Below are 42,759 nucleotides of genomic sequence, written 5' to 3' on the forward strand. Positions count from 1 at the left end.
GCCTGCATTTCCGAACGCCGCGCCATCGAGATCATCGCCGACGGCAAACCCACCACGCCCTTCATGCATTTTGGCGACACCATCCGCATGGAGGCCATCACCTCCACAGGCGCAAAACCCTTCGGCGCCATCGATCAGGGGGTTGTGCAGGCCTAAGCGATAATCAGCCGCACCCCCGCGCCGCGCACCATATCGGCCTGCGCGGGGGTGATGCCGGCATCGGTAATCAGCACATCCACCTCATCCAGCCCGCAGACGATCACGCCCGAGGATGAGGCGAATTTGCTGGAATCGACCAGCAGGATCACCTGTTCAGCCCGGTCCACCAACCTGCGCTCGGCGGCGACAAGGATGATGTCATGCTGCATCACGCCTTGTTGGCCCACGGCGGCGGCCCCCATGAACAATTTGGGCGCATGGAAGCGCGGCATTGAATCCTCGCCCGCAGGCGCAAGGATGATGTTCTGTTCGCGAAACACGCTGCCCGAGGGGACGAGAATACGCGTGCCTTTCTGCGGCAGCAGGCCGTTGACGATATGGAGCGAATTGGTCAGCACCTGAAGGTCGAGCCCGTCGAGATGCGGACACATCTGGACCGTGGTGCTGCCCCCGTCGATCATGATGCCCTCGCCCGGTTCGCACAGGGCGGCGGCGGCCCGGCCAATCGCCTGCTTGGCGGCAAGGTTGATCGTGATCGACTGATCAAACGGCGTGCCCAGCAAGGCCGCGCCCGAAGGCTCGGCCTCGTCAGCCTCACTCAGCTTGGCCCCGCCATGGACGCGCTGCAACAGGCCCTCGGCCTCCATCCGCGTCAGATCGCGGCGGATCGTGGCGGGCGAGGCGTCGAGGCGGCTTTCCAGATCGCGATAAGACACGAAGCCGGATGGGGCCAGCGCTTCGAGAATCAGCCTTTCGCGTTCGGTTGCATGCATGAATTGTGTCGCCCCATCCCCATAGACTCTCGCCCGAACCGACAGTCTATGCCGTCAAATTCGCGCAAAAGCCATCATACTATCAACCGGCGGCCAACATATTGCCGCCGCCGATCACCACGGTCGCCCCGATCAACAGGCCGATCCCGCCCCACACCAGCGAGCGCGTGCGACGCGATGTGCCCAGCCATTCCTTGAGCGCAAAGCCCCAGAGCGTGGAAAACAGGATGATGCTGGCCATATGCAGCGTCCAACTGGAAAAGCCATACTTACCCATCTGGCTCTCGCCCATGGTGTAGAAGAAGAACTGGCCATACCACAGCGTGCCGCCCAGCGCCGCCAGCAGCCAGTTGCGCAGCAAAGGCGCGCGCGGCTGGGCCACATCATTGGACGCGCCGAAGAATTGCCCAAGGCTGCGGTTCTTCACGATCAGCCAGGCGCACCACAAAGCATTGGTGGTCAGCCCGCCCAGCAGCACGACGCACAGCACCGGCAAGCCTTGCGAGAGCGGATCGGTGCCGGCCGCCAGCGTCAGGTCGCGGATTGGCTGCCCGGCGTCCAGCCCCCATGCGAAACAGCCCGACATCACGCCCGAGAAGGTCGCGATCGCCAGACCCTTTTTCAGGTCGAATTCGGCCACCGCCTCGCCGCTGGCCACTTCGCGCGATTTGGCCGCGCCGCCGCGCGCCACTATGACAATGCCCACCAGCGTGATGACAATGCCCAAGAGCGTCAATTGCCCGCTGGTCTTGGCTGCGATTTCGCCCATCGTGCCGTGAAAGATCGGCGGCCCCAAAGTGCCGATCACCGTGGTCAGGCCCAGCGCCACCGCCATGCCCAGCGACAGGCCCAGATAGCGCATGGTCAGGCCAAAGGTCAGCCCGCCAAAGCCCCACATCACGCCCCAGAACCAGCACCACGCCAGCGTCTCACGCGGGGCAGCGGCCAGCACGCCCAGCAGGTCATTGGTGCGCAGCGAGGCGAACAGCCATGGCGCGATCAGCCAACTGAACAGCCCGCCCGCCAGCCAGAACACTTCCCAGTTCCACGAACGGATGCGCCGATAGGGCACATAGAAACTGGCCGAGGAAAAACCCCCGATCCAGTGAAACACCACGCCCAGCGCCGGATTAGGCACCATGAAACTCTCCCTCTTATATCGTTATGCGAGGATTTCTCGCGTGATCTGGTCAATGCTGGTGCAGCCCGTCAGCGCCATGGCGACGCGCATTTCGGCGGTGATGATGTCGAGCATTTTCGACACGCCCGCCTCACCCTTTGCCGCCAAGGCATAGGACCACGCCCGGCCCAGCAGCACTCCCCGCGCGCCCAGCGCCAGCATCCGCACCACGTCCAGCCCCGAACGCACCCCGCCATCGGCCAGCACGGTCAGATCATCGCCCACCGCATCGGCAATCGGCGGCAGCGCGCGCGCGCTGGACAGCACGCCATCCAATTGCCGCCCGCCATGGTTGGACACGACGATGCCGTCGGCGCCCAGCTTGGACGCTTCCCTGGCGTCTTCGGGGTCAAGGATGCCCTTGATGATCAAAGGCCCCTTCCATTCGCTGCGGATGAAATCGAGGTCGCGCCAGTTGATGCTGGGGTCGAAATTGTTGCGCATCCAGGCGAAGAAATCCTCGATGCCGGTATTGCCTTTCAGCACCGGGGCGACATTGCCCAGATGATGCGGGCGGCCCATGACGCCCACGTCCCATGCCCATTCGGGCCGCACCATGGCCTGACCCACGCGCCATGCCGCGCCCTTCATGCCGCCGCTGCCCGCCAAACCGGTGTGGTAATCGCGGTAGCGGCTGCCGGGCACGGGCATGTCCACGGTGAAGACCAGCGCGCTGCATTGCGCCTCGACGGCCTGGGCCAGCAGGTCCTTCATGAACGCGCGGTCGCGGATCATGTAGAGCTGGAACCAGAACGGCTTGGTCGCCGCCGCCGACACTTCGGGCAGCGCGCAGGCCGAGACGGTGGAAAGCGTGAAGGGAATGTCCGCCTTATTCGCCGCGCGCACTGCTTGGGCCTCGCCCCGCCGTGCATTGAGGCCCGCAAGGCCCACCGGGGCCAGCGCCACCGGCAAAGCCTGCTTCACCCCGAACAGCGTGGTCGACATGTCGATCTTCGACACATCGCGCAAAACCCGCTGACGCAGCGCCAGATGGGCCAGATCCTCGGCATTCTTGCGCAAGGTCACTTCGCCATAGCTTCCCCCGTCCATATATTCGAACAGGAAGCGCGGCAGGCGGCGGCGGGCGGCCTCGCGGAAATCAGCGACAGAAGCGATAATCATGCGTTGCTTTCCTTGGGCATCTCCAGCCGGGCCAGCCAGCGGTTGCGATAGGTGTCGAGATCGGCGTCCAGCGGCTCGATCCTGCGCAACTCCCCTTCGGGCATCAGCGCGGGATCGATCAGGCGGATCGCGCCGAAACTGACATCATTATGCGCGCTGCCAACAAAAACCTGCGTCTTGGGGCGCAGCGCGGCCAGCGCGCGGACAAAGACCTCTGCCTCGGCAAAGCGGCCCTCGACCAGCAGGCGCTCGTCCGATCCGATCAGATCGAGCGCCTGATCCGCCACCAGCGCGGCATAGAGGCAGGCACCGGCGCGGCGCTCGTACCAATCCTCGGGCTGGTTGACCCAGCCGCCTTGCCCATCGGGATAAGGCCCGCATCCCGGCGCCAGCGTCGGCATATGCATCGCGCCCGATGCCAGCACAGCGGGCACAGCGGCCAGCAGCAAAGGCTGATCGGGCTTGATGTCCACCCGACGGGTGTCGATCTCGATCAGCGCCTCGATCTCGCGCCCGCCCATGAAGCGCGCCGAGGGAACCGGGCGCCCATAGGCATCGACATTGACGAGGCAATCACGCGCCTCGGGCAGATCGGCCGTGGCGATGGGCGTGGCGGGCAGACGCATGGCGATGAACCATGTGCCGGTGGACAGGACGGTCGCCTCGTTGCGGGCGATTTCCGTGAAACCACGCGCCGCCATCAGCGCTGCATTGGAATCATGCAGACCCGCCAAGACGCGCACCGTCTCAGGCAATCCCGTGGCCGCGGCCAGCGCCGGGCTGATCGTGCCCAGCACATCGCCGGCCTTCACAACGGGCGCAAAACGCTGATCCCAGCCCTGCCCCTTGGCCAGATCGGACCAGTCGCCCGCATCCGGATTCCACAGGTCGGAATGACAACCCAGCGAAGTGACCTCACTGGCGGCAACGCCCGAAAGCCACCATGCCCAATATTGTGCCCAAGGCACCAGCGTGGCGCGCGCCATCGCATCGGGATACAACTCGCCAGCCCACCAGACATGGGCGCCGAAATTCAGCCCCTGCGGCAGGGCGGGCGATCCGGTTTGCGCGAAAGGCGAGCGGGCCGCGCGATAGGCCTCCATCGTGGACTGCGGCGGGGCGGCCTCGTAATCAATGGGGGCAAAGGCGAGCGCGCCATCGAGGATCGCCGCAAAGCCCGCACCATGCCCGACCGGCACGATATATTCCACGCCGCTGTCTGCATGGCCGCGCAGGACACCGGTGGCCCAATCGGCAATGCCCGCCGCATCAAGGCGCGCAATGCCGCCTTCCTCGCATTTGGCATTGGGGCGCACCTGCCGGTCCAGCAATTGCCCCTCGCGCGACCACAGGGTGATCTTCGACATCGTCTTGCCGATGTCGATCACGACAGCCCAACCTTTAGGTGCCCAACCCTGTTGCTCAGAAACCTGTGTCAGAACGCTCTCCCTGTCGCGCCCGATAGCGCCTTATTCCGGTTCGCGCCGCAAGCGCGAAATCATGCTGCATGTGCGAAATTGATCGTTTGATTGATCGTTTATGATTGTTGAATATCGAATCTGATTGCCAAAGGGAAGCAGATTCGTTAGGAGGCCGATCAAACAGACCCCATGGGAGCAAATTTCCGTGACAAACTCAGCGATTCCCGCCCCTGCCATTCCTTTCGCCGTCCCCACCAGCCGCTGGGACGACGCCCACGCTGCAACCCTCAGCCCCGAAGAACTGCTGCTCTATCGTTCCAACCTGCTGGGCAGCGATCTGACCGTCACCAATTTCGGCGGCGGCAACACTTCGGCCAAGCTGACGGGCACCGATCCTCTCACCGGTGAAACTGTCGACGTGCTGTGGGTCAAGGGTTCGGGCGGCGACATCGGCTCGATGAAGCTCGATGGCTTTTCCACGCTCTATCAGGAAAAGCTGCTGGGCCTGGAAGCGCATTACAATGGCCCGGAAGATGACGACAAGATGGTCGGCTATCTGCCCCATTGCACGTTCAACCTGAACGGTCGCGCCGCCTCGATCGACACGCCGCTGCACTCGCTGCTGCCTTTTGCCCATGTCGATCACGTTCACCCCGATGCGATCATCGCGCTGGCAGCCTCCTCGGGCGGCGAAGCAGCGACCAAGGAAATCTGGGGCGGCAAGATCGGTTGGCTGCCCTGGAAGCGTCCCGGCTATACGCTGGGCACGATGCTGCGCGATTTCCAGCGCGCCAACCCCGGCGTGCAGGGCGTGATGATGGCCAGCCACGGCATCATCTGCTGGGCCGACAGCGCCAAGGAATGCTATGAGCACACCGTCAGCCTGATTGCGGATGCGGCCAAGTATTTGAACGCCAAGATGGAAGGCAAGGCCGCTTTCGGTGGTCAGGTCGTCGCCCCCAACCCTGATCGCGCCGCGATCGCCGCCGATCTGATGCCGCGTCTGCGTGGTTTCATGACGGGCAGCCGCCGCAAGCTGGGCCATTATTCGGACGATGCCGAAGCGCTGGAATTCGTGGGTTCGGCCAAGTTTGAAGAGCTGGCCGCGCTGGGTACTTCCTGCCCCGACCACTTTCTGCGCACCAAGATCGCGCCGCTGACGCTCGATCCCGCCCGTCTGCAGGACGACGCCTATCTGGCCGAAAAGATCAGCGCCTACCGCGATTTTTACGCCGCCTATTACGAGCGCTGCAAGCGCTCCAACAGCCCCGCCATGCGCGACCCCAACCCGGTCGTCGTGCTGGTGCCCGGCGTTGGCCGCATCACCTTCGCCACCGACAAGACCACCGCGCGTCTGGCCGGTGAATTCTACGGCAATGCCATCAACGTGATGCGCGGCGCCGAGGCGATTGGCGACTACATTGCTCTTGACGAGCAGGAAGCCTTCGACATCGAATACTGGCTGCTCGAAGAAGCCAAGCTGCAGCGCATGCCCGCCCCCAAGCCGCAGGTCGGCCGCGTGGCCTTCGTCACCGGCGGCGCCGGCGGCATCGGTGCGGCGACCGCTGCGCGCTTCCTCAAGGAAGGCGCCTGCGTGGTGCTGGCCGACCGTGACGCCAATGCGGTTGAGGAAGTCCGCGCCGGTTTCGCCAAGCAGTTCGGCAAGGACGTTGTCCGCGCCGTCACCTGCGACGTGACCGACGAAGCACAGGTGAAGGCCGGTTTCGACACCGCCGCGCGCGAATTTGGCGGTCTGGACGTGGTGGTCGCCAATGCGGGCATCGCTTCCTCGGCGCCCATCGAGCAGACCACGGTGGAACTGTGGGATCGCAACTTCGACGTGCTGGCGCAGGGTTATTTCCTCACCGCCAAGCATGCCTGGGGCCTGCTCAAGCGCATGAAGGATCTGGGCGGCACCAGCCTCGTGTTCATCGGTTCGAAGAATGCCGTGGCCGCCGCTGCTGGCGCCAGCGCCTATGCCAGCGCCAAGGCCGCCGCGAACCATCTGGGCCGCTGCCTCGCGCTGGAAGGCGCGCCCGAAGGCATCCGCGTCAACATCGTCAACCCCGACGCCGTCATCAAGGGCAGCAAGATCTGGGACGGCGACTGGCGCAAGGAGCGCGCCGCCTCGAACAAGATTGATGCTGGCGAAGAGCTGGAAGCGCATTACCGCAACCGCTCGATGCTCAAGCGCGACGTGCTGCCCGATGACATCGCCGAAGCGGCCTATTTCCTTGGCTCGGAAGCCTCGGCAAAGTCGACCGGCAACATGATCAACGTGGACGCAGGCAACGTGCAGGCCTTCACGCGCTGATGCGGATAATGCGGGGGCCGGGCCGACCGGCTCCCGTTTCCGGGGAGAGAAAGATGCAAAAGACACAAAAGTGCGCATCTGCTTTGACGTTTCTGGGCCTTGCCCTTTGCGCCCCTGCGGCCATGGCGCAAATGCCCGCGATGGTGCCTGCCGCAGCGCCCGCGGACGCCCATGCCATTCCGCTTTACGGGCGCGACAATCCCGGCGCGCTTTCCTCCGAAGTGTGGAGCAAGGCGGGCGGCGTGGATTACACCGTCCGCAATGTCACCTTCCCCACGCTGACCCCGGTTCTGCCCGCCAAGGGCAAGGGTAATGGCGCGGCCGTGGTGGTGGCGCCGGGCGGAGCCTTCATGCTGCTGGCGATGGATCATGAAGGCTGGAAGGTCGCCCGCGCTCTGGCGGCTAAGGGCATCACCGCCTTTATGCTGAAATACCGTCTGACACCCACGCCCAAGGATGAGAAGGAAGCCGCCCCCTTCATGGGCGCGATGCTGGGCCGCGAACTGGCGCATCCGATGAATGGCGAACTGCTGGGCAAGAGCGACGCGCCCAAGGATGGCGCGGCTGCGATTGCCTATGTGCGCCAACATGCCGCGCAATATGGCATCGACCCCAGGCGCATCGGCATGATCGGCTTTTCCGCAGGCGCAATGACCGCGCGGCGCGTGGCGATTGATGCGCCCGCCGCCGCCCGGCCCGATTTCCTGGGCTATATCTATGGCCCGCAGGACGCCGAAACCGTGCCCGCCGATGCGCCGCCCATGTTCAATGCCATTGCACTCGACGATGGATTGTTTCCGTCGAAGGGTTTCCCCATCGCCTCGGCATGGATGGAGGCCAAGCGCCCCGTTGAAATCCACGCCTATCAAAAGGGCAATCATGGCTTTGGCCTTGGCATGCCCGGCACCACGACCACTCTGGTTCTCGATCAATTTACCGCATGGCTCGATATGAACGGCTTTTTGAAGCCGAGCCACTCTGCGCGAAAGGACAGCCAATGACTCTTCCCATTTCCGCCGATCTGATCGCGGAGCACAATGCCAAGGGGCTTGAGGCCCTGCATGAGGATTACGAAGCGCTGGGCCGCAAGCTGGCCCGCACCGGCATTGACATTGACGCGATCAAGAAGCGCGTCGCCGGTTTCTCGGTGGCCGTTCCTTCGTGGGGCGCGGGGCGCGGCGGCACGCGTTTCGCCAAGTTCCCGATTGCGGGCGAACCCACCAACATCCATGAAAAGCTGGAAGACTGCTCGGTCATCAACCAGCTTTCCACCGTGACGCCGCGCGTCTCGCCGCATTTCCCGTGGGACAAGGTTTCCGATTTCAAGGCCCTGCGCGAGGAAGCCTCGGAGCTGGGTCTGGGCTGGGACGCGGTCAATTCGAACACGTTTCAGGATCAGGTGGGTCAGGCCCACACCTATGCCAATGGTTCGCTCTCGTCGCAGGACGCAGGCGCGCGCCAGCAGGCCGTGGACCACAACATCGAATGCATCGAAATCGGCCAGCAACTGGGCAGCACCGACCTGACAGTCTGGGTTGGCGACGGCACCAATTTTCCGGGCCAGCAGGATTTCGCTCGCAGCCTCGACCGTTATCTCGACGCCGCATCGCAGATCTATGCCGCGCTGCCCGGTGACTGGCGGATGCTGCTCGAACACAAGATGTTTGAACCGGCCTTCTACTCGACCGTCATTTCCGACTGGGGCAGCTCGATCCTTGCCGCCCAAACGATTGGCGAGCGCTGCAAGTGCCTTGTCGACCTTGGCCACCATGCGCCCAACGTCAACATCGAACAGATCGTGGCCCGCCTCCACCGCTTCGGCAAGCTGGGCGGTTTCCACTTCAACGACAGCAAGTATGGCGACGACGATCTGGACAGCGGCTCGATCAACCCGCACCAGCTCTTCCTCGTGTTCAACGAACTGGCCGAGGCCGAAGCCAATCCGCGCGATGGTTTCAACCCGTCCTATATGATCGACCAGTCGCACAATGTGACCGATCCGATTGAATCCATGCTCTCGTCGGCCGAAGCCATCGCCGCCTGCTTTGCCAAGGCGTCGCTGGTGGACCGCGCCGCGCTGCATGGCGCGCAGGAGGCCAATGACACGATGATGGCGTTCCAGGCCCTGCGCCGCGCCTATAATGTCGATGTGGCCCCGATCCTGGCCATGGCCCGCGTGGAAGCGGGCGGCGCGATTGACGTTCTGGCCGCCTATCGCGCCAGCGGCTATCGCGCGCGCAAGGCGCAGGAACGCAAAGCGGTCGGCCTTGGCGCCGGCATCGTATGATGCGATCCTTGCGATCATAATCTGATGGCAACGCCCGCGGACTGTCTCCTATAGAGAGATGGCTGCGGGCGTTTTGCCTTGAACTACAAAACCTTGCCTCATTATCACACCACTCCTCGGGGGAGATGTAAAATCATGGCCACCAAGCCTTCTGTCCGCGCGCTGCGCCTTGCGCTGATTGCTGCCTGCGCGCCGATGGCGCTGCCTGTTTACGCGCAAACCGCGCCTGATCTTGAAACCCAGTTCCGCGATCCGCCCTCGGAAGCGCGCCCCCGCGTGTGGTGGCATTGGATGAACGGCAACATCACCAAGGACGGCATCGCCAAGGACATCGCTTGGATGAAGGCGGTCGGCATCGGCGGCCTCCAGAATTTCGACGTCAATCTCAACACGCCGCAGGTGGTGGACAAGCGCCTCGTCTATATGACGCCCGAGTGGAAGGATGCCTTCCGCTTTGCCGCGCAAGAGGCCGAGCGCAACGGGCTGGAACTGGCCATCGCCGCCTCGCCGGGGTGGAGCGAGACGGGCGGCCCCTGGGTCAAGCCTGAGGATGGGCTGAAGAAACTGGTGTGGAGCGAAACAACCGTCGCGCCGGGCAAGCTGTTCAAGGGCAAGATCGCCGCCCCGCCTTCGGTCACCGGCCCCTATCAGGGCATGGCCAAGGGTCTGGGCTTTGACGATATCGCCAGCGGTCACAAGCCCGAAGCCGCGCCCGCCTATTATGGCGATGTGGCCGTGGTGGCCATGCCGGTGGCCATCGCCGCCGCCCCCGCGCCCAAGGCCAGCGTCGACGGCAAGCCGGTCGATGCCGCCGCCCTCTACGACAGCAACCCCAATGTCGGGGTCGCCGTGCCGCGCGGCAAGGCTGACGCGCCCGGCTCGGTCGTCTATGCCTATGACGCCCCCCAGACGATGCGCAGCGCCACGGTCTTTGTGCCCGGCGCCAAGATCATGTTCCGCGGCCCCACGGTCGATCCCGTGCTGGAGGCAAGCGACGATGGCCGGAGCTGGCGCGAAGTCACCCGCTTTACCGTGGCCGATGTGCCCACCACGATCAGCTTTACCCCTGTCACGGCCAAGTTCTTCCGCCTCGTGCTCAACCCGCTGACGTCTTCGTCCTCCAACATGGGCGCGCCTGCCGAGGGCGTGGAAATCCCCGGTCTGTTCGCCACGCTGGGCGGCGAGGACAAGCCGTGGGCGCTGGGCCAGTTCAGCCTGTCGGGCGAGGCCAAGGTCAATCTGTCGGAAACCAAGTCGGGCTTTGCGCTGGCGCATGATTATTATGCGCTGACCAATCCGGCCGATGGCGCATCGGGCGCTCCGGCGGCGCAGGTGGTCAATCTGACCAGCCTGATGCAGGCCGACGGTTCGCTGGAATGGAAGGCCCCCGCCCTGCCCAAGGGTCAGCAATGGCGGATCATCCGTCTGGGCTCCTCCTTGCTTGGCACCACCAACCATCCCGCCCCGCCCGAGGCCACGGGCCTTGAAGTGGACAAGTTCGATGGCGATGCCGTGGGCCGCTATATGGACCACTACCTTGGCATGTACCGCGATGCGGCGGGCGCCGACATGATGGGCGCGCATGGCGTGCGCGCGATCCTGACCGATTCCATCGAGGTGGGCGCGGCCAACTGGACGCCCAAGATGCTGGCCCAGTTCAAGGCCCTGCGCGGTTATGACGCCACGCCCTGGCTGCCTGCGCTGACCGGCGCTCTGGTGGGCAGCCGCGAGGACAGCGACAAGTTCCTCTATGACTGGCGCCGCACGCTGGGCGATCTGATGGCCTCCGAGCATTATGGCACGGTGGCCGCCAAGGCGCATGGCGCGGGCCTGAAGGTTTACGGCGAAGCGCTCGAAGATCACCGTCCCAGCCTTGGCGACGATATGTCGATGCGCACCCATGCCGATATTCCGATGGCCGCGCTCTGGACCTTTACGCAAAAGGACGGGCCCAACCCCTCCTATCTGGCCGATATGAAGGGCGCGGCGAGCGTCGCGCATATCTATGGGCAAAATCTGGTGGCGGCCGAGAGCATGACCTCGGCGCTCAACTACTGGGCGGATTCGCCGCGCACGTTGAAGCACGTAATCGACACCGAATTTGTCTCCGGCGTCAACCGCCCGGTGGTCCACACCAGCGTCCACCAGCCGGTCGATGACAAGGTGCCCGGCCTCTCGCTGATGATCTTTGGCCAGTTCTTCAACCGGCACGAGGCATGGGCGCCGCTGGCCAAGACTTGGGTCGATTACCTGTCGCGCAACTCGCTGATGCTGCAAAACGGGCGCGATGTGGCCGATGTCGGCTATTTCTATGGCGAGGAAGCGCCGCTGACGGGCCTGTATGGCGACAAGCGCGTGGGTGATGCGCCCAGCACCCATGCCTATGACTTCGTCAATTTCGACGCTCTGGTGGGCGCGCTGCGCAATGATGGGGCTGAGATCGTCTCCAAGGGCGGGGCGCGTTACCGGGCACTGTATCTTGGCGGATCGTCGCGCCGGATGACGCTGGCCGCGCTGCACCGGATCGCCGCTCTGGCCGAAGGGGGCGCGACCATCATCGGTCTGGCGCCCGAGGGCACGCCCAGCCTTTCGGACAAGGACACCGCCGATTACAAGGCGCTGGTGGCCAAGCTCTGGCCCGGATCGGGCGAGGCAACGGTGGGCAAGGGCCGCGTGATCGCCAGCGGCGATGTCGAGGCCGCGCTGGCCAAGGCGGGTGTGGGTTCCGATTTCCGCATGGTCGGCGGGGCGGCGGATGCCGAGGTGCCCTTCCTCCACCGGCGCTGGGATGCCGGCGACAGCTACTTCCTCGTAAACCGCAAGGAACGCGGCGAAAGTTTCGAGGCCCATTTCCGCGTCACCGGCAAGGCGCCCGAATTGTGGCACGCCGAAACCGGCACGTTCGAGCCGGTCAGCTATCGCATCGTCAATGGCGAGACGGTGATCGCCATGTCGTTGGCGGGCGAGGAATCGGTGCATGTCGTGTTCCGCAAGCCCGCGCCTGCCGATGGCATGATGATCAAGAAGCTGGTGCCTGCGCCGCTGCTCACGCTGGAAGGCGCGTGGAATGTCGCGTTCCAAACGGGTCGCGGGGCGCCTGCCAATGCGGTGCTGCCCACGCTCAAGCCTCTGAATGAAAACGCCGATGCCGGGATCGCCCATTTCTCGGGCGTGGCCACCTATGCCAAAGATTTTGCCGCGCCCAAGGGGTGGAAGGCGGGGCAGCCGCTCTGGCTCAACCTGGGCGATCTGCGCGAGGTGGCGCAGGTCAGCGTCAATGGCAAGGATGTCGGCATGGTCTGGCATGCGCCCTATCGGGTGGACTTGTCGGGCGCGGTGAAGGCTGGCAAGAACCACATCGAGGTCCGCGTGGCGAACCTGTGGATCAACCGCCTGATCGGCGACAAGCAGCCGGGAGCAAAGCCTGTGACCTTTACCACCATGCCGACCTATCGCGCCGATGCGCCGCTGCGTGCTTCGGGCCTGATCGGGCCTGTGGTGGTAGAAGGCCAAGCGAAGTGAACCCGGCGGCCTATATCCGCCGCGAAACCGGGGTGAGCGTGGTGATCAACACCATGCTCACGCTGGGCTTCTTCCTCGTGGCCTTTGGGCGCAGCGGGGCGCCGGTGCCGGTCTGGGGCCTTGGCGCCTATGTGTTCGATTTTGTGCCGCAAGGCTTCATGATCGGGCTGATGGCCTCGCTGGTGCCGGGGGCCTTGGCGGGCAAGGCGCTGCGCAGCGGGCGGGTGGCGGCGGTCAATGCACGCTCGCCTTTGCCTTCGGCGCTGCTGGTCCGCTCGCTGCTGATGGCGGTGTGCGGCGCGGCGGCCGGGGTGGCGATTTCGGGCGGCTTGCTCTTCGCGCTGGGTCTGGGGCAATTGCCTTGGGGCGGCGCGCTGGCGGCCAAGCTGGTCTGGGCGGTGGTTCTGGCCGCTCTGGTCACGCCTGCGGGCCTGCGCGCGGCATTGGCGCGGGGCTGATCCTGCGCTAGGATTGCCGCCATGATTGACCCGCGCGCCCTTCGCACCTTTCACGAAGTATGCCGCGCGGGCTCGATCACGGGCGCGGCGCGCGCGCTCAACATTTCCCAACCCTCGGTGTCCAGCGCGATTGCCTTGCTGGAGGCGCGGCTGGGCGCCGTGCTGTTTGAACGCACCCGCGCGGGGATCGTGCTGACGCCTGCGGGCCATGCGTTGCAGGCGCGCGCGCAAATGCTCGAACACCTGCTGCGCGATGCCCAGGCGGAGGTGACCGCCGCCGCCGAGGGCCTGTCCGGCCCCCTGCGCATCGGCGGCACGCCGGGCGCCTTGGTCAGCCTGCTGCCTCTGGCCATGGCGCGTTTCGAGGACAGTCTTTCGCAAATCACGCTGAGCGTGCTGGAGCGCGCCGACCGCGAATTGACCGCGATGCTGCGCGAGGGCGATATCGAACTGGCCTTTGTCACCACCGCGATGGAGGAGCCGGACGAGGATATTGCCGAACGCACGCTGGCGCGCGATCCCTTTGCGCTGATCGTCGGGCCGGATGGCGGCGATTGGCCCAGCCCCTTTTCCCTGAAACAGGCCGACCGGCTGCGCTGGGTTTTGCCTGAGGCGCAGGGGGCGTTTCGGCGTCAGGTCGATGCGCTGTTTGCCGCCGCCGGGGTGCCGGTGCCGCGCGATGCGATCCGCTGCGATTCCCTGCTGACCACCAAGGCGCTGGTGCGCGATTGCCGCCGCGTAACGATCCTGCCCATGCGGGTTGCGGCCAGCGAGCTGTCGATGGGCGTGCTGCGCGCGCTGCCGATTGCCGAGGCGGCGTTTGAACGCAGCGTGGGCGTGCGATGGCTGAAGCAGCGCGGCATGTCGCCTTTGGCGGGCGCTTTGATCCGGCAGCTTGAGGGCGAAACCATAGTCTGAAACTATGGCAATGCCAAAATTGCATATTTTACCTGATGCAACAGCTTTGGCAAAAGAGGCTCCAAGCACACAATCGTGATAGGGAGAGTCGGGCGTGACCACGCTCTTTACCAACATCCGCATTTTCGACGGCAGCCCCAACGCATCGCGCGAAGGACAGGTTCTGGTCGATGGCGAGCGGATCGCCAAGGTCGCCTATGCGCCTGAAACCATTGACGCCCCCGAAGCCACGATCATCGACGGCCACGGCGGCACGCTGATGCCCGGCATGGTCGAGGCCCACGCGCATCTGACCTGGGCTTCCAGCGTCGAAAAGATCTATCACGCCTTCATCCTGCCGCCCGAAGAACTCGAAGTGGCCGCCACCCGCAATGCGCGCGTACTGCTCGACCATGGCTTTACCAGCGCTTATTCCGCAGGCGCGCTGGGCGATGGCATCGAGGTGCGCCTTGCAGCGAAAATCAACGCCGGTGAAACGCCGGGGCCGCGCCTCATCCCCTCCACGCTGGAACGCAGCCCCGAGGGCGCCGAAGGCGTGGACACGGGCGACGTGTTCAACGGCCGCGGGCCCGAAGCCATGCGCGCCTTCATGAAATATTGCGCGGATCAGGGCATCGGCTCGGTCAAGCTGGTGATTTCGGGCGAGGACGCTCTGAAGCCCGGCAGCCATTCCGACCTGCTCTATACGACCGACGAAATGGACGCCGCGCGCGAGGCAGCCAAGGAATATGGCCTCTGGATCGCCACCCATGCCTATACGGACGAGGCGGTGGATCTGGCTCTGCGCGCGGGCGCCCGCATCATCTATCACGCCAGCTACATCGGCGAACGCACTGCTGAAAAGCTGGCCGCGCATAAGGACGAGGTGTTCTACGGCCCCGGCTGCGGCGTTTCGGTGGCAGCCCTCGAAGCCAGCCCCCCGCCCCATATCGACATGAGCAACATGAAGAGCAGCGCTGCCGAGCGGATGGCGCTGGAAGGCAAGCTGGTGCCTGCGTTGAAGGCGATGGGCGTGCGCACGCTGATCGGCGGGGACTATGGTTTCCCCTTCAACCCCAATGGCCGCAACGCGCGCGACCTCCAGCATTTCGTCGACTATTTCGGCTATTCGCCGGTCGAGGCGCTGGCTGCCGCCACCTCGCTGGGCGGGGAACTGATGGGGATCGACGTGGGCCGGGTTCAGGAAGGCTATCTGGCCGACCTGCTGCTGGTTGATGGCGACCCCACGCAGGACGTGGCGATCCTTCAGGGCAAGGACAATCTCAAAGCAATCATGAAGGGCGGCGCCTTTCACAAGGCCCCTCTGGAAACAGTAACGGCGTAAAAACCATGTTCGATGTTGCGATTATTGGCTGCGGGCCTGTCGGCGCGCTGGCTGCGAACCTGCTCGGCCGCGAGGGGCTCAATGTGGTGGTTCTGGAAAAGGAACTCACCCATTATCCCCTGCCGCGCGCGGTGCATCTCGACCACGAGATGATGCGCCTTTTCCAATCGGCGGGCGTGCTTGAACGCGTGCTGCCCGATATGGTGGATACCGACGGGCATCTCCATGTCGGCGCATCGGCGCAGGCGATCCGTTATATGGGCACGGTGGGGATGCCGCGCCCCTTCGGCTGGTCGAATGACTGGTTCTTCTATCAGCCCGAACTGGAAGAGCATCTGCGCGCCGGTTTTGCCGACATGGCCAATGTGGATTTCCGCATTGGCGCGGAATTCACCGCGCTCGATCAATCCGACGGCCCGGTGCGCATCACCTATACGCAGGATGGCGCGCAGCATCAGGTCGCGGCCCGCTGGGCGATTGCCTGCGACGGTTCGCGCAGCCCGGTGCGCAAGGCGCTGGGGATCAAGCTCGACGATCTGGACTTCGAGGAACCCTGGCTGGTGGTCGATGCCGAGGTCGATGGGCCGGTGCGTTTCCCCGATATTGCGGGCGTGCCGGAACAGGGCGATCTGCAACGCCTCTCGGTGATGATGTGCGATCCCAAGCGGCCCGCCACCATCGTGCCGGGGCGCGGCAACCATCGCCGCTGGGAACTGATGCTGTTGCCCGATGAGGACGATGCAGCGATGATGGCGCCGGACAAGGTGGCCGAATTGCTGGCCCCCTATATTGGCGATGTGCCGCACAAGATCGTGCGCTCGGCCACCTATCGCTTTCACGGCCTTGTCGCGGAAAGCTGGCAGGAGGGGAATGTGTTTCTGGCGGGCGATGCCGCGCACCAGACCCCGCCCTTCTTTGGTCAGGGCATGTGCCATGGCTGCCGCGATGTGGCCAATCTGGCGTGGAAAATGGCGGCGATCATCAAGGATCACGCCTCGCCCGAGATCCTGTGCACCTATCAGCCCGAGCGCGACCCGCATGTGCGCGGCGTGATCGGCGCGGCGGTGAATGTGGGCCGCTATATCTGCGAACTCGACCCCGCCAAGGCCGCCACGCGCGATGCCGAGATGATTGCGCGAGCCGAGGCGCAAAAGGGCAAGCAGGAAACCGCCCATGACCTGATCCCGGCAATTTCGACCGGCATCATCCATCGTGGCAGCGCAGGGGCGGGCGAACGCTTTATCCAGCCGGTGCTGACCGATGGACGCAAGCTCGATGATCTGACCGGCGGTGGCTGGCGCCTGTTCACTCTGGCCGATGCGACAGCTTTGCCCGATGGCGGCGCGGTGTCGGCATGGCTGGCGGCGCGGAGCGCAGAGGCGGTAATGATCCGCCCCGACCACTACGTATTTGGCACGGGCACCGCCGAAGAATTGCGCAAAGCCTATGCGGCGCAAATGGGCCTCTCGCTGGAGACTGCTGCATGATTACGCTGGCTCAGGCCCAAACCATCCTTTCTGCCGGGTTTGCCCACGCGCGCGCCCAATCGGCCAAGCCTCTGGCGATGGTCGTGCTGGACGCGGGCGGCCACCCGGTTGCCATGGGGCGCGAGGATGGGGCCACCTTCTTCCGCGCCGATATTGCCCGCGCCAAGGCCTATGGCGCGCTGGGCATGGGCGCAGACACCGCCGTTCTGGCCGAACGGGCCAAGGGCAATCCGACCTTCTTTGGCGGGGTCGTCACCACGGTGAATGGCGATCTGGTGTTTTCGCCGGGCGGCGTGCTGGTGCGCGCCAATGGCGTGGTCGTGGGCGCGGTGGGCGTGTCGGGCGACACGGGCGAGATGGACGCCGAATGCGCCAGCGCGGGCATTGCCGCGGCCGGTTTTTGAAAGGAACTCACGCGATGATGAAACTTCGCAGCATCGAACTGGCCCTGCCCAAGGCGGCCGAGGCCCATCGTTGGATGATCGACATCTGGGGTTGCGCCGACGGCGGGCGGATGGGCGATACGTTCTATCTGCGCGGGTCGGGCACCTTCCCCTATCTGATGGCCATTTCGGAGAGCGCCGATAATTTCGTGCGCTCGACCACTTTCGTCTGCTCGCCCGAACGTCTGGCGCAAGTTGCGCAGGCCGCCACCGCGCGCGGCCTCAACGCCGCGCCTTGCGTCAGCAGCGATCCGGGCGGCGGGCATGGCATCGTGGTCGAACTGGCCGAGGGTGAATTGCTGCGCTTTCTGGTGGACGCAACCGAAGTGGCGCCCATCGAGGGCCACTCCAAGGCAAGCCGCCGCGTGATGCCGGTCAAGCTCACCCATGTCGTGTTCAATTCCGCCGATGCCGAAGCCAGCGGCGACATCGTTGAGGAAGTCCTCGGCTTCCGCGTTTCCGACCGCACCAAGGGCATGGTCTTTGTCCGCTGCAACGAGGCGCATCACTCGACCGCCTTTGCCCGCGCCGGTTTCTCGTCGCTCAACCATGTCGCCTTTGAGATGGAAGACCTCGACGCGGTCATGCGCGGCATCGGCAATATGCGCGATCATGGCTTTGCCCCGGCGTGGGGTCCGGGCCGTCATGGGCCGGGCGACAATGTCTATGCCTATTACATCGCGCCCTTTGGCCCGGTGATCGAATATTCCACCCCGGTGGAAAAGGTCGCCCCCGATTACCGCACCGGCGAGCCCGACGACTGGACATGGCCCGAAAAGCGGATCGATCAGTGGGGCGTGTCGGACAAGGATTTTGCCGGTCTGCGCGTGGCCGAGGAAGCCTTCCGTTTCCGCCGCGAATGGCAGCCGGCACCCATCAATGAAGTTATTGGAGCGTAATCCCCCATGCGTTATGTGTCATTCACCCGCCCCAACGGCAAGGCCAGCTTTGGCCGCCTTGATGGGCAAACCGTGTTCGATTTGGGCGGCGCCTATGCCAGCCTGAAGGCCGCCATTGCCGCCGACGCCCTCGCCTCGCTTGCCGATGGCGAGGCTTTCGCGCTTGATGCCATCAAGCTGCTGCCCGTCATTCCCGATCCGGAAAAGATCCTCTGCGTTGGCCTCAACTATGCCAGCCACGTGGCCGAAACGGGCCGCGAGCAGAAAGAGCATCCGGCGATCTTCACCCGCTATGCCGACAGCCTGATCGCTGAAGGCGAGGCCATGGTGCGCCCGCCCGAGAGCGTTCGCTTCGACTATGAAGGCGAAGTGGCCATCGTCATCGGCAAGAAGGGCCGCCGCATCGCCCCCGAAAACGCCTGGGATCACATCGCGGGCTATGCGCCCTTCAACGATGGCTCGATCCGCGATTGGCAGCGCCACAATATCCAGTTCACCCCCGGCAAGACATGGCCCGGCACCGGCGGCTTTGGCCCTGCTCTCGTCACCCCCGACGAGATCGAGGATCTGGGCGTGCAGCGCGTGCAGACCCGCCTGAATGGCGAGTTGGTGCAGGATCAGCCGATCAGCGACATGATCTGGGATATCCCCACGATCATCGCCTATTGCTCGACCTTCACCGACCTCAACCCCGGCGATGTCATCGCCACCGGCACGCCGGGCGGGGTGGGCGATAAGCGCAAGCCCGCGCTCTATATGAAGGCGGGCGACGTGGTCGAAATCTCGGTCGGCGTCATCGGCACGCTCACCAACCCTGTCATCGACGAAATCTGAAACCAACGCATTCCGGCACCGGCGGGACAAGAATCCCGCCGGGCCACATTAGGGAGACTATGATGAGCAAGATCCATCACCTGCTGGCCAGCGCTGCCCTTCTGGGCATGGTCGCCGCCAGCCCTGCCATGGCCGAAGATGCCGCCCCCGCCCAGCAGGCCACCGCCCCCGGCGAAATCGTCGTCACCGCCCAGCGCCGCGCCGAACGCCTTCAGGACGTGCCGCTGGCCGTTTCGGCCATCAGCGCACAGCAGATGACCGCAGGCGGCTTCCAGAAGCTGTCGGACCTTCAGTATCAGGTGTCTGGCCTGCAATTCGGCTCCTCGCCCAATGACGCGGGCTATCGCCTGCGCGGCGTGGGCACGGCGGGCGGCTTTGCCTCGGCATCGGAACAGAATGTCGGCACCGTGGTCGACAATGTGATCATCCCCTTCGGCAACCCGGTCAACAGCCTTGGCGATCTGGAGCGCGTCGAAGTGCTGAAAGGTCCGCAGGGCACCCAGTTCGGCAAGAACGCCTCGTCGGGCGTGGTCAACATCACCACCGCCAAGCCCAAGTTCGACCGCGTTTCAGGCAAGGTTTTCGCTTCCTACGGCTCGCTCAACGAAATCAACACCAACGCCCAGTTGAACCTGCCCACCAGCGAAAACTCGGCCATCGGCCTGTTCGGCTTCTATCGCCAGAATGACGGCTTCCTCTACAATGCCACGCTCAAGAAGTATTGGGGCGACGAGGCCAGCTATGGCGGCCGGGCCAAGTTCTTCTATCAGCCCTCGGACGATTTCAGCGTCTATATTATCGGCGATTACAGCCGCACCAGCACCAAAAGCCCCGGCCAGCTCTGGACGATCAACGCCCTGCCCAGCTTTGCCAACCCGCTGATGGCGGCGCGCTTTGGCAATCTGACCTCGCTTGGCATCACGCCGGGCTTTAACAACACGCAGAGCGCGGAAAACACCGACGGCTATACCAGCGAGCGCAACTACGGCGCCAGCATCGAAATCAACAAGAAGTTGGGCAGCCTGAACCTGACCTCGATCACCGCCTATCGCGGGTTCATGCAGGGCGCCAGCCAGTATGGCATCGACGGGTCGAGCACCACCGTGTTTCAGGCGCGCGAAACCAATAAGCATCAGTCCTTCCTGAGCCAGGAACTGCGCCTGACCAATGCATCGGGCAGCAAGGCGGAATTCACCACCGGCATCTATGCCTCACGGCGCAAGACCGGCAATCCGGGCGATTACAGCAGCGCGCAATTGATGCCCGCCAACCCGTTCAGCCCGTTCTATGTCAGCATTTCGGGCGGCCAGTCGAATACGCAGACCCGTTCGGATTCGGTCGCGGCCTTTATCGATGGCAAATATCACGCCACCGAGAAATTCGCCGTGCTGGGCGGCTTCCGCTATCAGTATGACTGGGTGAACGCCTCTTATCAGTCGATCATTGATCCCACCTACGCGCCCGGCTCGATGGTCGATGGCATTTTCGTGGTGCCCTATACGCCCAGCCCCCTGAAGACCGGATCGGTGGCGAAAGCTGGTTGGGCCGGCAAGGCGGGCGCGGAATATAAGGTTGACCGCGATCTGATGTTCTTTGGCACGATCTCGCGCGGCTATCTGGGCGCGACGGTGGCCTTCTCGGGCCTGACCGGTACGCGCACCAATGTGAACCCCCAGACCGTGCGCGACATCACCGTCGGCATGAAGTCGCAGCTTTTCAACCGGGCCGTGACCTTCAACGCCAGCGCCTTCTTCGACAAATACACCAACCTGCAAACCAGCGTGTTCAACGGGACCGAATTCCTGACCGAAAACGCCGGTGGCTTTGAGGCCAAGGGTTTCGAGTTTGACGCCCGCTGGCGCGTCAGCCCCGAATTCAGCCTGAATGGCGGGATGACTTATTCGGACACGAAGTTCACCGATTATGTCACCGCCTGCCCCGCTGTGCTTAAGGCGGGCCTGTCCTGCTATACCAGCAATGGCACCAGCCTGTTGCAGGCCGCCGGTGAACCCCTGTCGGGCGCGCCCAAGGTGTCCTTCACCTTTGGCGCGGACATCAAGCTGCCGATCAATGATCGTCTGGCCTTCGACTGGTCGGGCAATGTCTATTACCGCAGCAAGGTGCAGTATGACGTGGGCAATGCCCTGTCCTATCAGCCGGGCTATTACACGATCGGTCTGAACACCGGCATCGGCGCGCCCGACGGCGGATGGCGCGTGGGCCTGTTCGTGCGCAACCTGCTGGATCAGCGCTTCCACGCTTCGGTCATCGGCCTGCCCTTTGCCGATGCCGGCGGCGAGGTGAACTGGCTGACCCGCGAAGGGCGCCGCACCATCGGCGTCAGCGCAACGGCCAAGTTCTGATAGAACGCACATGGGCGGCAAGGCATCACGCCTTGCCGCCCATTTTGCATGAGGTATTGCCATGAACACCACCCGCCATTCCATTGCCGCCATGGGTCAGGATCTTGGCCCTGATGTGCTGGAGGCCTGCCGCCAATTGTTCGGGGCCGAGCAGGAAGCGCTGGCGCAGACTGTGCCGGTGGCCGCGCGCGATCTGGCCTATGGGCCGCATGAAAGGCACCGGCTGGATCTCTACGGCGCGGCGGAAGGCGGTTTGAAGCCGGTTCTGCTCTTCGTCCATGGCGGCGGTTTCGTGCTGGGCGACAAGGGCGATTCCGGTTGGCCCAATGCCGCCGTTGGCCGGATGGCGGCGCAGCGCGGCTGGATCGGCGCGGTGATGAACTATCGCCTCGCCCCCGACCATCTCTGGCCTGCGGGCAGCGAGGATGTGGCCGCCGCCGTTGATTATCTGCGCGGGGCCGTGGCCGAACATGGCGGCGATCCCGAACGGATCGTGGTCATGGGCACCTCGGCCGGGGCCGTGCATGTCAGCGGTTTTCTGAAACTTCGCCCTGACCATGCCTCGCTGGTGCGCGGGGCGGTGCTGCTTTCGGGCCTCTATGGCTGCACCTCGCTCGATCCCAAGGACACGCGCTATTACGGCACCGGCGATTATGCGCCCATGTCGCCGTGGGATGCGGTGGTGGAAACCGCATTGCCGCTGCTGGTCGCCTGCGCCCAGCATGATCCGGCGCGGTTTCAGGCCGAATTCCTTGGCCTGGTGCAGGCCCGTCTGGCTCGCCATGGCACGATGCCGCGCAGCGTTCTGATGCCGGGCCACAATCATTACACGATGGCGATGCACCTTGGCACCTCTGACCGGCGCCTTGAGGAAGAAATCGCCGCATTTCTGGAGGATATTCTGTGATTGATCGCCGTTCCATGCTCGCGGGCGCTGCCGCTCTGGCCGCAACGCCTGCCTTTGCGGCCAAACCCAAGCCGCTTGATCCGACTTTTCCCAAAGGCTTCCTGTGGGGCGCGGCCACCGCAGGCCATCAGGTCGAGGGCAACAACACCAATTCGGACCAGTGGCTGCTGGAAAATGTTACGCCCACGATCACCGGCGCGCCTTCAGGCGATGCGGTCAACAGTTTCGAAATGTGGCGCGAGGATCTCGATCTGGCGCAATCCATTGGCCTGAACGCCTATCGCTTCAGCCTGGAATGGGCGCGGATCGAGCCGGAGCCGGGCATGTTCTCGCAGGCCATGCTCAACCATTACAAGGCGATCATTGACGGTTGCCGCGTGCGTGGGTTGGCCCCGGTGGTGACATTCAACCATTACACCACCCCGCGCTGGTTCGCCGCGATGGGCGGGTGGACCCATGCGCAGGCGCCCGAACTCTTTGCAAAATTCTGCGACCGGGCGATGCGCCATATGGGCGCCGGGATCGCGGTGGCCATGACGCTGAATGAGCCCAATCTGGCCCGCCTGCTGCCTTTGGTAATGCCGCCGCAATTCCTTGACGGGCTGCGGGCCAATCTGGCCGCTGCCGCGCGCGCGGCCAATGTGCAGCGCTTCATGGTGGCCAACACCGTCCCGCCCGAGGATGTGCCGGCCGTCACCACCGGGATGATCCGGGGCCACCGCCTGGCCCGCGCCGCGATCAAGGCGATCCGCCCCGATCTGCCGGTCGGCTTCAGCTTTGCCATGGCCGACGATCAGGCCGCGACCAAGGATTCGATGCGCGACGCCATGCGCCAGAAGCTCTATGGCGACTGGCTGGACGTGGCGCGCGAGGATGATTTCGTGGCGATCCAGAATTACGAGCGCATCCTGTGGGGCCCCAAGGGCCGCCTGCCCGCGCCCGAAGGCGGCATGCGCAATTTCCGGGGCGCAGAGGTCTATCCTCCCTCGCTGGCAGGCGCGGTGCGTTATGCCCATGAGGCGACCGGCAAGCCGGTGATCATCACCGAGCATGGCGTGGGTACGGATGATGATACGCTGCGCGTCCGCCTGATCCGGGAATCCCTGCCGCCGCTGCGTCAGGCGATGGCCGATGGCGTGCCGGTGCTGGGCTATATCCACTGGTCGCTGATGGACAATTACGAATGGGGCGCAGGGATTGGCCATGGCGCCTTTGGCCTCGCCTCGGTCGATCCCGTCACTTTTGCGCGCAAGGCCAAGCCGAGCGCGGGTGTGCTGGGCGCGATTGCCAAGGCCAACTCGCTGTAACCTATCGGGGGATGGTTGCAGACGGGAGGCGCGGGGGTCGGGGGGCCCTCGCGCCTTTTGCATGGACGCGCCTTTTCGCAAGAATTGCCCACGGGTTTATTTGGAATTAGAATTCTATTAAAACGATCTTTGTTGACGAAGGTGACACAAACCGGAAAAGAACCGTGTCATGACCAAGGATGTTGCCCTCTCCACCGCCCTGCGCGCGCCCGTTCAGGGCCGATCCAAGGCCTCGTATGAACGCATGTTGGCCGCAGCCGAGGCGCTGATGGCGGCGGCGGGCTCGGATGAGTTTACCCTGCAGGAGGTGAGCAAGAAGGGCAAAGTTTCGATTGGCTCGATTTACAATCGATTTGAAAGCAAGGACGCCCTGCTCCACGCCGTGCAATTGCGCGTGCTGGAACGGGTCGACAAACAGATGGGCGCGATGCTGGACGAGGCGCGCAACGGGGCCAATACGCTAGACCAACTGGTGGTGGCGCTGACCCGCGCGGTGGGCGAAACGCTCAAGGAAAATGCCGATATCATGCGCCCGCTGATGCTGCGCGCGACCAATGATCCGCTGGTGTCGGCCACGGGCAAGGCGTCTTATGTCTCCTCGGCCAATGCGGTCAAGGGGGCGCTGCTGCTGCATTCGGCGGAGATGAAGCAGCCCGATCCGCTGCGCGCGGTCGATTCGGCCTTTCGCATCCTTTACGCCACAATTGCCCGCTATCTCGGCTTTGGCTCGGCCACCACGGCGGCGTGGGAAGGTGATTGGGATGTGTTGATGCAGGACCTGTCGCGCATGATTGCGGCCTTTCTGGTCACGCCTCCCAGTTTTTGACGGGCAGCTTTTGGACGGGCCGGTTTGCAGCCGGTCCATGTCAGGCCGCTTGACAGGCATCCCTATCCGGCGATATTTCAGAACCATTATTCTGATTTAGATCGGGAGACGGCCCCTTACGCCCTCCCGACCCGCTGGGAGAGGCATCTTGCAACAATTGCGGCACAAGCAGCCGACGGCGAATCGGCGCGAATTTCTGGCCGGAGCGGCGATCTTTGCGCTGGCCACCGGTCTGCCGGTTCCGGCCATGGCCACAGCCCCCTCGCCCCGGATCGCGCTTTTGCTCAAGACCGTGGCGCAGATCGTGATCCCGCGCAGCGACACGCCCGGCGCGGGCGATGTCGGCGTCGGGGCCTTCCTCTCGCTGGCCTTTGCCCATGGGATGGAGGGCGCGCAGGGCTATGACATGTGGCTGGATAAAGAGCTGAACCGCCGCGCGGGCCGCGACTTCCTCGCCCTGCCCCCGGCGCAGCGGGTGAAGATTGTAACGCAATTGGACGCCGATGCCTTCCCCGCAGGGCCACCGCCCGCCACGCCCAGCCCATGGATGGCGATCAAGGCGCTGATCCTCACCGGCTATTACACCAGCGAGGCCGGGGCATCGAAGGAATTGCAATATAACCTTATTCCGGGCCGATGGGATGCCGACATCCCCCTCAAACCCGGCGCGCGCGCCTATTCCAGCGACTGGACGGCAGTGGAGTTCGGATGATGGAATATGAATTTGATGCGATCGTGGTGGGCTCGGGCATCACCGGCGGCTGGGCGGCCAAGGAATTGACCGAGGCGGGGCTGAAAGTGCTGATGATCGAGCGCGGGCGCGAGATCGTCCATGGCGATTACCCCCGCGAAATGAAGGCCCCCTGGGAACTGCCCTTTCGCGGGCGGGGCGATACGCAGCGCTACAAGCGCGACCATGCGGTCCAGATGCTCAACCGCCATTTCACCGAATGGACCGAGGACCATTTCGTCAATGATCGCGAAAACCCCTATGAACTGGGGCCGGACAGCGCCTTCACATGGTTCCGCTCGTATCAGCTTGGCGGCAAATCGCTGACCTGGGGGCGGCAGTGCTATCGCTGGTCGGATTATGATTTCGGGGCCAATGCGCGCGACGGCATGGGGACGGACTGGCCGATCCGCTATGCCGATATTGCGCCGTGGTATGACAAGGTGGAGCGCTTCATCGGCGTTTCCGGGGCCTCGGAGGGTCTGCCTTCGCTGCCCGATGGCCAGTTTCAGCCGCCTTTTGCGCTCAATGCCGTTGAAAAATCGGTGCGGGACAAGGTCTCGGCGCAATGGCCCGACCGCCGCCTGACCATCGGGCGCACGGCGAATCTGACCGTGGGCAAGGAAGAGGAAGGCCGCAACCCTTGCCAGTCGCGCGACATCTGCAACCGGGGCTGCTCGTTCGGGGCCTATTTCTCGACCCAATCCTCCACCCTGCCCGCCGCGACCAAGACCGGGCGGCTGACCGTCATCACCAATGCGCAGGTGGAGAAGGTGGATTATGATCCGGCAACCAAGCGCGTGACCGGTGTGCGCTGGGTCAACACCAAGACGCGTGAGCGCAAGAGCGCCACCGCGCGGATCGTGTTCCTGAATGCTGGCGCGTTCAACTCGGTCCATCTGATGATGAATTCGGCCAATGAGGCGATGCCGGGCGGGCTGGCCAACAGCAGCGGCGTCTTGGGCACGCATATCATGGATCATGCCAATACGCTCTCGGCAGTGGCGATCATGCCGGGGTTTGAGGGGCGCACCTCTTTCGGCAACCGACCCACGGGCGTGGTCATCCCGCGTTTCCGCAATCTGGACAAGGCCGATGGCGATGGCTTCACCCGCGGCTATTCGTTTCAGGGCGGCGCGCTGCAATCGGGCTGGGGGCGCGGCAAGCGGCAGGCGGGGATCGGCGCGGATTTCAAGCGCGAGTTGCGCAGCCCCGGCGCATGGCGGATGGTGCTGGTTGCCTTTGCCGAGAGCCTGCCGCGCGCGTCCAACCGGCTGACGCTGTCAAAGCAGGTCGACCCGATGGGCGTGCCCCAGCTTGAGATCCACTTTGCCCATGGCGCAGGGGAAATGGCCGCTCTGGCCGATGCAAAGCGTGAGGCCGGTGCGATGCTGGCGGCCTCGGGAGGCCAAGTGTTGTTTGGCATGGACCGGCCCGGTCCGGGCGGCACGGCGATCCACGAAATGGGCGGCGCGCGCATGGGCCATGATCCCAAGACCAGCGTGCTGAACAAATGGAGCCAGGCCCATGATGTGGCCAATCTGTTCGTCACCGATGGCGCGCAAATGGCGTCGAGCGCCTGTCAGAACCCCTCGCTGACCTATATGGCGCTGACGGCGCGGGCGGTCGATCATGCGGTGGGGTTGATAAAGGCGGGCGCGATCTAACGCGCCCGCCCCCATAGATCAGAAGTCTTCGTTGAGCCGCGAAAGCGCGCCTTCGAGGATCTTGGCATGTTCGCGCGGGTCGCCATGCGCCAATTGCAGGCGGCCCACCGAAACCGAGCTGTCGATCACATCCTGACAACGCGGATAGCGGCGTTCCTGATAGGCCAGCAGCCCCGCCTCGACGCTGTCTGCGCGGGCCAGTTCCTCGGCCAGCACGATGCCGCTTTCCACCGCCATCCCCGCGCCCGAGGCCAGATGGGGCGTGGTGGCATGCACCGCATCGCCCAGCAACACGATGCGCCCGTCATACCAAGGCTTGGGCTGAAGCACGGCGGCCAGCGGGCGATAGTTGATCCAGTCATCGCGCGTCATATTGTCGCGGATCCATCCGGCATTGCCGCCGAAGTCGGCCAGCAGACGCTTCAATTCGTTGAACAATTCCTCCTCATCCATGAAGCTCTCACGCTCCACATGAGGGGTCAGCATCCACATATAGACCTGATCCGGCGCGCAGGCCGTAATCCCGCAGGGGTTGGCATGGCCAAGGTAGAATTCGCCATATTCAAGGCCGGGCGGCTTGCGGATCGAGATACGCCAGCAGCCCTGCCCGGTCGGCTGGGCCGGGCCCATATGCGGAAAGGACAGCTCGCGCACGCCCGAAAACACGCTGTCGGAGCCCACGACCAGATCGTAATGGCCGGTTGAACCATCCGAAAAAGTCACATCCACGCCGCTATCGACATTGACCAGCGAGGACACCGTCAGCCCCAGCCGCACCGGGATTCCCAGCTCCTTTACCCGGCCCTGCATGATCCGGTGCAGCACCGGGCGCATGATGCCCCCGGTGGCGGGCAGGCCTTCCTCGATGACCGGCTCTTCCAGATCGTGCAGATGCGTGCCGTCATATTTGAAAAGGCGCGTTTTTGTGGTGATGGCCCCCTGCGCCTTGATCTGCTCCAGCAGGCCAAGCCGACGATAGGCGCGCAACGTTGGCCCGGTGATCGTGATCCCCGCCCCATAGACGCGCCATTGGGGGTCCAGATCGATCAGATCGACCTTAACGCCCCGCTCCGACAGCGCAATAGCGGCAGCCATGCCGCCGATCCCGCCGCCCACGATCAGCGCCTCTTGGACGCTCCTGATGTTCTCCCGTTCCATGGTGCTGAAATTAGAGCGCGCGCGCCAACAGGCAAATTCGAACCATGGATGGATGCCTATTGATACAATCGGTGTGAGCTTGGAGCCCCCACGCGCTAGTCAAGAATGCAAGACGTGTGCAGCGCGTCAGGGATGAGAATAAAGGGGAGGATTATGAGGACTTTTGTCAACCATGCCGCGTGCCTGTCGGCCACGGTTTCAGCTTCGGTGCTGGCCATGGCGACCGCAATGCCGGCCATGGCGCAGCAGGCGCCTGCCAAGGATACGGCGGAAATCATCGTGACCGCGCAGAAGCGCCCGGAAAAGCTTCAGGAAATTCCTGTCGCCGCCGCCGTGCTGTCGCAGGCCGCCGTGGCGCAGGCCCATGTGGTCGACCTGTCCGACATCAACCGCGTGGTGCCCTCGGTGGAATTGAAGGGCACGTTCAACGGCCGCGTTCCCTATGGTATCCGCGGCATTTCGACCAATGCCAACGAAGGCGCGATCGGCCTGACCTCGGGCGTGTCGATCCAGGTCGATGGCGTGCCGGTGCCCGCCGACAGCTTTGCCGTCAACACGATCACCGACGTGGCCCAATTGGAAGTGCTGAAAGGTCCGCAGGCCACGCTGGGCGGGCGCACGGCCTCGGCGGGCGTCATCAACTTTGTGACCGTGGCGCCGTCCACCACGCCGCAATATGCGGTCAACGCGCTGACCACCAATGACGGCGAATGGCATATTGACGGCCGCGCCTCCGGCCCGATCACCGACAAGGTCAGCTACAGCCTGACCGGCTATTACCAGCGCACGCCCTATCCGATCACCAACCTGACCACGGGCGTCAAGAGCCGCGCGGAAAGCTATGGCACGCGCGCCAAGCTGAAATTTGAGCTGAGCGACAATCTCGACCTGCAGGTGATGGGCCACTATGCGATGTCGAAGTCGAAGGGCGCGAATTTCACCGTGCAATACTGGACGCCCGGCTCCGTCTTTTTTGCCCCTCCGGTGGGTCTGGACGCGGCCACCATGTTTCCGGGCTACAGCCTGACCTATGGCAACACCAAGCTGGCCACGCACACCACGATGGTCTCGCGCTATGAAGACAAGGATACCTCGGCGGTCATCAACTGGCGGCTGGGCGATCTGACGCTGACCTCGACGACGGCCTACAGCCATGAGGGCCAGTATCAGACGCAGGACACGTTCCTTGGCAATGATCCGAACTGGGCGCTGAAATTCGAGACTTTCCTCAATGCGATCGGCGCGCTCCCCTCTTCGATGGTGCTGCCCTACAGCAATCTCCAATCGGCGCAGGGCTATGTCAGCCAGACCAGCCAGGAATTCAAGCTGGCCACGGATGCGAAAAAGCCTGTCTCGGCGCTGGTCGGCCTGTTTTATTCGGACATGACCGTCAACCAGTATGTGTTGCGCGCATGGACGTTGAACCCTCTGGCCAAGACCAATATTTCAACCACCAAGAATTACTCGATCTATGGCCGCGCCACCGCGCATGTGAACGACAGGCTGACCCTTGTCGGCGGTCTGCGTTACAACTGGGACAAGATCGGCTGGAACGTCACGCAATATTTCAACCCGGCGGCGGGCCAGTATGGCAGCGGCGGCTTTGGTCAGGGCGGCTATACGTGGAACCTGTCGGACAGCTCGGGCGCGCTGGTGGGCGATGCGGCGATCCAGTTCAAGCCGACCCGCGACATCATGACCTATGCCTCCTATACGCGCGGCTATAAGCCCAAGGCGTTCAACACCGTCCATGACTGGTCGATCGCGCCGGGCAACACCACGGCGGCCGGGCTGGCCGAAATCGCCACCTTTGCCAAGGCGGTGGCGCAGGAGCATATCGACAGCTTTGAAGTGGGCCTGAAATCGACGCTGCTCGACCGTCACCTGACCTTCAACCTCGCCGCTTTCTACACCAATTACAGCGGTTATCAGGCGCAGATCTTTGACACCTCGAAACTGGTGGGCGTGCTGATCCTGGCCAATGCCGGAGCACGCACGCAGGGCATCGAGGCCGACCTGAATTACGTGAAGGGCAACACGCGGGCCAGCCTGTCGGCGGCGCTGATCGATGCCAAGTTCACCAATTTCAAGGGCGCGGTCTGCTGGCCCACCCAAACCACCGCGCAAGGGTGCGATGCCAGCGGCGCGCAGGATCTGTCGGGCAAGCCGATGCCTGCCAGCCCCAAGCTGAAGATCAACGCCCAGATTGCTCAGACGATCCCGTTTGAAAAGTTCAACGTGATCGCCGGCACCAATCTGTCCTATCGTTCCGGCACCTATCTTCAGGCCAACCAGAACCCGCAGACCTTCCAGAGCGCGTTCGGCCTGATGGACTTGAGCCTTGGTTTCCAGACCAAGGACGAGAAGGCCACGCTGACCTTCTTCGTCAACAATGTGACGGACAAGTTCTATCTGACCAATGCGGAGGACTTCTTTGCCGGGGCCACCACGGGCAATCTGGTGATCGGCCAGCCCGCCCGTGATTCCAGCCGCTACTTTGGCGCGCGCGTGGGGATCAATTTCTGATCCCCCGGATCGCATGATGGCATGAACGGGCCGCAGCGGCGCAGATCGGCGTCGCTGCGGTTTCGGTCGTTTGGGAGAATGGGCGATGGATTACACATTGCATCAGGATGATCTGGGCACGCATATCGACTGGGCCTTGCCCGGTGTTGGCGCGCAGCAGATCGACTGGTTCTGGTCGAACATGGAAAAAGGCTTCATCCTGTGGCACCCGGAACAGCATGAGCCGCTGAGCTGGCCCATTCCCCCGCGCCATGGCAACCCTTTGGGCGCGGTGCATAATGCGCCCCAGACATGGGATGACGGGCGGCGGCAAAATCTGTTCATCCGGTTTGAGCGCATCGAGGATGTGCCCGAAGCCCTGCGCGAACGCATCCGCCTTGATCATGCCATCATCGTGGCCGGGCTGGGCTTTGACGAGGCCGATATTCATACGGGGCAAGTGCTGGGCTATCGCCTGCACCAATGGCAGGATGACGGCGCGGGCGGCGTGATCGGATCGTCCACCGCCATCGGCCTGCGCAAGCCCGAAACCCATGCCGACGGGCGCATCTGGGCCGCCCATGCCGCCACCGAAATCGGCAATTGGGCGGTGTTCCTGCCCGATCTTTACCGGCTGTATCAGGTGGTCACCGATACACGCCGCAATCCCTTTACCAGCCTTGGCGTGACGGGGCGCGGCCTCGATGCACGCTATCAACATATCGTGGAGCCAGTCTGATGCCAGTTATCGTCACCGGAGCCGGGGGTTTTGTCGGCCGCCAGATCGTGTCGCGCCTGTTGGCGCAGGGCCGCGAGGTGGTGGCCATGGATACGGCGGCGGGGGGGATTCCCGCCGGCGCGCGTGTTGTTGCGGGCGATCTGGGCGATGCCGATGTCCGCGCCGATGCGCTCTCGGGCGGGGTATCGGCGGTGATCCATCTGGCCACGGTGCCGGGCGGCGCGGCTGAGGCTGATCCTGTCGCCTCGCGCCGGATCAACATTGACGCCATGTATGACCTGTTGCTGGAGGCCAGCGCCAAGGGCAGCAAGCCCCGCTTTGTCTATGCCAGCTCGATTGCGGTCTATGGCGATCCGCTGCCCGGCTTTGTCGATGATGCAACGCCGCTTAGCCCCAAAATGATCTATGGCGCGCATAAGGCGATGATGGAACATGCCGTGGCGATGTTCGCCAATCGCGGCATGATCGAGGGCGTGACCGTGCGTCTGCCCGGTATTCTGGCTCGCCCCAAGGGGCCCAGCGGCATGAAAAGCGCCTTTATGTCGAACCTGTTCCATGCCTTGAAGGCAGGCGAGGAGTTTATCTGCCCCGTCTCGGCGGGCGGCACGATCTGGGCGCAATCGGTGGCGCGCTGTGCGGATAATTTCATCCATGCGCTCTCGCTCGACACCGCGCTTTTGCCCCCGACCTATGCCGTCACCCTGCCCGCTCAGCGGATCACGATGGGCGGTCTGGCCGGGGAAATTGCGGCGCAATGCGGCGTCTCGGCCGATCTGGTGCGCTATGAACCCGATGCCGCGCTCGAAGTGGCATTTGCGGCACAACCGCCACTGTCTACGCTGGCTGCCGAACGCGCAGGCTTTGCGCATGACGGCGATCTTGCTACTCTGGTTTCCAGCGCGCTCAAGACGCTGGATTAAGGAGAGGGACGATGCGGTTCCAGCGACTGGACCTCAACCTACTGGTGGCCTTGGACGTGCTGCTGGCGGAAAAGAGCGTGAGCCTTGCCGCCGACCGGCTGTGCCTGTCGCAATCGGCCACGTCTTCGGCGCTGGGCCGCCTGCGCGATTATTTCGGCGATGAACTGCTGGTGGTCAAAGGCCGCTCGATGGTGCTGACCGCGCGGGCCGAGGAATTGATCGAACCGGTGCGCGCGGTGCTGGACCAGATCCGCTCCACCATCGCCATCGCCCCCGAATTCGACCCGGCCACCTGTGATCGCCAGATCCGCTTCATGGCCTCGGATTATTCAACGCAGGTGCTGCTGGCGGGCGCGCTGGCGATGATCGAGGCCGAGGCGCCCAATATGCGCTTTGAAATCCAGCCGATGGGCGACAGCCCGATCGACACGCTGGAACGCGGCCAGATCGACCTGCTCCTGACCATCGACTATGCGATCAGCTCGGACCACCCCAGCCAGGTGCTGTTCGAGGACGATTATGTCGTGGTGGGCGATGCGAACAATCCGGCGATGGAGGGCGACATGACGCGCGAGAAATATTTCGCGCTGGGCCATGTAACGGCGCGTTTCGGCAAAAGCCGGACGCCCGCCTTCGACGACTGGTTCGTGCGTCGCCAAAAGACTCAGCGCCGGATCGAGGTGGTCGCCCCCACCTTCCTGTCGCAAACCTCGCTGGTGGTGGGGACAAAGCGGATCGCCACGATGCACCGCCGCCTTGCCTCGCAAATGGTCAAGGTCCTGCCGCTGACCCTGCGCGAGGTGCCGTTTGATATTCCCCCGATCCGCGAGGCGATCCAGTGGCATATCACCAACAACAATGACCGCGCGCTGCGCTGGGTGGTCGAGCGTTTGGCGGCCATGGCGCAGGAGGACAAGGGCGACATCACCAATGTCGTGCCGATTGCCGAGGCCAAGCGCGACGAGATCGCCGTACAGTTTCAGCATAACCACCCCAATATGCGGGGCGAAAAGGGCTAATCCGGCGCCTAATCCTCTTCGCGCGCGTCAAAACTGGCGCGCGCGATACGGATCGCCTCGGACTGGGCATTGACCCAGTCGATCAAATGCCGCGCCTGAACCGACAATTCGCGCCCCAGCGGGGTCAGCGTATAGGACACGCGCGGCGGCACATGATCGGTCGCGGTGCGCAGCACAAAGCCGTCCCGTTCCAGACTGCGCAGTTTGAGCGTCAGTACCCGCTGCGAAATCGCCTGTTCGGAGGAAAGCCGCACCAGCGCGCGTTTCAGGTCCGCATGGCGCCATTCCCCCATCGCCAGCACGATCAGCACCAGCGTTGACCAGCGATCCCCCAGCCGCGCCATGACCTCGCGCACGGGGGCCTCGCGGTCATGGCCATAGCGCGCCATTTCCGCCGAAAGCGCCGCCATCCCGCTTTCCAGATCATCGGGTAATGCCAAAATCCCCACCCTATGCTGGGCACAAAAAAGTGCCTTCTTCCGCTTTGTACGATGCTCAGTAACACCAGCATCAGACAGGATAAACAAGAGGGAGAAGAAGCCCATGGCCCATGATGCCATCAGGCTGGACGGCAAGATCGCCATCATCACCGGCGGCGCGGGCGGGATCGGCGCGGCAACGGCGCAATTGATGACCCTGCGCGGCGCCAAGGTCGCCATTGCCGACATCGACATGCCCCGCGCGCAGGCCGTGGCGACGGGCATTCCCGATGCCCTTGCGCTGCATCTCGACCTTGAGGACGAGGCCAGCATCGAGGCGATGGTGGCCCAGACCGTGGCCCATTTCGGGCGGCTGGATATTCTGCACAACAATGCGGCCCTGCTCGGCCCCGATATTGCGCAGCAGGATGGCAATATCGAACATATGGCGACGGCCCTTTGGGACCGGACCTATCGCGTCAATGTGCGCGGCACGATGATCGCCTGCCGCGCCGCGCTGCCGCATCTGCGCGAGACGAAAGGCAATATCGTCAACACGGTCAGCTCTCTGGCCTTGCAGGGCCATATGATTCAGGCCGCCTACAGCTCGTCGAAGGCCGCGATCATCCAGATGACCCGCGCGATTGCCGCATCGCATGGCCGCATGGGCGTGCGATGCAACGCTGTAGCGCCGGGCATGACCATGACCCCCGCGCTCAAGGAAGCCTTCCCCCCCGCGCTGCGTCAGGTGGTCGAGGATGAAACCCTGCGCGACCAGTTGGGCGATCCGCAGGACATTGCCGAGGCGGTGGCCTTTCTGGCCAGCGATGGGGCGCGCAACATCACCGGTCACACGGTCGAATGCGATGGCGGCGGCACCAGCCACGTCCCCGGCCTCGGCGGATTTCGCGCATTTTTTGAAGGACATACATCATGAGCCAGTTTGACATCGTCGTGATGGGCGGCGGCCATAATGGCCTGACCGCGGCAGCCTATATGGCCAAGGCAGGCAAGAAGGTGCTGGTGCTGGAGCGCAAACCGCATTTCGGCGGCGGCGTTTCCACCCGCGAATTGATCCAGCCCGGCTACTGGCATGATGAGCATTCCAATGTGCATATCATGATCCAGGGCAACCCGATGCTGCGCGAGGATGAACTGGGGCTGCTGTCCAAGTTTGGCCTCGAATATATCTATCCCGACCTGCCCCATGCCTCGATCTGGGAGGACGGCACGATCGTCCGTTCGTGGAAGGATCTGGACCGCACCTGCGAGGAAATCGCCACCTTCAGCCCGCGCGATGCCGAAGCCTATCGCAAATTCGCCCGCGCCAGCATGGACGCGATCCCGATGTTCATGAGCGGCCTCTATTCGCCGCCCTTCCCCATGGGCGCCTTTGTGGCGATGATGGACCAGTCGGACGAGGGCCGCTTCCTGCTCGATGTGATGAGCCGCAGCGCGCTGGACGTGGTGGAGCAATATTTCGAGAGCGATCTGCTGAAATTGCACATCGTGCGGATGGTGACCGAAAACCTGCAGATGCCTGATGAATTGGGCACCGGCATGGGCGCGTTCCTGATGCCGGGGATCATCCATACCTATGGCTGCTCGATGCCCAAGGGCGGGTCGGGGCAATTGTCCAAGGCGCTGGTCCGCGCCATCGAGCATTTCGGCGGCGAAGTGCGCTGCGGGGCCGAGGTTTCGCGCGTGATCGTGTCGGGCGGCAAGGCGGCGGGCCTTGAGCTGACCACGGGCGAGACGTTCATGGCCAAGGATGGCGTGATCGGCGCGATCCATCCCCATGTGCTGCGCAAATTCGTGGGCGAAACGCCGGAGCCGGTGTTGCAGCGCGCCGAGCGCGTCACGCAATCGACCTTCTCGATCAACCTGATGCATCTGACGCTGAAAGAGCGTTTGAAGCTGAAGGTGGGCAATGAAACCAACGCGATGATGACCGAGCTGATGGATTTCTATTCCATCCGCGACATGCTGCTCGAATATGACAAGCTGCGCCGGGGCGAGGTTTCGCACCGCCTGATCGCTGGCGGCGACAACACGATCTTTGACCCCAGCCGCGCGCCGGAAGGGGCGGGCGTGTTCTATGGCGTCAATTTCGCGCCCTACAACCTCTACCCCGATGGTCCGGGATCATGGGACGCGCGCAAGGAAGAATTCGCCGACCGGGCGCTCGAACAATATCGCAAGTTCTATTCGAACCTCACCGATGACAACATCACCGGCCGCCTGATCCGCTCGCCCATCGACCATGAACGCGACAGCCCGGCCAGCTTCATCAAGGGCGACATCCATGGTTGCGCGCCCTTCATGTATCAATCGGTGGCCCATCGCCCCACGCCCGATCTGGGATCGTTCCGCGTGCCGGGCATCGAGAGCCTCTATCTGGTCGGCCCCTTCATGCATCCGGGCGGCGGCGTATTCGGCGCCGGGCGCGCCACCGCGATCCAGATGATGGATGATATGGACATTGACTATGACAAGGTCTGCGGGGGGGCTGTGTAATGGCGGAGAAGAAGATTGCGCCGATGAAGGTGCTGGACGCCAATAACAAGGAACTGATGGCCGTGCGGCGGATCGAACGCGACGGCAATGATCTGGTTATTCGTGGCAAGATCTTTGGCGCGATGCCGATGGTAGCGAAGCTGACGCCGGAACAGGCGCGGGCGGGGTTGAAGCTGCTGGATGCGAAAACCATCTGGTTTTTGATTACCCTGCTGTTCCGCAAGTAAAACCTGCCTCAATTCGATTTCATCAATAGGTAAATCCAATTCAATCCATGAAATCGGATTGAGCCAGATCAAGAAACCAAAGCCTCTCGCGCATCATCCTTGGCCCAACAGAGCAAAGGGAGATGCGCGAGATGGCGATCACAGGCATAAGGCGGCTGGTGTTTCTGGTGGAGGATCTTGCCACCACCAGCCGGTTTTTCACCGATTACGGGCTGCGGCCCCTCGAACAGGACGCCACCAGCGCAAGGTTCGAAACCATGAACGGCGCGCAGGTCCGCCTGCTGCTGCGCGGGCATGGTGATCTGCCCAAGGGCGGCGTACAGACCGGCATCGGCGTTCACGAATGCGTGTGGAGCGTGGACAGCGCCGAGGCCATGGCGCGCCTCTCCGCCGACCTGTCGCGTGATCACGAATTGCGCGTCGATGCCGAGGGCATCACCCATTTCATCACGCCCTTTGGCCAGGCCATCGGATTGCAGGTCTGGCAACCCCGCGCCGTCCATGGCGCGCCTAGCCCCAGCAACACGCCCGGCACTGTGGGCCGCCTCAACCAGCCGCGCAAATGGCTGGCCCGCGCGGTGCCCAAGCGCATTCACCACACGGTCTGGACCTTCCCCGATGTGCAGGTGGCGATGGAATATTATCGCGACCGCCTCGGCTTCCGCCTGACCGATGTGCAAAAAGGCTTTGGCGTCTATATGCGCGCCGATGGGGCCTATGAGCATCACAACATTTTCCTCGCCAATGCCCATGCGCCGATGCCCGGTTTCGACGGCACGCTGAAATTCCACCACGCCAATTTCGAATGCGAGGACATTGACGAGATCATGGTGGGCAAGAATCACCTCGACCGTCTGGGCTACAGCTTTGAAGGTGGCTGGGGCCTTGGCCGCCACCGGTTGACCAGCGCGGCCTTCCTCTACCTCGCCGTGCCGGAGCTGGGCGGCGACATGGAATATGGCGCCGATTGCGACTGTGTGGATGACAGTTGGAAGGTGCGCGTGTGGGACGGGGCGTTCGGCACGCTGATCTATATGCACGATCTGCCGCATTGGCTGCAGCAGGAGCCGGTCTGGGACGTGGCCTATGCGCGTGAGGACCAGCTTCGTTACCTGCCCGCCGACCCAAAGCCTGCGCTGGCTCAAGCTGCTGAATAAGGGAGAGACGATTATGACAATTTGCATCATCGGCGGCGGGGTGGCGGGCCTTGCTCTGGCCATCGGCCTGCATCAGCGCGGCGTGGCCTGCGAAGTGGTCGAGCGGGACAAGGACTGGAAGGTCTATCACGTGGGCATCATCGTGCAGGCCAATTTCGTGCGCGCCCTGAACGCTCTGGGCGTGGGCGATGCGGCGGTGAAGGCGGGCTATGCCTATCGCGGGGCGCGCTTCGTGGACGTTAACGGCAACACGATTGCCGAATTGCCGGGCGATACGGCGGTTGACGGCCTGCCCTCCGATCTGGGCCTGACGCGCCCCGCGCTGCACAAGGTGCTGACCGACAAGGTGAAGGAACTGGGCATTCCGGTGCGTCTGGGCGTCACCTTCACCACGATGGAGGATTATGGCGACCATGTGGAACTGGGCTTTTCCGATGGTACCTCCGGTTCGTATGATCTGGTGGTGGGCGCGGATGGTAATTATTCGGCGGTGCGCAAGGCGATCTTCCCCGAAGCCACCCCGAAATTCACCGGGCAAGGCGTGTGGCGCTATAATGTGCCGCGCCCCGAGGGGCTGGAATGGAGCGATATCTACATTGGGAACGGCCACAACGGCTTTAACGGCAAGGCCGGCTATTGCCCGCTGACGCCGGAAGAGATGTATATTTTCGCCGTGGTCGAGGAAAAGGGCAACCCGCGCTTTGCCCCCGAAACGCTGGCGGACGAAATGCGCGCCCGCCTTGCCGGTTATGGCGGCATTCTGGGCGAAGCGGCCAAGGCGGTCACCGATCCTGCGCTGGTCGTCTATCGCCCGCTGGAGGCCTGCATCATGCCCGATCCGTGGCACAAGGGCCGCGTGGTGCTGATCGGCGATGCCGCCCATTCGGCCACGCCCCATCTGGGCCAGGGCGCGGCTATGGCGGTCGAGGATGCGGTGGTTCTGGCCGAGGAACTGGGTCAGGGTGATATTCCAGCCGCCCTGCGCGCCTTTATGGAGCGGCGGTTTGAACGGGCTAAGCTGGTCGGCACATCCTCGATCCAGTTGGGCGAATGGGAAATGCACCCCGAAAGCGCAGGCGATCCGGTCGAAGTCACCGACCGCATCCGCAAGAAGCTGGCAGAGCCTGTCTGATCGAAACCCGGTTTAACGAAACCGATAGCACCGATCCGATGCAATGCGTTTCTCCCCAAGGTTGCGCCCCATCATAAGGGCGCAAACTTTGGGGAGATTTGTATGAGCATTTTGGGCGTAGAATCCGTCCTGTTCGGCGTCGATGATCTGGCGCAGAACGCGAAGTTCTGGACCGATTTCGGTCTGCCGGTGGAAAGCATCACCGAAAACGAGGCCGTGTTCCGCCTCGCCTCGGGCAGCCGGGTGATCCTGTTGCCCCATGGCGATGCGCGCCTGCCCAGCCCCGATCCCTATCCCGGCAATGGGGTCAAGGAAACGGTCTGGGGCGTGGATACGGCCGAAAACCTTGAAAAGATCGCGGCCAGTCTGGCCAGCGAAGTGGCGATCACGCGCGACGATGACGGCACCGTGCATTGCGTATGCCCCGATGGCCAGCCCATCGCCATCCGCGTCTGGGCCAAGCGGACGTTCAAATCCGAAGCCAGCCCGGTCAACACGCCCACCTCCCATCCGCGTTTCAACCAGCACCGGATCTGGCGCCACAAGGCGATCCCCAAGACGATCAACCATGTGGTGTTCTTCTCGCCCGATTATGTGGGGTCGTTTGAATTTTACGAACGCCATCTGGGCTTTCGCTATATCGACCATTCCCGCGGCGTCGGCATTTTCTCGCGCGCGGGCGGCACGTTCGAGCATCACTCGATCTTCTGGGTCAATTGCGACCTGCCCTTTGCCCCCGACAATTTCAAATTCATGCATATCGCCTTTGGTATGGACGATATTGACGAAGTTATGCTGGGCGCCAACCTGATGGCCGAAAAGGGCTGGAAGAACGAGAGCATGAACTCGTCGGGCGGCATCTCGCGCCACCGGATTTCATCGGCGATCTATTATTACTGCGACATCCCCGGCAAGGGCGGCGAGGCCGAATATCACGCCGACACCGACTACCTCGACGACAATTGGGTGCCGCGCGCTTGGGACTTCCGCTTTGGCTCGCTGCTCTGGGCCAACAATGCGCCGCCGATCTTTCGCGGGCCGGATATTCCTTGGGATATGCAATTCGATGCCGATCGGCGCAGTTTCGCCCCCTATCGCAAGGCGGTTCCGGGCAAGCAGGCGGTCGAGGGCGCTCTTGCCGAGATTACCGAGGATGATGAGCATGCAATTTAAGAAGTAAGGGGTTTTAAATGCGAGGGTCTAGACCCTCGCGCTCCCTTTACTGTCTGCGTTTGCGCTATGGGTTCGGCGTTTTGTGTCGGACGCGGCGGTAGAATTTTAAAGCCTGCGGCGCGGACGGGAATGGCCTCACCGCGCCGCAGGCTTTCCCATACAAAAAGCGCCCCGCTTGCAAACGAGGCGCTCTTAATTAACGGGATTGCAAAGGGCCCCCGCCCTTTGCCCGCCGGAGGCAAACCTTATTTAACCCCCGCCTCCCCAATCACCGTCTCCACATGCACCACCTTAGGCGGCTCAACGAAAAACGGCCCGGCCAGCGCGCGCCACTTGGCAAAATTCTCGGTCGCGCGGAAATCAACAGTATGTGCCTCAACCGATACCCAGCCCACGAGCAGGTGATAGACCCCCGGCTCCTCGACCACGCGCTGCAGGGCAAAGCCGGTGCAGCCCGGATCGGCGCGGAAATGCGGCTCGGCCTGCGCGACGGCGGCTTCAAAGTCGGCGGCGCGGGCCGGGTCGATGGTGATGCGGGCGATTTCGAAGGTCATCAATTCGGCTCCTCGACAAATTCGATCAGATTGCCCGCACAATCGCGGATAAAGCAACCCTTGCCAAAGGCTTCGCGCACGACAAAGGCGATATCGACCTGTTTTTGCTCCATTTCCTTCAGGAACTCTTCCAGATCCTCGACGCGGAAAGCGACATGCTTGTTGCCATGGGTGCGCAGGTCGGCGGGCGGATGGCGGCGATCTTCGGGCAGAGCGGCGGCGCCCTCCACCTCGAAGATCTCGAAACGCAGCGGGCCTTTGCGAACCATCGCAGTGTGGCTTTTCGCCGCCTCAATATAAAACCGCTTCTCCAACTCAAAGCCCAGCACGCGGCCATACCAATCAATCGCCTCGGCCAGCGAGGGCACCGAAACGCCCCCGTGGTGGAAGGTGAATTCCGCCATTACGCCATCTCCGCAAAGGTCGCCGCGCACCAATCCGCAATGTAATCGCGCATCCCGGTGCCATTGTCGGCTCCGCAATGCTCGACCTCGAAATCCGCCTTGGTGAACATGCGCAAGGTCCGCTTGGGGCTGTTCACCGCCTGATCGTAGGACAGATGGGCGTTGAAGGCCGGAATCTGGCGATCATTCTCGCCATGGGTGATCAGGAAAGGCACCTTGATCTTTTCCACCTGACCATTGAGCGTGATCTGGTCGGCATAATCGAGGAACGCGTCGCGCTCATTCATGCCAAAGACCCACAGCACATGGTCCCAGTAATGCGGCACGGGGTTTTCGCCCTCATTGGCCACACGCTGGCGCTGACGCTCGCCCCAGACGTGGTTGGCGCCCATCACGGCGCACAGGGCATAGCGCGGATCATTGGCGGCGATGCGCGGCGCGTGATAGCCGCCGAAGGACAGGCCGAAGATGCCGATCTTGTCGTGGATCACATCGCTGCGCGTCAGCAGATAGTCAAACGCGGGCGAACCCCAGCGCTCGGCATCATAAACGGCGGGCAGATTGCGCTTGCGGATCGCCTCGCCGGTGCCGGGCTGGTCGAGGAACAGCGTGTTCATGCCGCGTTCGAGGTTGGACAGGCCGTGCCCAGCCATATTGACCTGTTCCTTCATGGAATCGAGGCCATTGACCGAAACCAGCGTGGGGCGCGGTGTGCCCGATCCGTCATGGACAAAGATCGCGGTATAGGACGAACCCTCATAGGGGATCTCGACCTTGTCCACATGCAGCCCGCGCAGCTTCGAACCCTTGTGGTACAGCTCCAGCCCGCGATCATAGGCCGCCCAGCGCGGGGCGTAATCGCGCGCCTGCATACGCTCGGCCGCCAGATAATAGCCCGAGGCGCGCAGATATTTGGTGCCTGCCGAGAGCGCATAGCCATTGGCCAGATCATCGTCGGCATTCTTCGCCACCTGGTCGGCCACCGCGATCCAGCTGTCAAACAGCAGCGCGGACCCTGCATCGGCCCCGGCCTTTGACGCCTCGCGCACCGGGCGGCAGGCCTCGTCAATCTCGCCATGATTGCCGCCGCAGACGAGCGCCAGATTGGTGGCCAGATTCCACACATAATTTCCGGGAAAGGGTTCAAACATTTGCTTATCCTTTAATCCGCAGTCCACCCGCCATCGACGATGATGCTTGTGCCTGTGATGAGGGCGGAGGCATCGCTGGCGAGGAAGAGGACCGGCCCCATGAGGTCCTCGACCTGCCCCAAGCGGCCCAGTTTGATCTTGGCCAACACGCTGTCGAGGAAGGCCTTGTCCTCGAAGAAGGGCTTGGTCATCGGGGTTTCGATGAAGGTGGGCGCGATGGTGTTGCTGCGGATGCCGTGGGGCGCAAGGTCGAGGGCGAAGACTTTGTTCATGCCCTCGATCGCCCATTTCGACGCGCAATAGAGCGAGCGGCGCGGCCCGCCGACATGACCCATCTGCGAACCCATATGGATCAGAGATCCGGCCACCTCATCGCGCAACATCGCCTTGACCGCATGTTGCGCGACAAAGAAAGCCGACTTCACATTGAGGTCGAGCACGGCGTCATAATCGTCCTCGCTCACCTCCCAGAGGGGCTTGGGCCGGTTGGTCCCGGCATTGTTGACCAGCACATGAAACGCCGGGCGCGCGGCGAAGAAGGCCTCCACCGCGTGCATGTCGCTCACATCCAGCACCGCCGCCTCGGCCAAACCGCCAGCCTCACGGATCGCGGCGGCGCCCGCCTCGATCTCATCGTGCGTACGCGCAGCCAGCGTCACATGCGCGCCCGCCTGCGCCAGCGCGGCGGCGGCGGCAAGGCCAATGCCCCGCCCCGCCCCCGTCACCAGCGCCCGCCGACCGTC

At 63.5% G+C, this 42,759-nt stretch carries 37 protein-coding genes; 27 read left to right on the plus strand and 10 right to left on the minus strand.

Annotated features, from left to right (window positions below):
• Window positions 1-152 precede the first annotated feature (152 nt).
• The 4 genes from GGR38_RS22390 to GGR38_RS22405 all read right to left on the minus strand — a co-directional run bounded on the left by GGR38_RS22390 (window position 153) and on the right by GGR38_RS22405 (window position 4,622).
• Entirely contained in the window at window positions 153-932 is a 780-nt protein-coding gene (locus GGR38_RS22390) for a DeoR/GlpR family DNA-binding transcription regulator (RefSeq protein WP_183628982.1), read from the minus strand.
• An 82-nt stretch (window positions 933-1,014) separates the two neighbouring features.
• Window positions 1,015-2,073 (minus strand): L-rhamnose/proton symporter RhaT, encoded by a 1,059-nt coding sequence (gene rhaT, locus GGR38_RS22395; RefSeq protein ID WP_183628984.1) that lies wholly within the window; start codon window positions 2,071-2,073, stop codon window positions 1,015-1,017.
• 21 nt (window positions 2,074-2,094) lie between these two features.
• The gene (lldD, locus tag GGR38_RS22400; protein ID WP_183628992.1) at window positions 2,095-3,234 is read right to left on the minus strand and encodes an FMN-dependent L-lactate dehydrogenase LldD; all 1,140 of its coding nucleotides are present in this window, start codon (window positions 3,232-3,234) and stop codon (window positions 2,095-2,097) included.
• Window positions 3,231-4,622 carry an FGGY-family carbohydrate kinase gene (locus tag GGR38_RS22405; RefSeq protein ID WP_343059205.1) on the minus strand — a complete coding sequence of 464 codons (1,392 nt, stop codon included), beginning with the start codon at window positions 4,620-4,622 and terminating at the stop codon, window positions 3,231-3,233. Before GGR38_RS22405 ends, lldD begins: the two co-directional genes overlap by 4 nt.
• Window positions 4,623-4,860: 238 nt before the next feature.
• Between GGR38_RS22405 and GGR38_RS22410 the strand changes: the two genes are divergently transcribed.
• The 17 genes from GGR38_RS22410 to GGR38_RS22490 all read left to right on the plus strand — a co-directional run bounded on the left by GGR38_RS22410 (window position 4,861) and on the right by GGR38_RS22490 (window position 26,941).
• Window positions 4,861-6,969, plus strand: coding sequence for a bifunctional rhamnulose-1-phosphate aldolase/short-chain dehydrogenase (locus GGR38_RS22410; protein ID WP_343059207.1), 2,109 nt, complete (start codon window positions 4,861-4,863; stop codon window positions 6,967-6,969).
• 53 nt (window positions 6,970-7,022) lie between these two features.
• Window positions 7,023-7,970 carry an alpha/beta hydrolase gene (locus GGR38_RS22415; RefSeq protein ID WP_183628994.1) on the plus strand — a complete coding sequence of 316 codons (948 nt, stop codon included), beginning with the start codon at window positions 7,023-7,025 and terminating at the stop codon, window positions 7,968-7,970.
• The gene (gene rhaI, locus GGR38_RS22420; protein ID WP_183628996.1) at window positions 7,967-9,256 is read left to right on the plus strand and encodes an L-rhamnose catabolism isomerase; all 1,290 of its coding nucleotides are present in this window, start codon (window positions 7,967-7,969) and stop codon (window positions 9,254-9,256) included. The genes GGR38_RS22415 and rhaI overlap by 4 nt, the downstream gene beginning before the upstream one ends.
• A 135-nt stretch (window positions 9,257-9,391) precedes the next feature.
• A complete protein-coding gene (locus GGR38_RS22425; RefSeq protein WP_183628998.1) occupies window positions 9,392-12,778 on the plus strand; it encodes a glycosyl hydrolase in 3,387 nt (1,128 codons plus the stop codon).
• Window positions 12,775-13,236, plus strand: coding sequence for a hypothetical protein (locus GGR38_RS22430; RefSeq protein ID WP_183629000.1), 462 nt, complete (start codon window positions 12,775-12,777; stop codon window positions 13,234-13,236). The genes GGR38_RS22425 and GGR38_RS22430 overlap by 4 nt, the downstream gene beginning before the upstream one ends.
• 21 nt (window positions 13,237-13,257) lie before the next feature.
• Complete coding sequence (locus GGR38_RS22435; RefSeq protein WP_183629002.1) at window positions 13,258-14,154, plus strand: LysR family transcriptional regulator; 897 nt, start codon at window positions 13,258-13,260, stop codon at window positions 14,152-14,154.
• A 94-nt stretch (window positions 14,155-14,248) separates the two neighbouring features.
• A complete protein-coding gene (locus GGR38_RS22440) occupies window positions 14,249-15,478 on the plus strand; it encodes an amidohydrolase family protein (RefSeq protein ID WP_183629011.1) in 1,230 nt (409 codons plus the stop codon).
• Between the two features lie 5 nt (window positions 15,479-15,483).
• A complete protein-coding gene (locus tag GGR38_RS22445) occupies window positions 15,484-16,965 on the plus strand; it encodes a bifunctional 3-(3-hydroxy-phenyl)propionate/3-hydroxycinnamic acid hydroxylase (protein WP_183629013.1) in 1,482 nt (493 codons plus the stop codon).
• On the plus strand, window positions 16,962-17,369 hold the full coding sequence (locus GGR38_RS22450) for a GlcG/HbpS family heme-binding protein (protein ID WP_183629015.1): 408 nt from the start codon (window positions 16,962-16,964) through the stop codon (window positions 17,367-17,369). The genes GGR38_RS22445 and GGR38_RS22450 overlap by 4 nt, the downstream gene beginning before the upstream one ends.
• Before the next feature lie 17 nt (window positions 17,370-17,386).
• Window positions 17,387-18,307: a VOC family protein gene (locus GGR38_RS22455; RefSeq protein WP_183629060.1), complete on the plus strand. Its 921-nt coding sequence runs from the start codon at window positions 17,387-17,389 to the stop codon at window positions 18,305-18,307.
• A gap of 6 nt (window positions 18,308-18,313) precedes the next feature.
• Entirely contained in the window at window positions 18,314-19,141 is an 828-nt protein-coding gene (locus GGR38_RS22460) for a fumarylacetoacetate hydrolase family protein (RefSeq protein ID WP_183629017.1), read from the plus strand.
• A gap of 62 nt (window positions 19,142-19,203) precedes the next feature.
• The gene (locus GGR38_RS22465; RefSeq protein WP_246405208.1) at window positions 19,204-21,504 is read left to right on the plus strand and encodes a TonB-dependent receptor; all 2,301 of its coding nucleotides are present in this window, start codon (window positions 19,204-19,206) and stop codon (window positions 21,502-21,504) included.
• Window positions 21,505-21,565: 61 nt separating this feature from the next.
• Window positions 21,566-22,411: an alpha/beta hydrolase gene (locus GGR38_RS22470; RefSeq protein ID WP_183629021.1), complete on the plus strand. Its 846-nt coding sequence runs from the start codon at window positions 21,566-21,568 to the stop codon at window positions 22,409-22,411.
• Window positions 22,408-23,718, plus strand: coding sequence for a family 1 glycosylhydrolase (locus GGR38_RS22475; RefSeq protein ID WP_183629023.1), 1,311 nt, complete (start codon window positions 22,408-22,410; stop codon window positions 23,716-23,718). The genes GGR38_RS22470 and GGR38_RS22475 overlap by 4 nt, the downstream gene beginning before the upstream one ends.
• A gap of 169 nt (window positions 23,719-23,887) precedes the next feature.
• Window positions 23,888-24,544 carry a TetR/AcrR family transcriptional regulator gene (locus GGR38_RS22480; protein WP_183629025.1) on the plus strand — a complete coding sequence of 219 codons (657 nt, stop codon included), beginning with the start codon at window positions 23,888-23,890 and terminating at the stop codon, window positions 24,542-24,544.
• Between the two features lie 148 nt (window positions 24,545-24,692).
• Window positions 24,693-25,256 carry a gluconate 2-dehydrogenase subunit 3 family protein gene (locus GGR38_RS22485; protein ID WP_246405209.1) on the plus strand — a complete coding sequence of 188 codons (564 nt, stop codon included), beginning with the start codon at window positions 24,693-24,695 and terminating at the stop codon, window positions 25,254-25,256.
• Window positions 25,256-26,941, plus strand: coding sequence for a GMC oxidoreductase (locus GGR38_RS22490; RefSeq protein ID WP_183629064.1), 1,686 nt, complete (start codon window positions 25,256-25,258; stop codon window positions 26,939-26,941). The genes GGR38_RS22485 and GGR38_RS22490 overlap by 1 nt, the downstream gene beginning before the upstream one ends.
• An 18-nt stretch (window positions 26,942-26,959) precedes the next feature.
• On the opposite strand, the gene GGR38_RS22495 is transcribed toward GGR38_RS22490, so the two are convergent.
• Complete coding sequence (locus GGR38_RS22495) at window positions 26,960-28,099, minus strand: FAD-dependent monooxygenase (RefSeq protein WP_183629027.1); 1,140 nt, start codon at window positions 28,097-28,099, stop codon at window positions 26,960-26,962.
• Window positions 28,100-28,252: 153 nt separating this feature from the next.
• Here GGR38_RS22495 and GGR38_RS22500 point away from each other — a divergent pair, with 153 nt between their 5' ends.
• The 4 genes from GGR38_RS22500 (at window position 28,253) to GGR38_RS22515 (ending at window position 33,282) form a co-directional block, all read left to right on the plus strand.
• A complete protein-coding gene (locus GGR38_RS22500) occupies window positions 28,253-30,625 on the plus strand; it encodes a TonB-dependent receptor (RefSeq protein WP_183629029.1) in 2,373 nt (790 codons plus the stop codon).
• Window positions 30,626-30,710: 85 nt separating this feature from the next.
• Entirely contained in the window at window positions 30,711-31,343 is a 633-nt protein-coding gene (locus GGR38_RS22505) for a hypothetical protein (protein ID WP_183629031.1), read from the plus strand.
• Window positions 31,343-32,263 carry an NAD-dependent epimerase/dehydratase family protein gene (locus GGR38_RS22510; protein ID WP_183629033.1) on the plus strand — a complete coding sequence of 307 codons (921 nt, stop codon included), beginning with the start codon at window positions 31,343-31,345 and terminating at the stop codon, window positions 32,261-32,263. Before GGR38_RS22505 ends, GGR38_RS22510 begins: the two co-directional genes overlap by 1 nt.
• Window positions 32,264-32,274: 11 nt before the next feature.
• Window positions 32,275-33,282, plus strand: coding sequence for a LysR family transcriptional regulator (locus GGR38_RS22515; RefSeq protein WP_183629035.1), 1,008 nt, complete (start codon window positions 32,275-32,277; stop codon window positions 33,280-33,282).
• An 8-nt stretch (window positions 33,283-33,290) separates the two neighbouring features.
• Here GGR38_RS22515 and GGR38_RS22520 read toward each other — a convergent pair whose 3' ends face one another.
• Entirely contained in the window at window positions 33,291-33,722 is a 432-nt protein-coding gene (locus tag GGR38_RS22520) for a winged helix-turn-helix transcriptional regulator (protein ID WP_246405210.1), read from the minus strand.
• A gap of 103 nt (window positions 33,723-33,825) precedes the next feature.
• Here GGR38_RS22520 and GGR38_RS22525 point away from each other — a divergent pair, with 103 nt between their 5' ends.
• The 6 genes from GGR38_RS22525 to GGR38_RS22550 all read left to right on the plus strand — a co-directional run bounded on the left by GGR38_RS22525 (window position 33,826) and on the right by GGR38_RS22550 (window position 39,907).
• A complete protein-coding gene (locus GGR38_RS22525) occupies window positions 33,826-34,638 on the plus strand; it encodes an SDR family NAD(P)-dependent oxidoreductase (RefSeq protein ID WP_183629038.1) in 813 nt (270 codons plus the stop codon).
• Window positions 34,635-36,218, plus strand: a complete 1,584-nt coding sequence (locus GGR38_RS22530; protein ID WP_183629040.1) for a phytoene desaturase family protein — start codon at window positions 34,635-34,637, stop codon at window positions 36,216-36,218. Before GGR38_RS22525 ends, GGR38_RS22530 begins: the two co-directional genes overlap by 4 nt.
• Window positions 36,218-36,445: a hypothetical protein gene (locus tag GGR38_RS22535; protein WP_246405211.1), complete on the plus strand. Its 228-nt coding sequence runs from the start codon at window positions 36,218-36,220 to the stop codon at window positions 36,443-36,445. Before GGR38_RS22530 ends, GGR38_RS22535 begins: the two co-directional genes overlap by 1 nt.
• Before the next feature lie 131 nt (window positions 36,446-36,576).
• The gene (locus GGR38_RS22540) at window positions 36,577-37,602 is read left to right on the plus strand and encodes a VOC family protein (protein WP_183629042.1); all 1,026 of its coding nucleotides are present in this window, start codon (window positions 36,577-36,579) and stop codon (window positions 37,600-37,602) included.
• A gap of 13 nt (window positions 37,603-37,615) precedes the next feature.
• Window positions 37,616-38,734, plus strand: coding sequence for an FAD-dependent monooxygenase (locus GGR38_RS22545; RefSeq protein WP_183629044.1), 1,119 nt, complete (start codon window positions 37,616-37,618; stop codon window positions 38,732-38,734).
• A gap of 102 nt (window positions 38,735-38,836) precedes the next feature.
• A complete protein-coding gene (locus tag GGR38_RS22550; RefSeq protein WP_183629046.1) occupies window positions 38,837-39,907 on the plus strand; it encodes a VOC family protein in 1,071 nt (356 codons plus the stop codon).
• Between the two features lie 245 nt (window positions 39,908-40,152).
• On the opposite strand, the gene GGR38_RS22555 is transcribed toward GGR38_RS22550, so the two are convergent.
• The 4 genes from GGR38_RS22555 to GGR38_RS22570 form a co-directional block, all read right to left on the minus strand.
• The gene (locus GGR38_RS22555) at window positions 40,153-40,461 is read right to left on the minus strand and encodes a putative quinol monooxygenase (protein WP_168604364.1); all 309 of its coding nucleotides are present in this window, start codon (window positions 40,459-40,461) and stop codon (window positions 40,153-40,155) included.
• The gene (locus GGR38_RS22560) at window positions 40,461-40,865 is read right to left on the minus strand and encodes a VOC family protein (RefSeq protein WP_183629048.1); all 405 of its coding nucleotides are present in this window, start codon (window positions 40,863-40,865) and stop codon (window positions 40,461-40,463) included. Before GGR38_RS22560 ends, GGR38_RS22555 begins: the two co-directional genes overlap by 1 nt.
• A complete protein-coding gene (locus GGR38_RS22565) occupies window positions 40,865-42,016 on the minus strand; it encodes an alpha/beta hydrolase (protein WP_183629050.1) in 1,152 nt (383 codons plus the stop codon). The genes GGR38_RS22560 and GGR38_RS22565 overlap by 1 nt, the downstream gene beginning before the upstream one ends.
• 11 nt (window positions 42,017-42,027) lie before the next feature.
• A partial coding sequence (locus GGR38_RS22570) for an SDR family NAD(P)-dependent oxidoreductase (protein ID WP_183629054.1) occupies window positions 42,028-42,759 on the minus strand: 732 nt, incomplete at its 5' end.

It is taken from the genome of Novosphingobium sediminicola (assembly GCF_014196525.1).
GTDB classification, from domain to species: domain Bacteria; phylum Pseudomonadota; class Alphaproteobacteria; order Sphingomonadales; family Sphingomonadaceae; genus Novosphingobium; species Novosphingobium sediminicola.

Coding starts and splice junctions, on each gene's coding strand:
- GGR38_RS22390 (WP_183628982.1), bottom strand. CDS start 932: ATGCATGCAACCGAACGCGAAAGGCTGATTCTCGAAGCGCTGGCCCCA.
- rhaT (WP_183628984.1), bottom strand. CDS start 2,073: ATGGTGCCTAATCCGGCGCTGGGCGTGGTGTTTCACTGGATCGGGGGT.
- lldD (WP_183628992.1), bottom strand. CDS start 3,234: ATGATTATCGCTTCTGTCGCTGATTTCCGCGAGGCCGCCCGCCGCCGC.
- GGR38_RS22415 (WP_183628994.1), top strand. CDS start 7,023: ATGCAAAAGACACAAAAGTGCGCATCTGCTTTGACGTTTCTGGGCCTT.
- rhaI (WP_183628996.1), top strand. CDS start 7,967: ATGACTCTTCCCATTTCCGCCGATCTGATCGCGGAGCACAATGCCAAG.
- GGR38_RS22425 (WP_183628998.1), top strand. CDS start 9,392: ATGGCCACCAAGCCTTCTGTCCGCGCGCTGCGCCTTGCGCTGATTGCT.
- GGR38_RS22435 (WP_183629002.1), top strand. CDS start 13,258: ATGATTGACCCGCGCGCCCTTCGCACCTTTCACGAAGTATGCCGCGCG.
- GGR38_RS22445 (WP_183629013.1), top strand. CDS start 15,484: ATGTTCGATGTTGCGATTATTGGCTGCGGGCCTGTCGGCGCGCTGGCT.
- GGR38_RS22450 (WP_183629015.1), top strand. CDS start 16,962: ATGATTACGCTGGCTCAGGCCCAAACCATCCTTTCTGCCGGGTTTGCC.
- GGR38_RS22455 (WP_183629060.1), top strand. CDS start 17,387: ATGAAACTTCGCAGCATCGAACTGGCCCTGCCCAAGGCGGCCGAGGCC.
- GGR38_RS22460 (WP_183629017.1), top strand. CDS start 18,314: ATGCGTTATGTGTCATTCACCCGCCCCAACGGCAAGGCCAGCTTTGGC.
- GGR38_RS22465 (WP_246405208.1), top strand. CDS start 19,204: ATGAGCAAGATCCATCACCTGCTGGCCAGCGCTGCCCTTCTGGGCATG.
- GGR38_RS22470 (WP_183629021.1), top strand. CDS start 21,566: ATGAACACCACCCGCCATTCCATTGCCGCCATGGGTCAGGATCTTGGC.
- GGR38_RS22480 (WP_183629025.1), top strand. CDS start 23,888: ATGACCAAGGATGTTGCCCTCTCCACCGCCCTGCGCGCGCCCGTTCAG.
- GGR38_RS22490 (WP_183629064.1), top strand. CDS start 25,256: ATGGAATATGAATTTGATGCGATCGTGGTGGGCTCGGGCATCACCGGC.
- GGR38_RS22495 (WP_183629027.1), bottom strand. CDS start 28,099: ATGGAACGGGAGAACATCAGGAGCGTCCAAGAGGCGCTGATCGTGGGC.
- GGR38_RS22500 (WP_183629029.1), top strand. CDS start 28,253: ATGAGGACTTTTGTCAACCATGCCGCGTGCCTGTCGGCCACGGTTTCA.
- GGR38_RS22505 (WP_183629031.1), top strand. CDS start 30,711: ATGGATTACACATTGCATCAGGATGATCTGGGCACGCATATCGACTGG.
- GGR38_RS22510 (WP_183629033.1), top strand. CDS start 31,343: ATGCCAGTTATCGTCACCGGAGCCGGGGGTTTTGTCGGCCGCCAGATC.
- GGR38_RS22515 (WP_183629035.1), top strand. CDS start 32,275: ATGCGGTTCCAGCGACTGGACCTCAACCTACTGGTGGCCTTGGACGTG.
- GGR38_RS22525 (WP_183629038.1), top strand. CDS start 33,826: ATGGCCCATGATGCCATCAGGCTGGACGGCAAGATCGCCATCATCACC.
- GGR38_RS22530 (WP_183629040.1), top strand. CDS start 34,635: ATGAGCCAGTTTGACATCGTCGTGATGGGCGGCGGCCATAATGGCCTG.
- GGR38_RS22535 (WP_246405211.1), top strand. CDS start 36,218: ATGGCGGAGAAGAAGATTGCGCCGATGAAGGTGCTGGACGCCAATAAC.
- GGR38_RS22540 (WP_183629042.1), top strand. CDS start 36,577: ATGGCGATCACAGGCATAAGGCGGCTGGTGTTTCTGGTGGAGGATCTT.
- GGR38_RS22545 (WP_183629044.1), top strand. CDS start 37,616: ATGACAATTTGCATCATCGGCGGCGGGGTGGCGGGCCTTGCTCTGGCC.
- GGR38_RS22550 (WP_183629046.1), top strand. CDS start 38,837: ATGAGCATTTTGGGCGTAGAATCCGTCCTGTTCGGCGTCGATGATCTG.
- GGR38_RS22555 (WP_168604364.1), bottom strand. CDS start 40,461: ATGACCTTCGAAATCGCCCGCATCACCATCGACCCGGCCCGCGCCGCC.
- GGR38_RS22560 (WP_183629048.1), bottom strand. CDS start 40,865: ATGGCGGAATTCACCTTCCACCACGGGGGCGTTTCGGTGCCCTCGCTG.
- GGR38_RS22565 (WP_183629050.1), bottom strand. CDS start 42,016: ATGTTTGAACCCTTTCCCGGAAATTATGTGTGGAATCTGGCCACCAAT.